Source organism: Dyadobacter soli (assembly GCF_900101885.1).
GTDB classification, from domain to species: domain Bacteria; phylum Bacteroidota; class Bacteroidia; order Cytophagales; family Spirosomataceae; genus Dyadobacter; species Dyadobacter soli.
In genome coordinates this window covers 115343-173013 of the sequence record NZ_FNAN01000019.1, presented here as the reverse complement: position 1 = coordinate 173013, position 57671 = coordinate 115343, and the positions used below count along the sequence as shown (strand labels likewise).

The 57671-nt window shown below is 51.2% G+C and carries 51 protein-coding genes (2 of these 51 running past the window's edge); 12 read left to right on the top strand and 39 right to left on the bottom strand.

Translation table 11 applies throughout. From position 1 onward, the window contains the following. Together BLQ88_RS28110 and BLQ88_RS28105 are read left to right on the top strand one after the other, a co-directional pair. Positions 1–212 carry the final stretch of a type II toxin-antitoxin system VapC family toxin gene (locus BLQ88_RS28110; RefSeq protein ID WP_176885132.1) on the top strand. Its footprint begins 223 nt before the window's first position, so 212 of the gene's 435 nt are visible here — the last part of the coding sequence; the start codon falls outside the window, past its left edge; it ends in the stop codon at positions 210–212. Between the two features lie 64 nt (positions 213–276). Beyond that, a complete protein-coding gene (locus tag BLQ88_RS28105) occupies positions 277–1455 on the top strand; it encodes an AGE family epimerase/isomerase (protein WP_090156341.1) in 1179 nt (392 codons plus the stop codon). Here BLQ88_RS28105 and BLQ88_RS28100 read toward each other — a convergent pair whose 3' ends face one another. The 7 genes from BLQ88_RS28100 to BLQ88_RS28070 all read right to left on the bottom strand — a co-directional run bounded on the left by BLQ88_RS28100 (position 1456) and on the right by BLQ88_RS28070 (position 13971). Continuing rightward, positions 1456–3630, bottom strand: coding sequence for a c-type cytochrome domain-containing protein (locus BLQ88_RS28100; RefSeq protein WP_090156340.1), 2175 nt, complete (start codon positions 3628–3630; stop codon positions 1456–1458). Between the two features lie 46 nt (positions 3631–3676). Continuing rightward, on the bottom strand, positions 3677–5131 hold the full coding sequence (locus BLQ88_RS28095; protein ID WP_090156339.1) for a DUF1501 domain-containing protein: 1455 nt from the start codon (positions 5129–5131) through the stop codon (positions 3677–3679). A 31-nt stretch (positions 5132–5162) separates the two neighbouring features. After that, entirely contained in the window at positions 5163–7481 is a 2319-nt protein-coding gene (locus BLQ88_RS28090; RefSeq protein WP_090156338.1) for a PSD1 and planctomycete cytochrome C domain-containing protein, read from the bottom strand. 212 nt (positions 7482–7693) lie between these two features. Further along, entirely contained in the window at positions 7694–9472 is a 1779-nt protein-coding gene (locus tag BLQ88_RS28085) for a DUF885 domain-containing protein (protein ID WP_090156337.1), read from the bottom strand. A gap of 98 nt (positions 9473–9570) precedes the next feature. Next, positions 9571–11103: a DUF1501 domain-containing protein gene (locus BLQ88_RS28080; RefSeq protein WP_229212905.1), complete on the bottom strand. Its 1533-nt coding sequence runs from the start codon at positions 11101–11103 to the stop codon at positions 9571–9573. A gap of 11 nt (positions 11104–11114) precedes the next feature. Beyond that, positions 11115–12749: a DUF1800 domain-containing protein gene (locus BLQ88_RS28075; RefSeq protein WP_090156335.1), complete on the bottom strand. Its 1635-nt coding sequence runs from the start codon at positions 12747–12749 to the stop codon at positions 11115–11117. A 40-nt stretch (positions 12750–12789) separates the two neighbouring features. Beyond that, complete coding sequence (locus BLQ88_RS28070; protein WP_176885131.1) at positions 12790–13971, bottom strand: T9SS type A sorting domain-containing protein; 1182 nt, start codon at positions 13969–13971, stop codon at positions 12790–12792. A 389-nt stretch (positions 13972–14360) separates the two neighbouring features. Between BLQ88_RS28070 and rbsK the strand changes: the two genes are divergently transcribed. Beyond that, positions 14361–15263, top strand: coding sequence for a ribokinase (rbsK, locus tag BLQ88_RS28065; RefSeq protein WP_090156333.1), 903 nt, complete (start codon positions 14361–14363; stop codon positions 15261–15263). 3 nt (positions 15264–15266) lie between these two features. Further along, positions 15267–16208 carry a nucleoside hydrolase gene (locus BLQ88_RS28060; RefSeq protein WP_090156332.1) on the top strand — a complete coding sequence of 314 codons (942 nt, stop codon included), beginning with the start codon at positions 15267–15269 and terminating at the stop codon, positions 16206–16208. Here the strand turns inward: BLQ88_RS28060 and BLQ88_RS28055 are convergent. The 20 genes from BLQ88_RS28055 to flxA all read right to left on the bottom strand — a co-directional run bounded on the left by BLQ88_RS28055 (position 16205) and on the right by flxA (position 33833). Further along, positions 16205–17437 carry a multidrug effflux MFS transporter gene (locus BLQ88_RS28055; protein WP_090156331.1) on the bottom strand — a complete coding sequence of 411 codons (1233 nt, stop codon included), beginning with the start codon at positions 17435–17437 and terminating at the stop codon, positions 16205–16207. The two genes, BLQ88_RS28060 and BLQ88_RS28055, sit on opposite strands and share 4 nt — an antisense overlap. A gap of 410 nt (positions 17438–17847) precedes the next feature. Further along, complete coding sequence (locus BLQ88_RS28050; RefSeq protein ID WP_176885130.1) at positions 17848–18261, bottom strand: putative toxin-antitoxin system toxin component, PIN family; 414 nt, start codon at positions 18259–18261, stop codon at positions 17848–17850. Continuing rightward, positions 18258–18473, bottom strand: a complete 216-nt coding sequence (locus tag BLQ88_RS28045) for a hypothetical protein (protein ID WP_090156329.1) — start codon at positions 18471–18473, stop codon at positions 18258–18260. The genes BLQ88_RS28050 and BLQ88_RS28045 overlap by 4 nt, the downstream gene beginning before the upstream one ends. Positions 18474–18596: 123 nt before the next feature. Then, positions 18597–20828: a sodium-translocating pyrophosphatase gene (locus tag BLQ88_RS28040; RefSeq protein WP_090156328.1), complete on the bottom strand. Its 2232-nt coding sequence runs from the start codon at positions 20826–20828 to the stop codon at positions 18597–18599. A 284-nt stretch (positions 20829–21112) separates the two neighbouring features. Next, entirely contained in the window at positions 21113–22285 is a 1173-nt protein-coding gene (locus BLQ88_RS28035; RefSeq protein ID WP_229212904.1) for a DUF2062 domain-containing protein, read from the bottom strand. A 9-nt stretch (positions 22286–22294) separates the two neighbouring features. Next, complete coding sequence (locus tag BLQ88_RS28030) at positions 22295–22660, bottom strand: ApeI family dehydratase (protein ID WP_090156326.1); 366 nt, start codon at positions 22658–22660, stop codon at positions 22295–22297. Between the two features lie 2 nt (positions 22661–22662). Then, entirely contained in the window at positions 22663–23295 is a 633-nt protein-coding gene (gene lolA2 / locus BLQ88_RS28025; RefSeq protein ID WP_090156325.1) for a flexirubin biosynthesis/transport protein LolA2, read from the bottom strand. Further along, positions 23282–24067, bottom strand: a complete 786-nt coding sequence (locus BLQ88_RS28020) for a polysaccharide deacetylase family protein (RefSeq protein WP_090156324.1) — start codon at positions 24065–24067, stop codon at positions 23282–23284. The genes lolA2 and BLQ88_RS28020 overlap by 14 nt, the downstream gene beginning before the upstream one ends. Next, positions 24057–24992, bottom strand: a complete 936-nt coding sequence (locus BLQ88_RS28015; protein ID WP_090156323.1) for a beta-ketoacyl synthase chain length factor — start codon at positions 24990–24992, stop codon at positions 24057–24059. The genes BLQ88_RS28020 and BLQ88_RS28015 overlap by 11 nt, the downstream gene beginning before the upstream one ends. Next, a complete protein-coding gene (locus BLQ88_RS28010; protein ID WP_090156322.1) occupies positions 24985–26169 on the bottom strand; it encodes a beta-ketoacyl-[acyl-carrier-protein] synthase family protein in 1185 nt (394 codons plus the stop codon). Before BLQ88_RS28010 ends, BLQ88_RS28015 begins: the two co-directional genes overlap by 8 nt. A gap of 12 nt (positions 26170–26181) precedes the next feature. Beyond that, a complete protein-coding gene (locus BLQ88_RS28005) occupies positions 26182–26442 on the bottom strand; it encodes a phosphopantetheine-binding protein (RefSeq protein ID WP_090156321.1) in 261 nt (86 codons plus the stop codon). 23 nt (positions 26443–26465) lie between these two features. Continuing rightward, complete coding sequence (locus BLQ88_RS28000) at positions 26466–27092, bottom strand: hypothetical protein (protein ID WP_090156320.1); 627 nt, start codon at positions 27090–27092, stop codon at positions 26466–26468. Further along, the gene (locus BLQ88_RS27995) at positions 27089–28192 is read right to left on the bottom strand and encodes a beta-ketoacyl synthase N-terminal-like domain-containing protein (RefSeq protein WP_229212903.1); all 1104 of its coding nucleotides are present in this window, start codon (positions 28190–28192) and stop codon (positions 27089–27091) included. Before BLQ88_RS27995 ends, BLQ88_RS28000 begins: the two co-directional genes overlap by 4 nt. Then, positions 28168–28581: an acyl-CoA thioesterase gene (locus BLQ88_RS27990; protein WP_090156318.1), complete on the bottom strand. Its 414-nt coding sequence runs from the start codon at positions 28579–28581 to the stop codon at positions 28168–28170. Before BLQ88_RS27990 ends, BLQ88_RS27995 begins: the two co-directional genes overlap by 25 nt. 17 nt (positions 28582–28598) lie before the next feature. Further along, positions 28599–29018, bottom strand: a complete 420-nt coding sequence (locus tag BLQ88_RS27985; protein ID WP_090156317.1) for a hotdog family protein — start codon at positions 29016–29018, stop codon at positions 28599–28601. After that, positions 29018–29884 carry a lysophospholipid acyltransferase family protein gene (locus BLQ88_RS27980; protein ID WP_090156316.1) on the bottom strand — a complete coding sequence of 289 codons (867 nt, stop codon included), beginning with the start codon at positions 29882–29884 and terminating at the stop codon, positions 29018–29020. The genes BLQ88_RS27985 and BLQ88_RS27980 overlap by 1 nt, the downstream gene beginning before the upstream one ends. 2 nt (positions 29885–29886) lie before the next feature. Beyond that, positions 29887–30153 carry a phosphopantetheine-binding protein gene (locus BLQ88_RS27975; protein ID WP_015811471.1) on the bottom strand — a complete coding sequence of 89 codons (267 nt, stop codon included), beginning with the start codon at positions 30151–30153 and terminating at the stop codon, positions 29887–29889. Between the two features lie 201 nt (positions 30154–30354). After that, positions 30355–31572, bottom strand: coding sequence for a beta-ketoacyl-[acyl-carrier-protein] synthase family protein (locus BLQ88_RS27970; RefSeq protein ID WP_090156315.1), 1218 nt, complete (start codon positions 31570–31572; stop codon positions 30355–30357). A gap of 3 nt (positions 31573–31575) precedes the next feature. Next, positions 31576–32307 carry a flexirubin biosynthesis SDR family reductase FlxB gene (gene flxB, locus BLQ88_RS27965; RefSeq protein WP_090156314.1) on the bottom strand — a complete coding sequence of 244 codons (732 nt, stop codon included), beginning with the start codon at positions 32305–32307 and terminating at the stop codon, positions 31576–31578. Beyond that, on the bottom strand, positions 32304–33833 hold the full coding sequence (gene flxA / locus BLQ88_RS27960; protein WP_090156313.1) for a flexirubin biosynthesis tyrosine ammonia-lyase FlxA: 1530 nt from the start codon (positions 33831–33833) through the stop codon (positions 32304–32306). Before flxA ends, flxB begins: the two co-directional genes overlap by 4 nt. Before the next feature lie 146 nt (positions 33834–33979). Between flxA and BLQ88_RS27955 the strand changes: the two genes are divergently transcribed. From BLQ88_RS27955 to BLQ88_RS27945, 3 genes are read left to right on the top strand one after another with little or no spacing between them, the layout of a single operon-like run. Beyond that, positions 33980–37843 carry a 1-acyl-sn-glycerol-3-phosphate acyltransferase gene (locus BLQ88_RS27955; RefSeq protein ID WP_090156312.1) on the top strand — a complete coding sequence of 1288 codons (3864 nt, stop codon included), beginning with the start codon at positions 33980–33982 and terminating at the stop codon, positions 37841–37843. Between the two features lie 22 nt (positions 37844–37865). After that, positions 37866–39398 carry a phytoene desaturase family protein gene (locus BLQ88_RS27950; RefSeq protein ID WP_090156311.1) on the top strand — a complete coding sequence of 511 codons (1533 nt, stop codon included), beginning with the start codon at positions 37866–37868 and terminating at the stop codon, positions 39396–39398. A 1-nt stretch (position 39399) separates the two neighbouring features. Next, positions 39400–40644, top strand: a complete 1245-nt coding sequence (locus tag BLQ88_RS27945; protein WP_090156310.1) for an NAD(P)/FAD-dependent oxidoreductase — start codon at positions 39400–39402, stop codon at positions 40642–40644. A 6-nt stretch (positions 40645–40650) separates the two neighbouring features. On the opposite strand, the gene BLQ88_RS27940 is transcribed toward BLQ88_RS27945, so the two are convergent. Both BLQ88_RS27940 and BLQ88_RS27935 read right to left on the bottom strand, forming a co-directional pair. Continuing rightward, entirely contained in the window at positions 40651–41694 is a 1044-nt protein-coding gene (locus BLQ88_RS27940) for a beta-ketoacyl synthase chain length factor (protein WP_090156309.1), read from the bottom strand. A gap of 41 nt (positions 41695–41735) precedes the next feature. Further along, complete coding sequence (locus BLQ88_RS27935; protein WP_090156308.1) at positions 41736–43367, bottom strand: glycerol-3-phosphate dehydrogenase/oxidase; 1632 nt, start codon at positions 43365–43367, stop codon at positions 41736–41738. 198 nt (positions 43368–43565) lie between these two features. Here BLQ88_RS27935 and lysM point away from each other — a divergent pair, with 198 nt between their 5' ends. Then, positions 43566–44033 carry a peptidoglycan-binding protein LysM gene (gene lysM, locus BLQ88_RS27930; RefSeq protein WP_090156307.1) on the top strand — a complete coding sequence of 156 codons (468 nt, stop codon included), beginning with the start codon at positions 43566–43568 and terminating at the stop codon, positions 44031–44033. A 164-nt stretch (positions 44034–44197) separates the two neighbouring features. Here the strand turns inward: lysM and rplI are convergent, their stop codons facing one another. From rplI to BLQ88_RS27910, 4 genes are all read right to left on the bottom strand, one after another. Then, a complete protein-coding gene (gene rplI, locus BLQ88_RS27925) occupies positions 44198–44644 on the bottom strand; it encodes a 50S ribosomal protein L9 (protein WP_090156306.1) in 447 nt (148 codons plus the stop codon). A 20-nt stretch (positions 44645–44664) separates the two neighbouring features. After that, positions 44665–44916, bottom strand: a complete 252-nt coding sequence (rpsR, locus tag BLQ88_RS27920; protein WP_015811483.1) for a 30S ribosomal protein S18 — start codon at positions 44914–44916, stop codon at positions 44665–44667. A 3-nt stretch (positions 44917–44919) separates the two neighbouring features. Next, positions 44920–45300 carry a 30S ribosomal protein S6 gene (gene rpsF, locus BLQ88_RS27915; protein ID WP_090156305.1) on the bottom strand — a complete coding sequence of 127 codons (381 nt, stop codon included), beginning with the start codon at positions 45298–45300 and terminating at the stop codon, positions 44920–44922. A gap of 130 nt (positions 45301–45430) precedes the next feature. Further along, positions 45431–46372 carry a DUF8428 domain-containing protein gene (locus BLQ88_RS27910; RefSeq protein ID WP_090156304.1) on the bottom strand — a complete coding sequence of 314 codons (942 nt, stop codon included), beginning with the start codon at positions 46370–46372 and terminating at the stop codon, positions 45431–45433. A 140-nt stretch (positions 46373–46512) separates the two neighbouring features. On the opposite strand from BLQ88_RS27910, the gene BLQ88_RS27905 reads away from it, so the two are divergent. Then, complete coding sequence (locus tag BLQ88_RS27905) at positions 46513–47175, top strand: YggS family pyridoxal phosphate-dependent enzyme (RefSeq protein WP_090156303.1); 663 nt, start codon at positions 46513–46515, stop codon at positions 47173–47175. Here BLQ88_RS27905 and BLQ88_RS27900 read toward each other — a convergent pair. Beyond that, on the bottom strand, positions 47167–48240 hold the full coding sequence (locus BLQ88_RS27900) for a glycosyltransferase family 9 protein (protein ID WP_090156302.1): 1074 nt from the start codon (positions 48238–48240) through the stop codon (positions 47167–47169). The two genes, BLQ88_RS27905 and BLQ88_RS27900, sit on opposite strands and share 9 nt — an antisense overlap. A 191-nt stretch (positions 48241–48431) precedes the next feature. Here BLQ88_RS27900 and BLQ88_RS27895 point away from each other — a divergent pair, with 191 nt between their 5' ends. Then, positions 48432–48809: a DUF423 domain-containing protein gene (locus BLQ88_RS27895; protein WP_090156301.1), complete on the top strand. Its 378-nt coding sequence runs from the start codon at positions 48432–48434 to the stop codon at positions 48807–48809. Positions 48810–49396: 587 nt separating this feature from the next. On the opposite strand, the gene rodA is transcribed toward BLQ88_RS27895, so the two are convergent. The 3 genes from rodA to BLQ88_RS27875 form a co-directional block, all read right to left on the bottom strand. Next, positions 49397–50680 carry a rod shape-determining protein RodA gene (gene rodA / locus BLQ88_RS27885; protein ID WP_090156299.1) on the bottom strand — a complete coding sequence of 428 codons (1284 nt, stop codon included), beginning with the start codon at positions 50678–50680 and terminating at the stop codon, positions 49397–49399. A 21-nt stretch (positions 50681–50701) separates the two neighbouring features. Then, entirely contained in the window at positions 50702–52699 is a 1998-nt protein-coding gene (locus BLQ88_RS27880; protein ID WP_090156298.1) for a penicillin-binding transpeptidase domain-containing protein, read from the bottom strand. Positions 52700–52780: 81 nt separating this feature from the next. After that, on the bottom strand, positions 52781–54379 hold the full coding sequence (locus tag BLQ88_RS27875; protein ID WP_090156297.1) for an NFACT RNA binding domain-containing protein: 1599 nt from the start codon (positions 54377–54379) through the stop codon (positions 52781–52783). Between the two features lie 669 nt (positions 54380–55048). Here BLQ88_RS27875 and BLQ88_RS27865 point away from each other — a divergent pair. Both BLQ88_RS27865 and BLQ88_RS27860 read left to right on the top strand, forming a co-directional pair. Continuing rightward, on the top strand, positions 55049–55264 hold the full coding sequence (locus tag BLQ88_RS27865) for a DUF8507 family protein (protein WP_090156295.1): 216 nt from the start codon (positions 55049–55051) through the stop codon (positions 55262–55264). 8 nt (positions 55265–55272) lie between these two features. After that, the gene (locus BLQ88_RS27860) at positions 55273–55677 is read left to right on the top strand and encodes a putative toxin-antitoxin system toxin component, PIN family (protein ID WP_090156294.1); all 405 of its coding nucleotides are present in this window, start codon (positions 55273–55275) and stop codon (positions 55675–55677) included. A gap of 132 nt (positions 55678–55809) precedes the next feature. Here the strand turns inward: BLQ88_RS27860 and BLQ88_RS27855 are convergent, their stop codons facing one another. Both BLQ88_RS27855 and BLQ88_RS27850 read right to left on the bottom strand, forming a co-directional pair. Next, positions 55810–57384: a DHA2 family efflux MFS transporter permease subunit gene (locus BLQ88_RS27855; RefSeq protein ID WP_090156293.1), complete on the bottom strand. Its 1575-nt coding sequence runs from the start codon at positions 57382–57384 to the stop codon at positions 55810–55812. 46 nt (positions 57385–57430) lie between these two features. After that, on the bottom strand, positions 57431–57671 hold the 3' end of the coding sequence (locus BLQ88_RS27850) for an HlyD family secretion protein (RefSeq protein ID WP_090156292.1). Its footprint extends 860 nt past the window's final position; 241 of the gene's 1101 nt are visible here — the last part of the coding sequence; its start codon lies off the right edge, out of view — the gene reads right to left on this strand; it ends in the stop codon at positions 57431–57433.

The window sequence follows — 57671 nt, the reverse complement described above, 5'->3', positions numbered from 1 at the left end:
TACAGTTCACCTTCATGCCTTTGGATAACCATATCATTAGCTACGCCTGTGGATTGCTGAACAAGTATGGACCGGATGGCCTCCGGTCACTCGATAGCATTCAGCTTGCGACGGCCATTTCCCTGAGAGACAAGGCGGATTTTTTTGTAACCTCCGATAAATTGCTAGAATCATTACTCGTAAAGGAGCAGCTGCCAATCGCAGCCAGGTAAGAACTTTGGCAACAAGTATGAACCCGCCCCGGGTTGCTTTTCCCTAAAAAACCAACCCGAAACCATGGCTGCATTTACGCCCGACGCATTTAAGAAAGAGTTTGTAGCGATTCTCGATTATTGGGAAAAATATGGGCCGGATCCGGAGAAGGGCGGGTTTTATGGAAGGGTTAATTATGACAATCAGCCGGTAAAGGACTCGGCGCGTTCGGTGGTGCTTACCGGGCGGCTTTTATGGACGTTCTCACTGGCGCACCGGTTGTTGAAAGAGGCGAAATACCTGACGCTGGCCGACAGGGCTTATCAGCAGTTGGTTAAAAGCTTTTTTGATACCGAATATGGCGGTGTGTACTGGTCGGTAAATGCGGATGGCTCGCCGCTGGAAACGAAGAAGCAGATTTACGGCAATGCATTCGCGATGTACGGGCTGGCGGAGTACTACCGCGTCACGCATTTCAAACCGGCATTGGAAAAGGCGCAATCGCTTTTTGCAATCATTGAAAAACATGCATTCGACCCGGTGAATGGCGGTTACCGGGAGGCATTTGCCCGCGACTGGTCGGCTACGGACGACTACATTTTGAGCAAAAGCCCCTGGAATAAGAGCATGAACACGCATTTGCATCTCGTAGAAGCCTACACCAACCTGTACAGCGTGTGGCCGGATGCAAAGCTCAAAAAGCAAACCGCGGGAATGCTCGACGCGATCATTACCCACATTGTGAATCCGAAAACCGAAACAATGCAGCTGTTTTTCGATGAAAAATGGCAAGCGAAAGACCATATCGTTTCGTTCGGGCATGATATCGAGGCTTCGTGGCTGCTTTTCGAGACGGCGGAAGTGCTGCACGACGAAAAATTGATCGCCCGGATGAAGAAGAAAGCCATTGCTATGGCTACTGCCGCGTCGAAAGGCCTCGGACCCGACGGCGCATTGAACTACGAATACGATCCCGAAACGAAGCATACCCAAACCGATCGCAGCTGGTGGGTAGCGGCAGAGCAGCTTGTAGGATTTTACAATGCTTACCAGCTCACGAAAGATCCGCAGTTCAAAACCAAAGCCGAAAAGAGCTGGGATTACATTGTCGGCGAATTCGTCGACCACGAAAGGGGCGAATGGTTTGGCACTGTGAAAGAGGATGGCACGCCGGTGAAGGGCGACAAGATCAACTTCTGGAAATGCCCTTACCACAATGCGCGAGCCTGCGCGGAAATGTGGCGCAGGCTCGGCAAAGCGTAATTAATTGAGGAACATTTCGTCGACGAGCAGCAATGCGCGCTTGTCTTTGCTGCGGTGCCACGCCGGTATTTTGGTGAGGGGCTTCGCCACGATTTTAATGTACGAAACCTGTTGCGGCTTGAACGACCCCGCCACGCTTTGCAATGAAGCCCGCTCCCCTTTCACGGGCATCGGCGCCTTGAATTTCGTAAGCAGCTTCATATTGTCGCGCGTGGTACCGCCCCAAATTTCGACCAGTTCGGGCGGAAAAATGCCGGTATCTTCTTCCACCATGTAACGCACGCCGAGCGACGAAAGCATTACCGGCTTTTTAAATTCCGACACAAAAGCCATGTCGTTATCCCTAACCCCCGCCCAGTTGTTGGCCCAGGCGGGATTGTTAGCACCGATAACACCCAACTTATGATCAAAAAATGTCTTCACGCCCTCGGCCTGGTGCACGCGGTTCAGCGGGTAGAGTAATGTACCGCTGTCGGGCTGGTAGGCGCTCTTGAAATAATCGAAAGTGGCCATATCGCTGCCATACCAGCCATTTTTGTAGGCTTTGGCACGAATACTGGCATTGCTGTTGATGACGGTTTTGTGGTCGAGCAATGGCGAATTGATACTGTCGGGCTCCGAGCCGTCCATGGTGAAGCGTACATCCACGCCCTTGATCGGGTGCTGAATGTCCACCACCAGCGATTGCGCGAAAATAGGCGATGCATTCTTCATTTGCGGCGGATTGAGTTTCAACGGATTCTTCCCGTCGTCTTTGAAGCCACCGATAATGTCGATGCTTTTGTTGGCCTGCTGCAACTGGTGTACGTCCGCAGCCGAAAGTTTGGTATCCCAAACAGCCACCGTTTTGACACTTTTCAATTGCGGCAATACACCCTTCAAACCATTCAAATCCAGCTTAGTACCGGACAATGTTAGGTTTTGCAGATGCTTTAATGTCGCAAGATCCTTCAAACCGGCTGCCGTAACATCGGTAAAATTGAGATCGAGCTTGCGGAGGTTTTCAAACTTCGCAATGCTTTTCAGGTCCGCGTCTTTGACCGGCATTTTATTCAGGTTCAATGAGATAACCTGTTTACGAATGTCGTCCAGCTCATCCAGCTGCTTCACATTGTAGGCCGATGCATTATAAATGTTCACAGCCAGCGCCGGCGACTCGCGGGCGAAGGGCAATATGGTCCGGTAATCGGTATTGAGCGTTTTGACTTTGTCCTCATCGGCAGCCGGGAAATCGTATTCCTCCTCCTGCGTGTGCGGTTGCAGGAATGCGGTCGCGAGCATGCGCAGCGAATCAGACTCGGGCAAATCGGTTAGTTTTTTGTTGAAATCCGCTTTCTGCTTAACCCATAATGTGAGCAGTGAAATCTCCTGCAAAGTAAGCTGCGCCTTCCCCGATGGCGGCATGTGCTTCTTTTCTTCCATCGGCAAATGCACCCGTTGCAACAGCAGACTCATTTGTGGGTTACCCGGTACAATCAGCTTGCCCGACTTCCCACCCTTGATGATTGATTGCGGGTCTGAGAGGATCAGTTCACCCTTCAATTTATCGGGATTATGGCAGCTCGTACATTTCTGTTCCAGGATCGGCTTGATCACATTGGTATACACAATAGCCTGGTCCAATGGAACTTCCGCCACTTCGCGTTTATGATCGATGGGCTCCCAAATGAAGTTGCTCCCGTGCGTAAGCGCGGCCCCGTAATGCCCGGTGAGCACGAGCGCGACCACCGTCAGCAACGCGCCGGCCTTCGCCGCAACCGACTTGTACCATCTTGCATGCCTTACCCAGTAAATAATGGAGGCGAAAAAGAAGATTCCCGCGCCGGTCCATTTATGATAGGTCAGGGTCGCGCCCTCGTAACCTTCCTCGCGCGACAAAAACAAGCCCATAATCACCGTCACCGCCGCAAAAAGGGCGCCTATCAGCAACAGGCCTTGCAGGAAATTGCGATAGAATGCATTGCCCGCATATTCCGGCTTGAAACGGAAAAATTCCAGCAGCATAGCCAGCAGCAGGATCACGATCGGGAAATGCAGAATGAGCGGATGCATCCGGCCGATGGTTTGCAGCCATGCCGGGATCACGAGTTTGCTTTCGAAGAGCAGTAGAAACAATACGAAAATATTGGCAGCAACCAGTAACTGTTCCGCGAAAACCCTGAGTTTCAAATGCATTTAAAATTCCACCAAAAAATTGACCAATGATTACATCTCGAAAAAATCAGCTGATAATGTCCCTTACCACCTTGCCCGACACATCCGTGAGCCTGTAACGCCGACCCAAATGCTTGAATATCAGTTTCTCGTGGTTCAAGCCAAGCTGGTGCAGTATCGTAGCCTGGAAGTCGTGTACATGCACGGGGTCTTTGGCGATATTGTAGCCGAGCTCGTCGGTTTCGCCATACACAATACCCGGTTTGATACCACCTCCGGCCATCCAGACGGTAAAGCAGCGCGGGTGATGGTCGCGTCCGTAGTTGTCGGTGGTAAGCTTGCCCTGGGTATAACTCGTCCGGCCGAATTCCCCGCCCCAGATCACCAGCGTCTCGTCCAGCAATCCTCTCTGCTTCAAATCAGTAACCAATGCAGCGGAAGCCTGGTCGACGTCCATCGCCTGTTTGGTTATTTCAAACGGCAGGTTGCCGTGCTGGTCCCATCCCTGGTGATAGAGCTGTACAAACCGCACGCCGTTTTCCGACAGCTTGCGCGCGAGCAGGCAGTTGGCCGCGTACGTACCCGGAACGAGGCATTCAGGCCCGTACAGTTTGATAATATCATCCGATTCTTTGGACAAATCCATTACTTCCGGCACGGCCGTCTGCATGCGATAAGCCATTTCATATTGCTTGATCTTGGCCGAAATCTCCGGGTCGCCAAACTCCTGGTACGACATTTCGTTCAGCTCCGATAGCTTGTCGAGCATATCGCGGCGCTCTTTGCGGTCCATTCCCTCGGGGTCGCGCAGGTAAAGGACCGGGTCTTCGCCCTTGCTAAACTGGACGCCCTGGTGCACGGAGTCGAGGAATCCGTTAGACCATAATTTGGAATACACCCCTTGCCCATTACCGACGCCACGCGACAGCAATACCGTGAAATTCGGCAGGTTTTTGTTTTCATTACCCAACCCGTAACTCAGCCAGGAGCCCATACTCGGCCGGTTGCCCTGCTGGGAACCGGTTTGGAGGAATGTCAATGCCGGGTCGTGGTTGATCGCCTCGGTGTACATCGAACGTACAAAGCAAAGGTCATCCACGATTTTCGAGGTATAAGGCATCAGGTTGCTCACCCACGCCTGCGACTGGCCATATTGTTTGAAATCCACAAAAGAACCCACGAGCGGAAACGATGCCTGGTTGGCCGTCATACCGGTAAGCCGCTGCGTACCACGCACGGATGGCGGTATTTCCTGCCCGAACATTTCGCGAAGTTTCGGTTTGTAGTCAAAAAGCTCCTGCTGTGACGGGGCGCCGTTTTGAAACAGGTAAATCACCCGCTTCGCCTTCGGAGCGAAATGCGGAATACCGGGAGCGAGGCCTTCCTCTTCCAATCCTCCACCTTTCAGCAGGTCGGGCATGAGCAGCGAGCCCAGCGCCACGCTACCGATCCCGAGGCTCATCGTGGACAGGAACCGCCGTCTGTTGAAACTAAATCCGTGTTCAATGATTTCCTTTTCCATTGTCATCCGTCGCCGGCAATGCGGCTTTCGTTTATGATTTCGTGATGGTTTCTTCCAAATTGTAAATCATGGAAATGACGCGCATTAATGAAGCATGCGCCTTCGCGTCCACCTTTTTGGTGATCGGGTACTCTCCTACCGACACCATTTTCTCGGCTTTTGCAGGCTGAATTTCTTTCAACTCCTTCGCATAGTAACCGGTAAGCACTTCCAGTTCTTTCTGGCTCGGCTTGCGGCACACGATCTGCCTGAATGCCTTCGTGATCTTGTCTTCCGTGCTGCTATTTTCCTGCAATAGCCTGGCTGCCAGCACCCGGGAGGCTTCCAGTACCGTCGGGTCGTTCATCATCACCAGCGCCTGCAACGGCGTATTGGTTTTCAGGCGCCTTACTTCGCACAAATCGCGATTACTGGCGTCGAAAATAGCCATTGTGGGCGGTGGAACGGTGCGTTTGATGAGCGTGTACATGCCGCGGCGGTACAAGCTTGCGCCGTGATCCTGGTTGTAGACGGATAATAGTCCACGGCCCGAAGTAGCCCCTTCCCACAAGCCCACAGGCTGGTACGGCTTCACGCTGGGCCCGCCGATGGTGCGGTTGAGCAACCCGCTGCTTGCGAGTACGAGGTCTTTCACAAACTCCGCGTGAATGCGGTAGCGCGATCCGCGTGCGAGGTACACATTATCAGGGTCTTTCGCGAGATGTTCCTTCGTCACCACGGCCGATTGCCGGTAAGTGGCGGACATCACCATTTGTTTCACAAACCGTTTGATATCCCAATTGTGCTCCATGAAATCCGCTGCGAGCCAGTCGAGCAATGCGGGGTGGGTAGGCAACTCGCCCTGCATCCCGAAATCGCCGGAGGTTTTGACGATGCCTTTTCCGAAGAATTCCTGCCAGAGGATATTCACATATACCCTCGCTGTGAGCGGATTACGCTTATCGAACAGCCATTGGGAAAGCCCCAGCCTGTTTTTAGGATATTTTTTGTCAAACGGGAGAATTGCCGCTGGGGTACCGGCCTGCACTTCTTCTCCCAGGGCGTCGTAAGCGCCGCGTTTGAGCACATAAGTTTTGCGCAAAGTGTCCAGGTCACCCATCACCGACACGATAAGACGGTTGGTATCGGGCTTGTTGATGAAAGTCAGGATATTTTTGGCCTCTTCGTTACTGATCTCCATCAAAGGCTTTTTCGCATAAGTCTCCGGCCCGCCGATCACCGATTCGATACCGACCTCATTCACATTATTGAAAAACGCGAACATCTGGTAATACTCTTTCTGCGAGAACGGGTCGTACTTATGGTCGTGGCAATGCGCGCATTCGAGCGTTACGCCCAGCAGGCCTTTGCCGAACAGGTCGTTGCGGTCGGTGACGTACATAATGCGGTATTCTTCGGGAATCACGCCGCCTTCTTCGGTGATTTTGTGGTTTCTGTTAAAACCGGTTGCCAGTAGCTGTTCCTTGCTGGAATTAGGAAGCAGGTCGCCGGCCAGCTGCCAGGTTACAAAATCATTATAATGCATGTTTTTGTTAAATGCGTGGATCACCCAGTCGCGCCAGGGCCATTGGGTACGGTAGCCGTCGTCCTGGTAACCGTGCGAATCCGCATAACGGGCGAGGTCGAGCCAGTGGATCGCCATTTTTTCACCGTAAGTAGGGTTGGCGAGCAGTTTATCGACTACTTTCTCATACGCATTCGGACTGTTATCGGCCAGGAACTCGTCCATCAGCTGCAAGCTCGGCGGCAGGCCGTTCAGGTCGAGGCTGAGGCGTTTCAGCAAACGCTCCTTATCCGCTTCCGCGCTGGGTTCCAAGCCTTTCTGCTCCTGTTTTTCGAGAATAAAATGATCGATTTCGTTTTTAGCCCAATCCTCATGGTCTACTTCCGGCAACTTCGGTTTTTTCGGTGACACAAAAGCCCAGTGCTTTTCATACTTCGCACCTTGTTTGATCCATTTGCCGATCAGGTCGACTTCGCGTTGGGATAATTTGAGGTTGGAGTTTGGCGGCGGCATCCGCAGGGTGGTATCCTCCGTGGTAATGCGCAGATACACCGCCGATTTGTCGGGTTTGCCTGCTACCAGGGCATGTGCTTTCGGATTGTCCTTCAATGCCGCGAAAGCACTTACCGGGTCGTCGAGGCGAAGGCCCGCTTCCCGTTTGTTCGCATCCGGGCCGTGGCAGGCGAGGCATTTATCCGAAAGAATCGGCCTGATATCGAAGTTGTAACTCACCTGCTCGGGCAGTTTCTCCTCGGCACCACCGCCCGGCTTATTGTCGCACGACTGAAAGCCCAAAGCAACTACAACCGCTCCGGCCAGCAGCAAAAAACTAGTCCTTAAATACATCATCTTGGGTTCAGGTTCTGTGACATTTTTTTACCCAGTATATAAATTTAACTAAAAAAATGCACATTTATTGAAGCAATAATGCCAATTCATAAGCAGAAACTATCCTGTTCTATACTGCTCGTCCAGAATTATTTTACATTCTCCCCAAACAAAAAAGAGCAATGCCGCACCGACATCGCTCTTTTACGATCAAAATATTCTGCTACACCTTACTTCCCTGCCTTTATCCAGGCATTTGCTTTCTCTTCCAGCAATTTAAGCGGCACGCAGCCCGATTCGAGCACCAGTTTGTGGAATGTGCGGATGTCAAACTTCGTACCCATTTCCTTTTCAGCTCTCGAACGGAGCTCGCGGATTTTCAACTGGCCGATCTTGTACGACAATGCCTGTCCGGCACCCGCCATGTAACGCTCCACTTCCGCGGTAATGCTTTCCTCCGACTCCGCTTCATGATCCAGCGAATATTGAATGGCCTGCGCGCGCGTCCAGCCTTTCGAATGCAGCCCGGTATCCACTACAAGGCGGATGGCGCGGTGCATTTCGGCGCTGAGCATCCCGAAATACTGGTAAGGATCGGTATAAAGCCCCAGCTCCTTGCCCAGCGACTCGGTATACAATGCCCAGCCTTCGCCATAAGCACTGTACCACAGGTTTTTACGAAACTCAGGCAATGCGGTGTTTTCCTGTTGCAGCGAAATCTGGTAATGGTGCCCCGGAATGGCTTCGTGCAGGAAAAGGCTTTCGTCGGAAACCACATTATACTCCGTCGCAGCCGGTACAGGCACGTAGAACACACCCGGGCGGGACCCGTCGGGCAGCCCCGGATTGTACTCGGCCGATGCGGAAGCCTCCCGGAATGCTTCGGTCCGGCGTACTTCGAACGGTGTCTTGGGCGTCAGATCGAAAAGTTTCGTGAGATTGGGCTTCATGCGCTCATGAATCTCATTGAAATGCGCAATCACTTGCTCCGGTTTGGTGAACGGCATCAGTTTCTTGTTGCCCCGCACCGCATTGAAAAACGATTTCAAATCGCCCTGGTAACCTACTTGGGCCTTCACTTTCTCCATTTCCGCTGAAATGCGGGCTACCTCCTTCAACCCGGTGGCGTGAATTTCGTCCGCCGTCAGCTCGGTGGTCGTGTAGTACTTGATGTAATAGTTATACAAAGCCTTGCCATTCGGAAGCGCCGAGAAGCCGTCGGTCGTACGGCCAGCCGGTTGGTATTCCTTTTCCATGAAAACCTGCATTTTCTGGAAAGTCGGGATGATTTTCGACTCGACCATAGCTGCGTACTCCTTTTCAAGCCTGGCCTTGTCTTCCTCTGAAAAGTCCTTCGGGAAATTTTTGACAGGCGTATAAAAAAGGTGCTCTTTCACGGGCCCGCCTGCCATATCCGCAAACTGCGGGATTACCTTCTTAATCAGGGGTGCAGGCAAAACGTAGCCCTGCTTTATCCCCTGACGCATATTCACCACGGCGGTATCGCACCATACCACAAAGCCGTCTACCCGTTTCAGCCAGTTATCATAATCCTTTACGGTTTTAAAAGGCTGAATGCTGCTCCCGCTCGCCATTTGCCCGATCATCAGGTGTGTCGAGAAAATCTGGTTGATCGGCATCAGTTCCACCGGGTATTTCAGGCCTTCCAGGTTAATGCTGCATTCCCATTCGATCAGGTCCCAGCTCACCTTTTCCTCGTCGGTAAGCTTTCCGCGGTCGTATTTGGCGAGCTCGTCCTGATACTTTCTGTAAAAAGCGGTCATCCGCGCCTTACCTGCTTGCGAGAGGTCGTCGGACATCTTGTCATTGTAACGGTTATCACCGTTCATAGTCGCTTCCAGGGGATAAAGGGGAAGCCTTTCTTCATAATAATGGGCGAATACTTCACTAATCGGTGGCATAGTACCTTCTGCTTTTTCTGATTTTTTCTGGCAGGCCTGAATGAGCAGGACCGTGGCGGCAAACGCGTAATAAACCAGTTTTTTCATGAACGATGTTGGTTGAGACATCGTAAAGTAAACAAAAAGTGCCGGAAGAAATCAAAGTTCTCCGGCACTTTCAGAAACGCAACAGGCAAGTTTCCTGCTTATCCTGTGGTGTTAATTGTATAATTTCCGAGGATATTCAGCTCCCCTCCACCTTCCACTTCAATGTTTTTGACGGTGATATTCTGCCCTACCGCCACCACGTGTCCGGGGTTTACGCGTACGTAGTCACCCACGCCCGGCGCACGCCCAGCCGACCATATCGAACGGTCGAGCCACGCGCCCGAGGCGGTTGTTTCGATGACGTTCGAGAACAGGGAGGTCGTTTTAAAATTCCTGAAAAGCAAAGCGTCGGTAGTCGAACCTGCGGCACCGAACCAATCGCGCAGGATATCGGAATATATCCTTCTGAAATCCACCTGCATTTTCACTTCCTGGTTCTGGTTCGTAGGTGAAGTAGTCGGTGGTTCGAGGTCGTTGTTCAGATCAGGCACCACGCCGACCATTTGCCGCTTGATGCCCGTCCCAAATACAAACATCGGTGCCGCAACACCGTGGTCGGTACCACGCGATGCATTCGAATTGGCGCGCCGGCCAAAGTCCGAAAAGGTCATACCCACTACGCGATCGGCGGTCCCTTGAAGAACGAGGTCGTTCTGGAAAGACGATACCGCATCCGAAAGCCTTCGGAGCAAATTTGCATGGTTTCCGACCGTAGTATCACTCGCCGAGACCTGGTCGCCATGCGTATCAAAGCCGCCGAGTTCTACGAAATAAATTTTCGATTGCAAACCGCCGTGAATGAGTCTCGCTACAATTTTCAGCTGTTCCGAGAGTTCGGTTGTCGACCCTGCGGCGGGGTAAGTTGCCAGCGTCCGGCCGGCGTCATAAGCCCTTTTGATCTGCCCCGAATAGCCAGTAGAAAGGATTTGCTGCTGCCTGACGTGCTTGATCATTTCACCGGCCTCACAGCAAGGCAGATCGGAAGTCGTAATCCCCTGCCCGTTATTAAGCAATGCATAGAAATTATTGATATTCTCGACAGAGATATTCATCGGACTCTGCGGGCCAAGCAAGCTTGTCGAATTAAGCACCCCGATCTGCAATGCCAGCGGGTCCGTCATGGTGTCGTTCGGGTAATTTTGCGGATAGCCCGGAAAACGGCTGTTGAGATAGCGACCCGCCCATCCGCTGTTGACGTACTGGTCGGCGTCCGTGGCCGTCATCCAGATGTCCGACGAACGGTGATGCGACTGGTTCGGGTTCGGATACGACACCGAATTCACGATTGCCAGCCGTCCCTGGTTGTACATTTCGCGCATACCGGTCATTGAAGGGTGCAGTCCCGCCTCGGGCATACCCGAGAGTGTGAGCACCTTATTTTGTGGAATTGCGATATTACTCCGGATACTCTGGTATTTGGAATAATATTGAAGCGGGATGACGGTGTTGAGGCCGTCGTTACCGCCATTAAGGTAAATAATTACCAGGATCCGATCGGTGGCCGCAGCGGCCGTGCCCACGAGCGATTGCACGAGCGACGATTGGTTGCTGAGGCTGGTTATGCCAAACCCGTTGACCATTACAGGTAACGTCATGGCGGAGGCTGATGCCAGAAAGTCTCTTCTTTTCATACAATTTCTAATTAAAACACCTCATACTCTGCCATTCTTACCATATACCGCATCAGAGTGGAACATCTGTTTTTAACGGGAGTCTGCGCGCTGGCGCTCGTCGGGTTGTTGCGGTACCCGTTCAACTCGTAGCGCCATGAGGTATGCGGCAGGTTTCTCATAAAGACCACATCGATGAGGTAAGTTTTCTGCGCCTCCGTAAGTTCTATCGCAAAGAGATTTTCCGAAAATGCTGCCAATACCTCTGCCGGAGTAATGGCAGGGCTTGCGTTGCTGTCTGAAAAATTGGGCTGGATCCGCTGTATCCAGGCAAGGAAATCAATCCCGAGCGTATAGCCTGGCTTGATTACTTCGGTCGGGAAAATAATCCTGTCGCTATTACCCCTGCGTGCGGTGATCGTCGAGCCATTGATCCAGTTTTTGGAATAACCAACCTGATAATAAGGCGGATAGCCAAACACCAGCGGCTGATTAAGGATTTCAAGGTTCATAGCGGCCATCCCCCAAAGGAAAAACCGGATATAATTCGTATAAGCCGCGGTGTCGGTCATCATGTCGGGACAAGGCTGTTCGAAAAAGCGCCCCATGCCTATCAGATATTCCATTGGCGATTTAATGATTGAGCCTACGTTCTGATCAGCGAAGAATATTTCGCTTTTAAGCAGCTTTTCAAGTACCGGCTTGATGTTGTAATTATTCTCAGAGCTGGAAAAAAATGCGGCTAACGGTACAATCACGTTATTTTCGATATCCTCGGTCACATTCTGATTGACATACCAGCGGTAAAGCTTTCTGCAAATATGTTTAGGTGCCTCCGGATGCCTCAGCAGCATATCGATCAGCTCATTCATCTCCACATCACCAGCGGTATCGTCGGTACGCCCCTGAATGGTAACACCTCCATACTTGGAAGAAAACGTCTTATTAGAAGTATCGTGGTAGTTTCTGTGGAAATTCGAGGTAAACTCACTGGTTCCGTTCGCATAGTAGTTCGTAACCATCCAGCCTGTAAGTACCTTAGACGCAGCCTTCACGTCCGCTTCTGTGTAGTTCAGGTTACCATAAAAGTCTTGCTGCCCCACTGTAAAGAGTTCCTGCAATTCCCTGGCATAATTCTCATTAGGAGTAGTTTTGTTATTACCTGCACCATTCTGATAGATGAGCATGGCCGGATCTTTGGTTATCCCGATCGTCATCGTCTTGAAATTCCCGAGGCTGTTATCCCGCAGGAATTTGAGGTACCGGTACATATAGCGGTAATCCGCCATCACGTTTTGCGACACCACGAAATGGTTCTGCCAGAAAGCCGTTATTTTTTCCAGCACCGATGGTTTACCGTTCTGGAGCATCATCAAACCGAGCCACCAATAGCGCAAATGCACGCTATGCTCGCCGCTTTTGGCAGAGACGAAACCAAAGCTCATTAACGGCTTCAAGTAATTGGGGCTTGTGGGCGTAATGTCGACTGGCGGCGGCGGCGAAGCGGTATGTACAACGTTTGCAAACAACTGGTCTACCGCAATGCCTGGGTTGAGGCCGGTAAATGCTTCAATTTCCGACTTTGTCGGGCCAAAAGTAGCTCTTCTGAGTAGGTGTGCTGCCTTGCTGGCCGTGAGTGGAACAGTATAAGGATCAAGATAAGCCATAAGTCATTGAATTAATATTTCCGTCCGGTTGAACACATGATCATCTACTGATCAGCACTTTATAGGATTTTGACAACCCATCGGTAAAGGAGAATTTGAGCATATAAAGGCCTGGCGGCATCCGGCTCACGTCGATGCCGTCTCCCGAAACTTCCCGGGAAGCGAATACAGTCCGCCCGGCCGCATCCACGAGGCGCGCGGAGGCCAGGTTTTGTTGAATACTTTGAGAAAAAAATAGTTTTTCCGCCACCGGATTGGGGTACACCGCCAGCTCCGGCTGACCATTAAATTCCACTTTCACAATGCGGCTGTAAGCGAATGCCCCGTCTTTGCCATCAGACGCGATGTCCACCATTTTCATCCGGTAGAAATTGCTGCCATTCAAAGGATTATCATCCGTGAAAGTATAGTGGGACGGGGCTGACGGCGTAGCAATGCCCTCACCACGCGCAGCCACGTTGCCGATCTTCCGCCACGATTTGGCATCGCTGCTCCGCTCGATTTCGAAATGGCTTGCATTCACCTCCTCGGATGTACGCCATTCGAGGTAGCTTGTACGCTCACGGGCAACACCCGTAAAACTGACCAGTACCACAGGCAGGGCGCCATCGCGCAATGCGCCGAGCGTGTACACATTGTAGGTGTTTGGAACAATATCCAGGAGCGTCGTCAGCGAGCCGGAAGACGCGGTACTCGGCTGCCCGAAAAGCGAAGTAGCATCCACGGAGGCAGGCAGGTTCACCCATTTGGTACCGTCCCAACCCGCGATGGTCAACTTGGAAAGGCCACGGTTGGTTACCAGTGCGTTCACGGCGCTGTTATCATTCCAAGAAAGCGTAATGCGGGTCGGCGAGGTGCCGTTGATATCCCAGTATTCCGAAGTGCTCACGGCGATAAGCTCACTCATAAGACTCCCCGTGTTGAACGGTCCGCCTTCGGGCAGTACACCGTAATCGCCACCTGCCGGATTACTCGTAACGGCCACAGCCGGGTTGACACCATAATACGCCCCGATAGCCTGGTCGGAGTTGACAGCGAACGGACGAAACGCACCATTATCGCCGACGGGGAAAATGAATGCATCCGAGCCCGACTTCTTAATGTATCCGTCGATAAACGCGCCCTCTCCCAAAACGCCGGAAGTGACTGCGGATCCGAAACTTACGATACCAATCGGTGAATCCCTCTTCGTGAAAATGGCGCTATTGTCCTGTGCTTTCAAGACCAAATGACCATCCAAGAAAAACAGTAGAGATAGAATTATAGAACAAATTCTAGGCATAGTTATAAAATTTTCCAATTCTACATCAAATATAAAATAAATCCGTCACATAATGTGGTACAAAATCATACCAACTAGTACTACAAATTAATTACTATTCGGTAAAAGTACGGTAATTATCAAGCAAATAGCTCTTGACGTAGCCGTAAAACGGTTTTTAGTGTGTAAAAAAATTTTAAAATTCTTCTACAAGTTGGCTAATAAATTATGGACAAGGCTGAAACTATTCGCTTAGTTTATTTTCTTCCACATTATGAATAGATGGAGTGGGGAGTTAATTTGCGCAGGGCCGGAAATGCTGGTCTTACAAAACCAATTGCGAAAGGGACATGAAGCAGAAAGTGCTGATTATCGGCAGCTCCAATACGGACATGGTGGTTAAAACAGCGCATTTTCCGAAACCAGGTGAAACGGTGCTGGGCGGGACGTTTTTGATGAACCCCGGCGGCAAGGGCGCCAACCAGGCAGTGGCCGCCGCGCGGCTCGGCGCAGATGTGCGGTTTGTAGCTAAAACCGGCAACGACATTTTCGGCAAACAGGCGCGCGAGGGGTTCGAAAAAGAGCGCATTGATACCGCATTCATGACCGAGTCGGCTGATCTTTCATCGGGCGTGGCCCTCATTACGGTCAATGCGCAGGGGCAGAACGAAATCGTGGTCGCGTCGGGCGCCAATATGGACCTGCATCCGGGTGATATTCCCGATAATGCATTCGAGAATGTAGAACTGGCTCTTTTTCAACTGGAAATCCCCGGGGAGACAGTCCTGTGGGCGCTTGGGCAATGTGCGCAAAAAAAGATCCGCGCGATCCTTAACCCTGCTCCTGGTATGCCGCTGGATGCGCAGTTCCTCCATGGCCTCTACCTGATCACACCGAACGAAACCGAAACCGAGCTGATCACGGGCATTACTGTGGAAAGTGAGGAAACTCTTCAACAAGCTGCGCGCTACCTGTCCGACCGGGGTGTGCAGAACGTCGTCATTACCTTGGGCAGCAAAGGCATTTATCTTGCCAGCGAAGCGTTTACAGGCATTATTCCTGCCATGGTAGTGGAAGCCGTAGACTCCACTGCTGCCGGAGACGTTTTTAACGGCGCATTATTAAAAGCGTTGGCCGACGGGGAAACGCTTGAAGAAGCCTGCCGCTTCGCCAGTCGCGCGGCGGCTATTTCCGTTACACGAATGGGTGCACAAAGCTCGGCCCCTTATCAACACGAACTGGATTCCTTTTGAACCATGACTAAAATACCCGTTATCATAGATTGCGACCCCGGCCACGACGACGCGCTGATGCTCATGCTCGCGCACGGGAGCGGAAGTTTTGATATCAAAGCCGTCACCATTTCGGCCGGCAATCAAACGCAGGCGAAAACGTTGCAGAATGCATTGAAAGTACTGACGCTCATTGGCGCTACGGAGATCCCGGTGTACCATGGTGCCGAGAAACCCCTGTTCCGCGAGCTCGTAGTTGCGGATTACGCACATGGTGAAACCGGGCTGAACAGCCCATCACTGCCTGTACCGACAATGCAAGCGCAGCCTATCAGTGCTGTGGAAGGCATTGCCGAGATACTTTCCGCATCGGAAACACCCGTTACCATCGTGCCTACCGGCCCGCTGACGAACATCGCGACGTTCCTGCTCGCTTACCCGCATCTAAAAGGCAAAATCGAGCGAATTTCGCTCATGGGAGGCGGCATTTTCCGGGGCAATATGTCACCCCTAGCCGAGTTCAATATCTACGCCGATCCCGAGGCTGCCGCCATCGTGTTCAGGGCCGGGTTACCCATTACTATGTGCGGACTCGATGTGACCCACAAGGCGCTGGTGTATCAAAAGGATATCGAATTGTTACGGGCATTGGGCAACCAGACCGGGCGGGTAGCAGCCGATCTGATGGAATTCTACTCCATTTTTTATCGAGAAAACCGTGTGGAGTTAAATGGAGGTGCGGCATTACACGATCCATGCGCCATTGCCTGGCTGATGAACCCCGGGATTTTTACTACAAAATCCTGCTATGTAGATGTGGAAACAAAAGGCGAGCTTACCCGAGGCGCCACAGTGGTGGATTTTTACAATACACTTCAAAGGGAGCCCAATGCTACGGTAGCCTACGATATCGACCGCGACGCGTTCATGGATATGCTATTCAACGCCATTAAGGCATTACCTTAGAGAAGCACCGAAACCTCGTCTTCGACATCCTGGCGTGCTGCGCGGTGGCGCACAACCACATTGCCCGCATGTAGGATAATCAGCCCGCCAAAGGCACAGAATGCCATCATACCCACCATTGGCATGGCGGTATTGTTGTGCAGGAAGCTTACAATCGCGGAGATGACAGCTCCCGCACCCATACGCCAGCTACCCATGAGCGCAGAGGCGCTGCCTGTGTGCTTACGGAAGGGCGCCAGCGAAAGCGCGGAGGCATTCGGCCCCGTAAGCCCCTGACCTGTGAGGAAGACGAACATCGTTCCGATCAGGGAGAAGAGCCCGAACCAGTTGTTGTACACGCCGACGATCAGGAAGAGCCCGACGATGCTCTGGTAAATGAGTGTGACGCGGATAATTTGTTCGCTGGTGTATTTTTTAAGCAAAAAGTGGTTCAGCTGGGTAGAACCGATCATCGCTACTGCCAGGAATGCGAAAATCCAGCCATATTGCTGTTCGGAAACTTTATAAATGTTCATAAAAACATCCGACGAGCCTGAAATATAGGCAAATGGCGCGGCCGTTGCCAAGCCGCCCGCGAGTGTGTAAATCAAAAACTGGGGCTGCGTAACCACCGTAATATACCCGCCCATTACCGCCTCGGGTCGGAGCGAAACGCTGGTGTCGGCGCTGCGGCCGGTGGGAAGGAAGAAGTAAATGGCGGTGATAATAACACTCACAATCCCAGCAAGGATCACGAAAATCCAGTACCACGCGATAGAAGCAGTAACATAACCGCCCACGGTAGGCGCGATCATCGGCGAAACCGCGATGACCAATGTGATCAATGAAAAAACTTCGGCACGTTTATCGGAAGGAAAAAGGTCACTTACGAGCGCCTGCGACGCCACGAGGCCTACACATCCTCCCATTGCCTGGAAAAACCGCATGGCGATCAGCGCATCCACCGACGACGTCATGGCACAGCCAAACGACGCAATCACGTAAAGTATCAGCCCGGCATACAATGGTTTCTTGCGACCAAAGCGGTCGAGCAGTGGGCCGTAGAGTACTTGCCCAATACAAATACCAATGAGATAGCTCGTTAGCGAAAGTTGTACTTTGTCGATAGTGGTCCCCAAATCCGACGCGATCCGCGGGAAGCCCGGCAGGTACATATCGATGGAAAATGGACTGACGGTCGCCAGCGATCCGAGGATCAGGATAATAAAGAAGTATTGCTTACGGCTCATGGACTTACATTCACTCAATGCAAACTTAACGGGTATGCGAGCACATTAAGTTCCTGCATTGCAATAAGTGCAACAATTTCATCAAACTGCCATAAAATGCGTTGGGCGGCTGGGGTAAATGTGCGTTTGCGTTTTGGATATATTTAATATCGCAGATAGAATTGCGTAAGATGCAAATCGCGTGAGCGATGCAATATTGGTAGTATCCATCCGGCACACGACACCAGTAAAATCCCGTCAGGGATGCAACAACAATGGGAACGCACTTGCGAAGACGGATGTGTTGTCACATGCCCAAGGGCATTGCCACAACCAATTCGAGCAATTTTTTGCTACCAATGTTATATGCCTAACGACATTGAGTTGCTAATTAGGCTTTTCAGGTCATGCGGTATCTCTCCGAAGTGGTGTTACAGCTTATGCAAATCGATAAATTTGGTGAGGCTGAGGATTTCTGTTTTGCCAAAACGCTGCAATTCCAAAAGATCACGTTTGTTGCCTGTAATAAGGTAGTTCGAACCACTATCCTGACATAGAGCGAGCAGAAAATCGTCTTTCGGATCAGGGCTATGCTGTACAATTGATGTGGTCTCGAAATTCAGACTGCGTTCGTACAGGAGTTCCAGGAAGTTTTTTATCTGAGATTCAGAAACGAAACGACTGAATTTGGGTCGGGAAATGACGAGCCTAAGCTCTTTAAACAATGCATTATCTGCAACGATCTCAAATTGAGGATTATCGAGAATCAGGTTTAAGCGGCGCCTTGAATTTTCATTAATTAGCGCACTGACGTAAAGGTTAGTATCAATTACAACCCTCGTCAATGTGATTGGGAGCTTTTACGAACCGCATTTATCTCTTCGAAAATTTCCTCTTCTGTAATTAAGCTTGTGTCAGGAAGTGTTTTAGATAGATCTTCCCATCGCTCACTCCAAGATCGCTTCTCCTCTTTAACAGATATTAGTCCCAGGTCTGCCAGATCGTCGATCAGGCGTCTGGCCTTGGGGTTGTTTATTTCGATTGTCAGCGTTTCCATGATGGTCAGTTTTAGTCTAAAATAGAAATATTGACACTCAAAAGCAAATAGAATACCCCAGTGGCACAAAACCAGCAAAGCCCGGCTCGCACCGGGCTTTGTAATGTTATTCAGCAGAAAAGACTACTCCCCTTTCCTTTCCAGACGCACCACTGGTGCTTCGGATTTGGCATCTTGGTCTGCCTGTGCCGCCAGTGTTACAGTTTGTACACTGTCCTCTGCCTTCACACTTCCAACGCCATGCGAACCGGTACCGATGTGCGGGGCGATGACGAGCGAGACGATCGACATCAGTTTGATCAGGATGTTCATGGAAGGACCGGACGTGTCTTTAAACGGGTCACCTACCGTATCGCCGGTCACGGCAGCTTTGTGCGGCTCGGACTTTTTATAGTAGGTTTCACCATTGATCACCACCCCTTTTTCGAACGACTTTTTGGCATTATCCCAGGCACCGCCGGCGTTGTTTTGGAAAATACCCATTAATACACCCGAAACCGTAACGCCGGCCAAGGTACCTCCGAGTACTTCGGGGCCAAAAAGGAAACCGACGATCACCGGCACGAGCAACGCGATAAGGCCCGGGGCTATCATCTCTTTAATGGAAGCTTGCGTCGAAATCGCCACGCATTTGTCGTATTCAGGCTTGGTTGTGCCTTCCATAATGCCCGGCAGCTCGCGGAACTGGCGGCGTACTTCTTCCACCATTTTCATAGCGGCGCGCCCTACCGCGGCAATAGCCAGCGAAGAGAATATGAATGGGATCATCGCACCTACGAAAAGGCCCGCAAGTACATTCGCTTTGTAAATATCGATCGAATTAATGCCTGCCACGCCGCAGAATGCAGCGAACAATGCCAGGGAAGTCAATGCAGCGGAAGCGATAGCGAAGCCTTTGCCGGTGGCTGCGGTGGTGTTACCTACTGCATCCAGAATGTCGGTACGGCCGCGAACTTCTTCTGGCAAATGCGCCATTTCGGCGATACCACCTGCATTATCCGCAATCGGGCCGAACGCGTCGATAGCGAGCTGCATGGCCGTCGTCGCCATCATACCCGCTGCGGCGATCGCCACGCCGTACAAACCGGCCATTTCGTAGCTGAGAAAAATACCCGCCGCCAGTACGAGGGTCGGGATTACCGTGGACTCCATACCTACCGAAAGCCCGCCGATAATGTTGGTGGCGTGACCCGTTGAAGACTGATTTACAATAGATTGCACCGGGCGCTTACCCATCGCGGTATAAAATTCGGTCACCATTGACATGATCGCTCCAACGACAGAACCTAACAGAATCGCCCAGTACACATCCATCGCCGTGAAATCAACCCCGCGGATGTTCAGGTTACCCTCCGGCAGCATCCACATCGTGAGCGGATAACTTACCACCAAAACCAGTATGATCGAACCCCAGTTACCGCGGTTCAAGGCAGCCTGCACATTACCATTATCGTCGCTCACGCGTACGAGGAACATGCTGAGAATCGAGGAAATCAGGCCTACACCGGCAATTACCATCGGCAAAAGGATCGGCGCGATGCCGCCAAAGTTATCTGTACCCTGCGCCACGATCTCGCGGCCCAGTACCATCGTCGCAAGGATTGTCGCAACATAAGAACCAAAAAGGTCGGCACCCATACCGGCCACGTCGCCCACGTTATCACCCACGTTATCGGCGATGGTAGCGGGGTTACGCGGGTCGTCTTCGGGGATACCGGCTTCCACTTTACCCACGAGGTCGGCGCCTACGTCTGCTGCTTTGGTGTAAATACCACCGCCTACGCGTGCAAAAAGGGCGATAGACTCGGCACCGAGTGAGAAACCTGCCAGTACTTCCAGCACACGTTCCATCGGGAGGCCGTTGACATCCGTACTATCGCCTATAAAAGTGGAATACAAAATGATAAACAAACCGCCCAACCCCAGCACCGCAAGGCTCGCTACACCGATACCCATCACGGAGCCGCCGGTGAACGACACTTCTAGCGCCTTGGTAAGGCTCGTACGCGCCGCCTGCGTGGTGCGCACGTTCGATTTGGTGGCGATATTCATGCCAATGTAACCTGCAAATGCAGAAATAAAGGCTCCTGCCAAAAAGGATACGCCGATAAAGGCGCTGGAATTTTCAACCAGTGTGCCGGAATAGCCCAGTATCACACTCACAATCAAACCAAAAACAATGAGTACACGCCATTCGGCTTTCAGGAAGGCCAGGGCACCATCTGCAATTGCGTCCGCTATGGTTTTCATTTCAGGACTTCCGCCATCCTGCCGGACAACCCAGCCTCTTTTGAAGAACATAACCAGCAAGCCAACAAGGCCTAACGCCGGCACTAAATAGGTAATGTTACTCATGCTATGATCAAAGATTTGGTTAATTGGTTTTTTATAATTCTCGTAAATATAGAGAAAGGCACCTCATAACAAAATCGCGAAACCGCTATTTTTGATCAATTCGTATAGATTTTATAAAATTTCGGGGAGTTTTGAAGCCAATTTTACTGTAAAGCATTAGTAACAAACTGGCTCTCAAGGAATAACAGAAACCATTAGACGAAAGCAGCCTAGGCCGTTTTAATTGAATAATAAAATGAATTATTTGGGATAATCAACGAAAAACAGGCACAAAATCACTTGTTTCAGCGCTTCGGGCGAAGCATTGCCAGCAATAAAAAACTGGCTATAAAACCGGCGATCCCCGCGGCCACTGCAAGGAGTGTGCCACCGAAAACATATTGTACAAAGTTGACATTAATGGACTCCAATGTCAGGTTATCGGCGGAAGTGATTTGCGCGCCGTTGCGGTAAAACAGCCCGCCGAACTTGTAGCTCGCGTAGATAATGAAGGGGATAGCCGGCGGAATACTGATATGTGCCGCAGTAAGAAAAAGCACCTTATTCATCCGGAAATACATCGAAAGCGGGATGCCCACCATCAACTGGAAACCCCAGATCGGGACGATGCCCATGAAAAAGCCGAAACCGATCGATTTGGCCTTGCTGACATTAGTTTCCCCCGGTTTCAGCGCCTCGTCACGGATGATTTTCCAGAGGCCTTTTTTTTTAATGTAACGGAAAAGCCGTTTCGGGAGATAATAAACCAGTGTAAGCGTTACCAGCCAGGTGTTGAGGATGCTGATGCGCGTAAAATCGCGGAATGGCCGGAAATGCGTCACGCGCTCGTTTTTGTCGTAGATAACCTGGATGTTGATCGGTACGATGGGCACATCTTTCCAGGCCATTTTGACGATCACTTCGATTTCCGTTTCGAATTTCGTCGTGAAAAGCGACATTTTTTTCAGCGGCCCGAGCGGGTACAGGCGAAAACCCGTTTGCGTATCCGGCAATGTAAGTCCTGTCTCTACTTTGAACCAGAAATTGGAAAACTTGTTGCCGAAAGAGCTCTTGCCCGGCACGCCCTCCTGCGCCATGTTCCGCGAGCCCATGAGCAATGCGCCCGGGTTTTGGATGGCGGCTTCGATAAAAAGCGGGATATCCGAAGGCAAATGCTGGCCGTCTGAATCAATGGTGATCGCATTCTCGAAACCCAGCCGTATGGCTTCTGCAAATGCTTTGCGCAGCGAAAAACCTTTTCCCTTATTCACTAAATTGTCCAGCACACGGATTTTGACGCCATAACCCGCCAGGATCTGCATGGTATCGTCCGTAGAGCCGTCGTTCACCACGATCACCTCCTGCCCGGACGCATAATGCAGCACGCCGTCGATCACCCGCCGCAAAGTGTTGCGGTTATTGTAGGTAGGAATGATCACACAGCATTGAATGTCCGAAAGGGTCATTGTGGTTCTCAAATGTTGGGTTTAAATGATTGAATGGAAACTGGCCCGGGCTTTGAAGTACGTCTTTTCACCATGCTTGCCCGACGCGCTTACGTCCAACGACTCCTCGCCTTTGTACTGAATATGAATCGTCAGCTCCGGCGTTTCGGCGGGGTTCAGCACTTCCAGGAACTTGCAGTTGCTCATTTCCTTCAATGCGAACGGCTTTTCCAGTGCTTTTGCCAGAACGGTTTTGACCATTTCCAACTGTACCACGCCCGGAAGCACCGGGGCCCCTGGGAAATGTCCCTGAAATACCGGATGTGCGGCATCGATCTGCATTGTGCAGGTGATCTGGTTATCGCTCCGTTCCAGCGTCGTTATTTTATACAAATTGCTCAAAGGCATGGTCAAAGGTCTTTGAAAAGGTTTTCCGCGATCGGCTGATTGAATTTTTCCTGCTGAAACTTCATAATGCTCTTATCGCCGCCCTTCTCGAAAAACGAAAGCTCTTTCAAACGCAGCGAGCTTTTGGAGAAATTCATCGCAATTTTGGCATAAATGTTCTTCAACCGGCGGTTCACCGGCGTGAGGACAATCTGGTACTGGTCGCCATCTTCCAGTACGGTCGATGAAAAGCCCTTATTCTGCTGAAAATCACCATTCACAAGCCCGATCATCAATTCTTTGATCTGCGCCGCCATACGGCCCGCCTGCCCTACATTTTTCTCCTTATTGCCTTCCTGCACACGCAGCTTGTCGCCGTTGATGAGGATAATGTATTTCGAAGGCGTCCGCTGCTCCCAGCGCATCTTGTCTTTTTGCTGGTAGTAAAACACGCCCGACGATCTCTCCGGCTCTTTGAGTACGGCCAGATATTTCTCCTCGGTAAACGACGCCTGAATGGAGGTCGTAGCCTGCGAAATCTTCCTCAATTCAGCCAGTACCTTTTCCGCATTAGCCACCGGTTTAAATGACTGAGCCTGCGCAAAATGCGCCGCGGTAAAAACGGCCATTATGATGAATATTCTAATGCTTTTCATAAGGTTCCTTCCCGATCAGCCGGGGAAGCGGTTCTATTTTAATGCCCATTTCGCCGCAATGTCCGATAATGTCCGGCAAAGTATCGGCCGTCAGCGCCAGGTGGTCGTGAAGCAGAACGATGTCTTTGGGCTTTAATTTTGAAATAATGGTATTGATGAGCTGGTACTTGTTCTTTGCGCGCGTATCCATGCTCCTGAGCGACCAGCCGATCGACTGCATTTGTAAATCCTTCAAAACAGCCGCATAACGGGGGTTCGTCACACCGAACGGCGGCCTGAAAAACATCGGAACGCGCCCGGTTATGTCGCGAATCGCCTCATTGCATTGTTGAATATCCGACCGGAGCTTCCGAGTCGAAAACAGGGCTATGAGGTAATGATGGCTGTACGAATGGTTGGCAATGGTATGGCCCTCGTCCACGATCCGGCGTAAAAGCTCGGGGTGGTTCACGGCTTTCCTTCCGATTATGAAAAATGTCGCTTTCAAATCGTTTTCCAGCAATGTGTCGAGAATGCGGGGCGTCGAATCGGGGTCGGGGCCGTCGTCGAAGGTGAGCGCGATGGCTTTGGGCCTACCGGAAACCCGGCCGCCTTTGTTAATGGATTTTACAAAATAATTGACCTGAATTTGTGCTGAGCCATAAGCTGTAACACCCATAAATAGCAATGCAATACCAGCCAGCACGAGCCACAGGTAATCGGTTTCCCAAAAAATAATGGAACTGAGCGCCGCCGCCGTAATGCAGAAGAATATGAGAAGATTATGCTTCAACGGCTTGCAGAAGGATTAACCCCAGGTTACTTTTTCTTAATGTATTACAAATCAACACATTCCTTACCTTACTATTTTCCGAAAGAACATCGACAGCATAATGCATTGCAAATGCGGACGCCGTTGGATAAACACCTGCCAGCGGCAAATAATCGATATTGCGCGCAACGCCTGACACGGGCTTACCTGCGTACAATGCGAGATCGATGTCACCGGGCTGCAATCCGTTCCGGTCCAGAAACGCGTCGATTTCCTCCTGTGCATTGTCCGTTGCGCCGCTCGTAAATAGATCCGCAAGCGCTGCCGCCGCATTACCCGTATGCTCATCGGAAAGGATAAAAAACGACGCTGCGGAAGTCAACGGTGCCGTCGCTTCGAATGCAAGTTGCACCGCTATATCATTCAGAATATCGATATGCTCATCCGCCGCGCCCACAAGCACATTGCGGTCGCCTTCGCGCAGGAGCATCGCCGCGTCGAGCAATGCGTGCTCGAACGACAGCGTGTTCTGCGTGTGGGTCATATTATAACCATGATTGCCGAGGCTGAGCGAAATCTGCCCGGCCATGGTATTATGCGTCGACTGGATAAATGACGTCGGTGGAAGCAGGCCTTCGACGGTGAGCGAGGTGTTCAGAAACTTTTCGGTATCCTGCAAACAGCCCAGCCCTGTCCCTACGACAATCGCGTCCGGCTGCCCGCTCCCAGCCTGCTCTACGCAGTCTTTGGCGCAAGCGACCGACATACGGAGGATCTTGCTCATCCGGCGCAGCAATCCGGCATCGATATAGGCTTTATAATCAGGGCTGATCAATGCAGAAGAAGCTTCAACCGGCCCGAGCGTCTCCGAAAAGCCCGCATTACGGAAAGTTGGCTGGTGCGAAATCGTGGACGCCGCCGAAATGTACAATGCCGGTTTACTCATATTTCGTCAAAACCAAGGATGAATTATTTCCCCCGAAACCAAAAGAGTTGGAAAGCACCGCATTCACCTCCGCGCCGGTTTCCAGCCGCGTAGCCGGTACCAGGCCGGTTTCAGCAATGGGCGTGCGATAATTGAGATTCGGAAAAATGAGGTTATGCTGAATGGCCAGCACCGAAAACACCGCTTCGATGGCACCTGCGGCTGCCAAAGTATGGCCTGTGAATGCTTTCGTAGAACTGAATGGCGGTACCCGGTCCCCGAAAACATTCTGTAATGCTACGGATTCGGAATGGTCGTTGTTTTTCGTGCCCGTACCATGCGCATTCACGTATGAAATTTGATCCAGTCCGATCCCGGCGCGGCTGATGGCATTTTGAATCGCCAAAGTAGCACCTTTACCGTCCGGCGACGAGGCTGTCTGGTGGTAGGCATCGGCCGCATTGGCCCAGCCGCTTACATTGCAAATGGGCTTATTACCCGTCAATTCCAGGCTTTTTTCACCTTCCAAAAGCAAAAAACCTGCACCTTCGCCGAGGTTAAGCCCTGCACGTGAATCGTCGAAGGGCCGGCACCATTGGTCGTCGTAGATCATCAGCGAGCGGAAGCCGTCGATGGTGAAGCCGCTCAATGCATCGGAACCGCCTACGAGCACGCGGTCGAGCGTGCCTTGCAGGATCAGCCTTGCGCCGAGCATAATGGCGTTCACCCCGGAGGAACACGCGGTTGAAAGGGTATCGATATAACCGGTAATGCCCAGTTCCCTCGCAATGCGCTCGGTGGTGCTACCACTATCGTGCGTGGTCAGCAACTGGTAATCCGGGCTGTTTTGAGCTAGATAATCTTTGTAAAAAACCTCGCTGCGGTCCATGCCTCCTACCGATGTGGCCGAAATGATGCCGGTACGGATCACGCCGGAGCGTTTGTTGTCGCCCCAGGCCTCGCGCGCCGCCTGCAACCCGAGCAGGGAGGTACGCGAAACGTACCCGGTACCCACGCCCAATGAGGCGCGTAAATCGTCGTTGGAGGCTTTCACTTCTCCGGCCAGCTGGGCCTTGGTACCTCGCAGGTAATGCAGCGGCCCAATGCCCGTTTTGCCCTCTCGCAATGCGTTCAGGTTTTCCTCCACCGACATGCCAATGGCCGACACGATGCCGATACCGGTAATGCAAACGCCCATTCGGTGTGGTGGTTAAGCTGCTTTTCTCTTACGAATGTACTCCGCCATCGTGTTGATGGACTTGAAAGCCTCCTTGCCCTCCTCGGGGTTGGTGAGCTGGATACCGTGGTATTTTTCGAGCAGTACGATCAGTTCGAGCGCGTCGATCGAATCGAGCCCGATGCCCTGGTCGTTGAAAAGCAGCGCGTCGTCGGCGATATCCGCTGCCGTCAGGTCTTCCAGGTTGAGCTGTTCGATAATCTGTTTTTTAAGATCTTCTTTTAAACTATCCATTTTGCTGATTAATTGAGCGTCTGTTAATATGCCGCGACCGCGCCGGCCTGCGACAGGTGAAGGAGGTTTTCATCGTTAAATTCCGTTCCACTTACCTTCTCTTCCACCAAAAAAAGGAATACGTCCGTGCCGTTCGCCGTCACTTCCAGCCACCCGCCCAGCAGTGCGCGGCTGCCCGAGGCGAACAGTATCCGGCTATAATCCAGGTAAAAACCGGGTGTGAATTTAGGCAAAACAGCAAACATATTTTCACCGTACCATTTGTTCAGAATGGCTAATTCGCCCAGTACGATGTTGGGCAATGTATATACGAAAAGCGACGGGCTCGGCGATCCGCCACTTTCATAAGAATGCATAAAACGGCGGTCGGTCTCCGCGCTGGATGACGCGTTGGCAAACACCAGCGCGATCTCATCGTCGGCATAATCCGCGAAAATACCCGGATCGGCACGTTTCATCAGTTCCGAAGCCAGGTAACCGGCCTGCGAGAGCACATCCATTTTGTAAAATTTGGGATATGCCAATTCCTGCTGCCTGTAAATCTGCTTGAACCACGAATCCTCCGAACCCGCATCGCGCCGCGCGATTACTTCGCCGTTCACGAGCGCCTCGTTGGCACGCAGGTTGCAATATGCTGTAATTACTTTCATAAACTCCTGATCATCAACGATGCATTACCCCCACCGAAACCCGAAGCTGTTTTCAGGATCGTCCGTAGTTCTTTCGGTTGGTTTTCAAGAATGACGTTCAAAGGCTTGGAAGTACCCGCATCACGGTAACCCAGGCTTTTGATCAGCATTCCATTCCGCATCATTTGCATGCAAACCGCCGTTTCGATGACTCCCGCAGCACCGAGCGTGTGCCCGAAGTAGCCTTTCAAACTGTTCAACGGCTTGTCCGATAATGCGAGCCGGTCGAATGCGATGGCTTCCATTTCATCGTTGAAAACCGTACCTGTGCCATGCGCGCAGATAAAGTCGACCTCATCGGTACCGGTTCCATGCCTTTGCATCGTGCGGCTTACGCTCCTTACCAACCCCTCTCCCGTCCGCGACGGCCCCGAAATATGGTTCGCGTCGTTCGCGCTTGCGCCCGCGAGGAGTTGTAATGGTGTATTATTGAAAACTGATTTGGAAGCCGAAACCAATGCAGCTCCGCAACCTTCTCCCAGCGTAATGCCGTTCCGTGCCGCGTCGAATGGTGCGCAAGGCTTGTCGCTCACGGCAAAAAGTGATTGAAAGCCGTATAGTACAAAATCGGACGCAGCGTCGCAGCCAATTACAATAACATGCTCATATTGACCAATTTCAACCATATTACCCGCCATGTTCAGCGCGAGCACGCCGGAAATGCAGGCATTGGAAATCACCATCGGCAAATGTGCCAGGTGGAATTGCTGCTTTACTGCGGCGCAGGTTTGGCTGAACTGATCGTGCAGGTTATCGTCCAGCGCGCCTTTCGTGGAGCTGATGAGCACGATCGTGCGGTCAGACGCGAGCATAGAAGCGTCTATCCGCTCTTTCAGTGCCGATAATGCTTTGATTACCAGTTGCTGAAAACGTAATGGCCCGTTCAGGCCAGCTATTTTGGATAAATGAATGTCTTCCTGATTAAAACCCGCCGACGGTACGAGCGCAATGCCGCTGCGATTTTCACGGAGCGCGTTCCAGTTATCCTCCGCACTATCGCCCAGCGGGCTTACGATCACCTCCGCACCAATGTAAATCATAGGTCGTACTGCGCTTTCCATTCCTTGTAAAAGTCCGGCGAGATCAGTTCCAGCTCGCGCGAATCGCGGTCGAGGAATACCTGCATGGTTTTTCCCGTAGCACAAAGCTGCCCCGTAGTGACGTTGATCACCTCGTATTCGAACTGAATTTTCGCCGATTTGGTGGGAATGTATTTCGTAATGACTTTAATCGCCTGCCCGTAGTAAACAGGTGCCTTATGGTCGATTTCCGACTTCACAATGGGCGTCACAAAGCCTTTGGCGTGGATATCGAGGTATTCCAATCCGAATTTTTTCCCAAAAGCCTCCCTGCCATCCTCGAAAAATTTCAGATAGTTGCCGTGCCACACCACACCCATGGCATCGGTCTCGCTGAATCGGATATCTATATCTATTTCGGAAACAATCATGAATCAGTTATTAGGGGTTACTCGCTTACGACGATTTTTAGTTCACATCCCAGCAATATACGCCCATCCAGGAAACTTTCGCCCTTTACGAGGTAAATATTTCCCAACTGGTGCAGGGGTGTGACAACCGTTTGTATAGTGGCACCCACCGGAGGCAGCTCAGTCACAAGCACTTTGCTCACCGCCCCGATAAAACCGATTTTTGGCTCGCCGCCAGCCTCCCTGTCCAGGTACCCGAACGCCGCCGCGCAGGTCTGTGCCATGTGTTCGATCAGCCCCGTCTCCTGAAAAAAGCCATTCTTCACCAGCACATTATCGTTCGTAACCGTAAAATCCGATTCAAACCGCTCACGCGTGGCATTCACGAGGTTATCGACCATCACAAAAGGGGCGCGGTGTGGAATGTAATCGGTGATGGCGTCTTTCGGGACAATCATTATTGAAAGAAATTGAAATAATTAAACCATTGCTCGGGAAATGCTTTCACTTTCCGTTCCAGCTCTTCCACGTACAGCTGTGCGATCTCCTCGGGCTTCATTTTCGCTTCGATGGGCTTTGTGCAGCTCAAATGATAACTGTATTTACCATCCTTGGCCGCAAATACGAAGGTTACCGGCGCATTGAATTTCGACGCGATCACAAAAGGGCCGTAGGGAAACTTGGCCTTACGTCCCAGGAAATCCATCTCGATAAATTTGGCGCCTTCGAGGTAGCGGTCTGCATGAATGGCTACGAATTCATTGTTAACCAATGCATTACGGATCGATATGATATGTGACAGATCGTCCTTGATCGCGATTACCTTGAACCGCGAGCCGCCGGTTGACAGATCCATGTACTTTTTGATGTTCTCGACCTCCGCGTCCAGCATTACAATGTTGATCGTCGGGGTAATGCGGCCTTTGAGCAGGTTACCGGCGGTTTCCCAGTTACCCACGTGCGCGCTCAGCAAAACCCCTCCCTTGCCTGCGTCGCGGATGTCGATCAGGTATTGTTCATTTTCAAAAACATGGGAGAATTGCCGGTCGCTGCCCAACAGGAACGCGGCCCGGTCGACGAGCGTTTGCCCGAAAATATAGAAGTTCCTGCGTGCCATTTTGCGGGCATCGGAACCGCAGATGTGAAGGGTATTCTGGTAAAAATCCAGCAAGGCCTCCCGGGGCTTTGCCGCAAACAGATAATAGTAGTAAGTAACCACCCGCAGGAGCCCATAGGCGAACCCTAGCCCCAGGGTTTTGATAAAAAACAGGAAAATTTTGTAACCCGTTAACGATCCTTTGGTCTTACCGTCCCAACGGCTCATTCTTACAATGCGAGTTTCTTGCGGACAAGCTGATAGAAATCACCGAACGTCACGATTTCCTTGAAATCCTCGCCAGTGAGCTTGATATTGAGATTTTCATCGATAAGCACAACCAGGTCGACGTAGTCGAGACTGTCCAGATCCAGCGTGTCTTTCAGACTGTTTTCAGGAAGAATCAAATCCCGGTCCACCTCGAATTCCTCAGATAAAAAATCTCTGGTTTCTTCAATTACTTCTTCCCAACTCATTTTAACGTCGTTAGCATACATAGCTGCAAAATTAGTTTATTCTTGCCGATAGTTTAAAAATATTCCCAAATTTTCAAATAAAAGACCTTCATCACACAATAAAATCCACTGGAAATCATTGCAGTTGGCGGATGGAATATTGGAGGTTAACAAAAATACAAAATTTCGTCTGCGGCACACCGCCGTTCACGAAGTTGTAGTAGTAATGTGACGGGGTAAAATTTAGATCTTCTTGACGATCAGCGTTGAATTCGTACCGCCGAAACCGAACGAATTGGAAAGGAAGCAATTGATCGTCTGCTCCCTGGTTTCGGCGATAATATTGATTTTAGCCGAATCTTCGTCGGGATTTTCGAAGTTGATATTAGGCGCAACGAAGGAGTTTTGCATCATCAGCAGCGAGTAAACGATCTCGCTCGCACCTGCCATCCAGCACTCATGGCCGGTCATTGACTTGGTGGAGCTCACCGGCACATCCCCGCCGAACACCTCGAAAATTGCACGTGCCTCGCTGCCGTCACCCACGGGTGTGGATGTGGCGTGTGCGTTGATGTAGTCGACCTCGCTGGTGGTAATGCCGGCCTGTTTCAAAGCCATTTGGAGCGAACGCGTCTGGCCGTCGATGCTGGGGTTTGAAATATGGTCGCCGTTGGACGAGAAGCCGTAGCCGATCAGCTCGGCTAGTATCGGCGCGCCGCGTTTCACGGCGGCTTCGTAAGATTCAAGGATTACGGTGGCCGCACCGCCGCTCGGGATCAGCCCGTCGCGGTCGCGGTCAAATGGGCGGGAAGCTTTTTCCGGCTCTGCTTCACGGACGGAAAATGTACCCAGGCCATCGAAACTCGCCATCGCCGAAGCGTTAATCTCTTGCGCGCCCCCGCATATCACGCGCTCCTGCAAGCCCTGGCTGATCATCAGGTAACCCATCCCGATTGAATGCGAACCCGAAGCGCAAGCCGCACTCAGTGTGAAATTGATGCCTTTCAACTTGAAAATCGTCGACAGGTTCATATTCACCGTGCTGTTCATGTTCTGGAAAATGGCACCAGAGCCGATCAGCGTCGTATCGTGCTTTTCGCGGACTTTATCCACCGCTTCCACTACCGATGCCGCAGTACTATCGTTGCCGTAGATAATGCCGGTTTCTGTCTGTTCGAGGAAGTCGATATCCAGGCCGGACAATGCCAATGCCTCGTGCGTGGCCATGTACGCGTATACCGCGGGCTGGTGCATTCCCACGCGCTGGCGGCGCGAGAGGTAGTTTTTCAGATCGGGCTCTTCCACCATCCCCGTGAGGGCCGAGCGGAAGCCGAAATCTTTCCGTACCTGATCGAAAACAATGCCACTCTTACCGGCATACAACGATTGCGTCACCTCGCCCAGGTTTTTGCCCAGACAGGAATAAATGCCGATACCGGTAATGACAACCCTTTGGCTCATGGATTATGCGTAAATACCTCCGTTAATATTGATCACTTCGCCGGTAATGTAAGCGGCTTTGTCGGAAACGAGGAAGCTCACCAGGTGCGCCACCTCTTCCGCCTTGCCAAAACGGTTCATCGGGATCATTTGTTTCAATTCGTCTTCGTTCAAATCTTTGGTCATGTCGCTCGTGATGAAACCCGGCGCTACGGCATTCACGGTGATTTTGCGCTTAGCAACTTCCTGCGCCAGCGACTTTGTGGATGCGATAATCGCCCCTTTCGCCGCCGAATAGTTCGTCTGCCCCGCCACGCCTTTCAAGCCCGACACCGACGCGATGTTCACGATCCGGCCCGCGCGTTTGCGCAGCATTTGCTGGATCGCATTCTGGGTCACATTATAAAGGCCTTTCACGGAAATGTTCAGCACATCGTCCCAGTCCTTTTCAGGCATCCACATAAACAGCCCGTCACGGGTAATGCCTGCATTATTCACCAAAACACCGATGAACTTGTCTTCGTTCTTTTCGCGCCAGCTGTTCAATGCTTCATCGACCTCCGGCTTGTTCTGTACATTGAAATGCAGCAATTCGCCGCTGCCGCCATTGGCCTGTATTTCCGCGAGCGTTTCTTCCGCGGCGGCCTGGTTGGAGGCATAATTGACTAATATATGTAAACCATGGTCCTTGGCAAGCTGGACCGCAATGGCCCTGCCGAGTCCTCGGGAAGCACCGGTTACCAATGCGCAATTCATAAGTGGAATGGGGTTTCTTTGATGTATTCAAAAACGGCCGCGATGCTTTCGTACTGCGGCACGTCGTCGGTCACGAATTGGGCACGCTCCCGGATCCGCGTGTACACCGATTTCGCATTCGGCGACAGCTTCTCTTTTTCTTCGGGATGCAGCAGGTCAATCGCCTGGCAAATCGCCATAATGTGGATCGACATGACCTGAAACGCGTTTTCAAGCACCTGCTTGGCGATCACCGCCGAGTTGGTACCCATGCTCACGATATCCTGGTTGTCGTTATTGTTTGGAATACTATGAATGTAAACCGAAGTCGATAGCGCCTGGCTTTCGGCGGTGGTGGAAGTAGCTGTAAACTGCACGCCCTGGAAGCCAAAGTTCAAACCCCAGGTTCCTGCATTGAGGAACGGCGGGAATTTGCCATTCAGTTTATTGTTCATCAGGAAGTTGAGCTGGCGTTCCATCAGCATCGTCAGCTTGGTGAGTACGAGTTTCACCTTATCCATTTCCAGTGAAATATAGTCTCCGTGGAAGTTACCTCCGTGGAAAACATTATCATCCTCCGGCCGCACGATCGGGTTGTCGTTGGTTGAATTCAACTCATTTTCAACCACCTCTTGTGCATATTGGATCGTATCCAGCACCGGGCCAAGGATTTGCGGCACGCAGCGGATCGAGTAGTATTCCTGTATTTTTCTTTCAAACTCGGTCTTCTGCATCGCCGTATCATCGCGGAAAAGCTCCTCGCGACTGCGGATCAAGCCGCTGCCGGCTACAAAGTCGCGCATGAGCTGCGCCACCGTTTGCTGGCCTTTGTGATGCTTCACGGCATTCAGCTGCTTCGAGAACGAATCGTCAAAAGATTCAATCGCCTCGTTGATCATCGACGACGCGGTAATCGCCCATTGCACCAGCCGTTTGGCATAAACGATATTGATCGCCGCCATCCCCGTCATGCAGGAGGTACCGTTGATCAGCCCGAGGCCGTCGCGGAGCTCCATTTTGAGCGGTTTGATGCTCTTTTCAGCTAAAACTTCCGCTGTTTTGCGGCGCAGGCCATTGTCATAAACATGCCCTTCGCCGATCAGGTTTAAACCCAGATGTGAAAGTTGCACCAGGTCGCCGCTCGCGCCTACGCTGCCGTGTTCGAAGATTTCAGGAACGACACCATTGTTCAGAAACGCCACCAACTGCTTGATCACGGCGGTACTTACGCCGGAATTGGCCTGTAAAAATGAATTCAGACGCGCGAGCATTACGGCACGGGCGTATATTTCGTTCAGCGGCTTCCCTACCCCGCTCGAATGGCTGCGGATCAGGTTGTATTGCAGGTTATTGAGCTGGTCGGTCTCGATACGGTATTGCGCCATGGGGCCAAAACCGGTATTGATACCGTATATGATTTTGTCCTTGGAGAAATTCGTTAAAAAAGCGAATGATTGGGATACTTGATGGAGGGTGTCTTCGGCTAAGATAAATTCCTTCTTTTCAAAAGCATACTGCTCGATCTGAGCTAATGAAATACGATTCATTTAATGATGGCATAATTGAATATGGTGTAAAATAAATCTTTTTTTGCCGCTTTGACAAACACGAACCGGTGAGCGGTAGCAGGCACGGAAGTTGCCTGAGTGATACAATTCATTAATTTTGTCGGACATTCACGTTTCCCCTGTCAATGCTAGGAGATTTATTATTAAGGCTGAACAAATTCCTTTCGAGTCACAAAGCCGCGTTTTTCCTTAGCCTGCTCGTCATTGTCAGTATCCTCGTGGCCGGTATTGCGCGGCTAAAAGTAACCGAAAGTATTTTCGCGACGTTACCGAAGGGTAAAAGCTTCGAAGAGTTCAACCGGCTGGTCGAAAGCAAAAACATCATCAACCAGATCGTGTTTTCGCTCGAAGTCCCCGCTGAAACCGACACCGAAACGGCGCGGGAAATAGCCGAGAACTTCACCGATTCGCTCGGGCGCTACACCAACAGCTTCGTGCGCAACATCCAGGCCGAGCGGCCGAATGTACAGGAAGATGTATATCAATATGTATACAGCCACTTTCCACTGCTGATCGAGCCTTCCTATTATAGTCATATTCAATCGCGCATTGTTCCGGATTCGATCCGCGCGTCGGTTACCTCCACCTACAACCAGCTGCTCACGCCAGGCGGCTCGTTTTTGAAACAATTCGTATTAAATGACCCGCTGGGCATTACGGGGCAGTATTTCAAAGAACTCAACGCCGCCAACAACAGCAGCGCGATGGTGATGGACGACGGCATTATGTTCACCGCCGACCGCAAGAGCATCCTCATTTTCGCGTCTACAAGCTTCGATTCGGGCAGTTCCGACAAGAATGTGGCGCTTTTCGAGTTGATGGAGGCATTCAAAGCCAAATGGAACCGCCAGCACCGCTATAACAAGTTCTCCTATTTCGGCACATTCGAAATCGCTGCCCGGAACGCGATACAAGTAAAGCAGGACTCGTATTTCACGTCGTTTCTCGCATTGGCGGGCATTCTGGCGCTGCTCATCGCCTACTATCGCAAGTTGCTCATACCTATATATATTACAATGCCCGGGATTTTCGGCGCATTGTTCGCATTGGGCATTATCGGCTACATCCGCCCCGAAATCTCAGGCATTTCGCTGGCAACCGGCGCGGTGATCTTCGGTATTCTGCTGGATTATGCATTCCACTTTTTCACGCATTTACGCCACACCCATTCCATTCCGGTCGCGATCAAGGAAGTGAGCGGGCCGCTGCTGACCGGTAGCTTCACGACCGTCATGGCATTCAGTGCATTGCATTTCGCCAATTCGACGGTTTTACAGGATTTTGGGCTGTTTTCCTCGCTCGCATTGTTCGGCGCGGCGCTATTTACACTCACCGCATTGCCGGTAATCCTTTCCTCCACGCGTTTCGACATTCAAAAAATACCCGGCGAGCACAGCGCATTCCGCATTCCTACCATTCCCGACAAATGGCGCGGTGCCACATTGGCCGGCATCGCGGTACTCACGGTCATATTCCTCTATTTCTCCGGCGGTACCGAGTTCGACGCGAGTTTTGAGAACCTCAGCATCCAGGACCCCGAGCTAAGCGGCCGCGAAGAAGCGCTCACGGGCATTAACCCGCGCAAACAGAAGCGCATTTACGTTTTCGCGTCCAATCCGCGCCGCGCCGTGGCTGAGCAGGTGAATCATAATGCTTACCAAAAACTGGCCGCATTGCGCAGCGAAGGCCGCATTGTCAGTTTCGTATCTTCCGGTTCGTTACTGATCCCGCAAGACCTCAAACGGGAGCGGATGCAACGCTGGCAGAACTTCTGGACATCCGGCCGCACCGATTCCACGTTTCGGATCTTCAACCAGGCAGCCGCGAAAAACGGCTTCAATGCCTATGCTTTCAATGATTTCAAAGGCTGGATTGCCGGGCGCAGCAGTTCGAATGTCTCGCTCGATACGCTTTTCAGTGAGCTCGGCGTCGATAACCTGATCGATATCAAATCCTCAAGCACCACGTTCATTTCGACCGTAGTTGTCGATCAGACCAAGCTGGCTGATGTCAAAAAGGAGTTGCGGGCCATCCAGGGTGTGGAGCTTTTCGACCGGGGCGAGCTGGCGGGCGAGCTGCTCACGATGGTGAAGGACGATTTCAATTACCTGCTGCTGATTTCGGCGTCGATTGTATTCTTTACATTACTAATTGTTTACGGTCGCATCGAGCTCACATTGCTGTCGTTTTTGCCGATGGTCATCAGCTGGATCTGGATTTTGGGCATTGCCGCCATTCTCGGCATTAAATTCAACTTCGTGAATGTGATCGTGACCACATTTATCTTCGGCCTGGGCGACGATTTCAGCATTTTTGTCACCGACGGACTGCTGAGCAAATACAAATCCGGCAAAGACACGCTCCGCTCCTACCAGGCTGCGATTGCATTGTCCGCCACGACTACATTAATAGGTACCGGCGTACTGATTTTCGCCAAACACCCGGCTATTCACTCGATTTCGCTCATCAGCGTGCTGGGCATTGTTTGCATCCTCTTTATTTCCTTCGTTTTCCAGCCGGTAATGTTTGATTTGTTTGTTCAAAAACGCATTGCCAAAAAGAAAGCGCCTGTCACAATGCTGCCATTCCTGATCAGCATTTCGAGCTTTACCTATTTCCTGTCTGGCTGTCTGTTTTTGCATTCCAAACTCGTGACCATCCTTTTGTTACCGATGTCGAAGAAGAAAAAGAAGGCGGCGATCAACAATTCGCTTTCTTTTTATGCCAAAACAGTGATCTACTCCGGCCCGCACGTGAAAAAGAATATCTCCGGCCGCGAAAATCTCGATATGGACAAACCGGTGATCTTCATCGCCAACCACACCTCGTTCCTCGACATATTGCTGGCGATTATGTTGCACCCGAAAATTGTGCTGATGGTGAAAGGCTGGGTGTACAAATCGCCGTTTTTCGGGCCCATTATCCGGTACGCAGGCTATGTGTACAGCGAGGACGGCCCTGAGGAGAACATCGAAAAAGTGCGTGCATTGGTAGCTGAGGGCTATTCGGTACTTATTTTCCCCGAAGGCACGCGGTCAGAAGACGGTAACATCGCCCGTTTCCACAAAGGCGCATTCTACCTCGCCGAGCAGCTCGGCCTCGACATTCAGCCGATCATGCTCCACGGCGCGCACGACGTGCTGCCCAAAAACGACTTCCTCATACGCCCGGGCGCGCTCAATGTACGTGTGCTCCCGCGCATTACGTACGCGGATGCGCGCTGGGGCACAACGCTGCGCGACAAAACGAAAACCATCGCCACATTCTACAAGCAGGAGTTTGCCTCGTTCAAGGATGAAATGGAGGATACCGGCTATCTGAAACACAAGATTTTCACCAATTATGTCTTCAAAGGGCCGGTTCTCGAATGGTATTTCAAAGTAAAATGGCGGTTGGAAAGTAAGAATTTCACCTACTATAATGAACTGATCGGCGACCGGAAGCGCATGCTGGACGTCGGTTGCGGCTATGGATACCTGTCGTTTTTCCTGCATTTCAAAAACGAAGACCGCGTGATAACGGGTATCGATTACGACGAGGACAAGATTGAAATAGCGGAAAACAGCTATAACAAGAGCGCCAACCTGCGGTTCGCATTCCAGGATATTATGGCAGCCGACCTGGGCACCCAGGATGTCATTTTCCTGAATGATGTGCTGCACTATTTATCCGAAGAAAAACAGCGTACTTTGCTCGACCGGTGTGCCGCGGCATTGGCGCCCGACGGTTTGCTTTTCATCCGTGACGGCATTACCGACCTGTCCGCCAAACACCAGAACACACAAAAAACAGAAGCATTGTCGACAGGCCTGTTCGCATTCAACCGCAAAACCGATGATTTCCATTTCTTTGCATCCGCCGACATCCGCAACTTTGCAGCGCGGTACGGTTTTGGCTATGAAATGCAGGAGCACTCGGCAAACACTTCCAATGTGCTTTTTGTGTTGCGCAAACCGGCCACGCCTGTAACTACGCCGATTACTAACTAGGATTTCTCCATTCGCTATTTAAATGCAAACTTCCGCCGTGCAAAAGGAATATGATTTTGTGATTGTTGGGAGCGGACTGGGCGGTCTGGCTTGCGCCAACATCCTGGCTATGGAAGGTTACAGTGTGGTGGTACTGGAAAAAAACCACCAGATCGGCGGGCATTTGCAGGTTTACAGCCGTGATAAAAGTATTTTCGACACCGGCGTGCATTATGTAGGCGGGTTGGACGAGGGTGAAAATCTCTACCAGTTTTTCAAATATTTCGGCATTCTCGACAAGCTGAAACTGAAACGCCTCGACGACGACCAATTCGATCTGATCCGTTTCGACGACGGTTGCGAATACGCCTACGCACAAGGATTGGAGAATTTTGAGCAAAAACTCATCTCCTACTTCCCCGAAGAAACGGAAGCCATCCGCGCCTATTGCCGGAAACTGACCGAAACCTGCGAGAAATTCCCGCTTTACAACCTCGAAACCGCGGGCGAAAACTACCTCGCCGACGAAAACCTGCTTTCCCTGAATGCCTACGACTACATTGCCTCCCTCACCGACAACGTACGGCTGCGGAATGTGCTCGCGGGCAGTAACCTTTTGTATGCCGGCGTGAAGCACAAGACGCCGTTTTATGTCCACGCGCTCATCATGAAAAGCTACCTGACTGGCGCCTATAAATTCGTGGACGGCGGCTCGCAGATCGCCATTCAGCTTAGCCGGTCGGTGAGGCAGCATGGCGGGGAGATTTACAAACATAAAAAGGTGGTTTCGGCCCGCTATGACGAGAAAGGCCACATTACCGAAGTGGTATGCGAAAACGGGGAGGCTTTCCGCGGGAAGGAATTTATCTCGAATGTACACCCGGCTGTTACGATCGACATTTTCGGGCAGGAGCGGTTTTTAAGTGTTTACAAAAACCGTGTCCAAACGCTTGAAAACAGCATTTCTACATTCCTGGTACACATTTCATTCCAGGAAAACAGTTTTGACTACCTGAATTACAACATTTACCAGCACCATATCGACGACGTCTGGGATGGCGTGGAATATGCGCAGGCTACCTGGCCGCAGACCTACTTTATTTGTACACCCTACATTTCAAAAAAAGGCGCGTACGCCGACTCGATGTCGATCATGTGCTATATGAATGCCTGCGAAACGGCCGAATGGGCCGGTACTTTCAGCACCGTGGCCGAGCCGGGCAAGCGGGATGCGGAGTATGCGCAGTTCAAAAAAAACCGGGAAGCGCAGGTGATCGCGCGGCTGGAAACGGTGTTCCCGGGCATTACGGCAAAGATCAAAACCGTGCACAGTGCTTCGCCGCTCACATTCCGGGATTATATCGGTAATGGCAACGGCACGATGTACGGCATTCTCAAAGATTCGGCCTCGCCGATGAAGACGCGGATCAATACCCGCACCAAAATCCCAAACTTGCATTTAACGGGCCAGAATGTGTCATTGCATGGAATTTTGGGGGTGACCGTCAGCGCATTTGTAACGTGCTTCTCATTTGTAGATAAAGAAAAACTCATTCAAAAAGTAAAAAACGCCTAATATGCAAACTGTCGATGTGCTGGTTATTGGGGCCGGCCCTGCCGGAACTGTCGCGGCTTCTTACCTGAAAAAGCAAGGCTACGACGTCACCATCCTTGAAAAAGAAAAATTCCCCCGCTTCCAGATCGGGGAAAGCCTGCTGCCTTGCTGTATGGAGCATTTGACAGAAGCCGGCCTGCGCGAGGCCATCGAGCCGCTGAATTTCCAGAAAAAAACAGGCGCGGCATTCATGCGCGGGGAAAAGCGCTGCGAGTTCCTGTTCGAAGATCAGTTTACCCAGGGCTGGACGTGGACCTGGCAGGTAAAACGGGCCGATTTCGATAACAAACTGGCCGAAGCCACGCGGAAGAAAGGGGTTGACGTCAATTTCGAATGCGAGGTAACCGCCGTCCAATGCGGGCCCGACAAGCAAATCGTCGATTATAAGGATGCGGAAGGCAATCCGCAGCGTATTGAAGCAAAATTCATTATCGATTCCAGCGGTTACGGGCGCGTTTTGCCGAGGCTTTTCAATCTCAGCAAGCCATCCGCATTCACGCCGCGCGGCGCTGTGTTCTCCCATTTGGAAGACAAAAACCGCTCGGAAGAAGCCAGCAACAATATTTTCGTGCATTCGTTCGACAACAACAAGTCGTGGATCTGGGCGATCCCCTTCTCGGATGGTTCAACTTCGGTAGGTATCGTCGGTGACCGGGAGAAGATCGAGGCATTGGCTGAAAACAATGGCGAGAAGTACAAGGAATTTGTCCGCAATTTCGAAGACCTCAGTGGCCGTTTCAAAGAATCCAATTTCAAATTCGAGCCGCGGGCGATTCTGGGCTATTCAATCGGCGTTACCCAAATGTCGGGCGAAGGTTTTGTCCTTTCGGGCAACAGTACCGAGTTCCTCGACCCTATTTTCTCTTCTGGTGTTACATTCGCCACCGCATCCGGCCTGCTTTCAGCCAAAATGACCCACAGGCATTTACAGGGCGAAACCGTGGATTGGAAGAAAGAATACGAAGAAGTGATCCAGAAAGGTATCGATGTGTTCCGCAGCTATGTTAGCGGCTGGTATACCGGTGATTTTCAGACGATTGTATTTGCCAAACATATCGACGAAGATATCAAACGACAAATCTGCTCGGTACTCGCCGGCTACGTTTGGGACCAGAACAATCCTTTCGTGAAAAAGCACGATACCATCCTTCCTACGCTCGCTAAGGTGATCAAAATGAAGGAAAAAGCGGAAGAAGCAGGTTCCTGAGCGATATCAGGAACCGAGTAATATAAACCCGTGCTGCGAAGCCTTATAATGATTGTAGATCAGGATATGCTTCGGAGTGCGGGTATTTTTTTGCGCCCACACGCACGCCTGAGGCACGCGGTTGCCTGCGATCACGTGCGCCCCCATCCACGTCGCGAACGCGGAAGCCGTTGGGTAATCGCCGACCATATTTTTGTAGGTGTAGCAATTACTCCCTTCAAATAGTGCCTTTTGCAGGTTGAAATACCAGTGGTCCGTTCGGTTATCGCCGCTGATACCCATGATCACCGCGTCGATGTCCGTCGCTTGCAGGCCGTTTCTTTGTAAAAAGGCATTTACGACCAGCGCCAGCTCCTTTTCTGCAAGGTTATTGCTTTGGAAAACATCCCGGATCTGCGCAACTGCATTCTGCGTCCGCTCCGCATCGACGACAAACATCGCCGAACCCTCCCCGTTGGCAGAGCCTGGGGAATCGAGCGTAAGCAAGTTTTCGGACGTAAAATAGCCGGTTTTAAAAGAGCCAGCCAGAAGGTCGATATTATGGTTATAGTCTGAAATCTCTTCAATACTCCCTACCAGGAACGTCTTGCCGCGCTTTTCTTCCAGCAGGAGCATGGTATCGAGCAATGCAGCCTCGAATGCGAGGCCCTTGTGCACGTGGGTGGTGTTATAACCCGTCGTCTTGCTCATCAATGCGAGGTTACCGGCTACCGCATTGGGCGTGCTTTGTACAAAATTGGTCGGGGTAAGCGTGCCCTCGTCGTAGTCGACGATCTGGTTCAGGAATTTGAGACAATCTTCCAGGCCGCCGTTTGCGGTACCAAGGACGATCCCTTCAATCTGTGCGTCCTGCATGAGCGGAAGGCCCGCTCCTACTCCCATGCGTACCGCTTTGCCCATCCTTCGGAGCAAGCCGGCGGGAATAAGCTGACCATATGCAGGTTCAACGGCAATGTACCTGTCGCCTTCATGCACTTTGATATCGCCTTCGAAAAAAGCATTGTCAAATGTGCGCTGGGGCGATATGCAGGCTGAATCGGTAATATACATTCTTAAAATTTAACGCTGGTGGTGTCGGCTACCCGGTGCGGTTATCGCGCGTCGGTGATAAACTTCGCGATTTCGGCGGCGTACGCATCGGCGTACTTCGCTTTCTCATCTTCGGTCCAGCCCAATTCGCGTGCCATCAGATCAGCAACAACCGGCAGGGAGTTTAAGGTTTCATCCCAATCCGTAATTTCGAGGCGGATGCGGCGGGCCAGGAAGTCGCGCGGGGTGACCACCATCTCATTGCGTACCGCGTGTACCACCTCGGCGCGGATGTAGGGGTGCGCGGGGCTGAGCCTTTCCTGCAACTGCGCATCCTCGCGTGCGAGCGACGCGACCAGGTGCGCACGTGAGCCGTATTTGAGCGCCAAATGCCGCGAAATGTCCTCAGGCAGCCCAAATTGCGCCTGAATATCCTTCCAGCTTTTCTTCCGGTAGTTTTCGCCCCCGGCCAATACGTAATCGGCGGTTTTGCAAATTCTGGGTTCACCCATAACCTTGTCAGCCTCGTCGATGGCATCTTTCGCCATGAGCCGGTAGGTTGTCCATTTCCCACCCAGCAGGCTGATCAGCCCCGATGCCAGGTCCAGCTCCACCTCGTGGTCGCGCACGAGACTTTTGGTCGATTTGGTAGGATCGGCTGCCAGCAATGGCCGCAATCCGCCGAAACCGGCCCGGAGTTCGCTTGCATCGATGGGTTTGGCGAGGTACGGATTCAATGTAGCCGCGAGGTATTCCCTTTCCTTGCGATTGAGCGTCGGTTCGGCGTCTATTTCCTCACATTCCGTATCGGTGGTACCGATCATCGTCGAGCCTTCGAACGGTATCGCAAACACGACGCGGCCATCGGAGGTTTTCGGGATGAGCATCGCGTATTCGCTGTTCAATGTATTGTGTGGCAATGCCAGGTGCACGCCTTTGCTGGGACGGATGCGCTCGCTTAATGCAGCATTCGCCATCAGTCGGACATGGTCGGAAAACGGGCCGGTGCAGTTGATCACGAGCTTTGTGCGGATGGTCACCGCTTTTCCACTCAATGCGTCAGCGGCTTGCACAGCCTGTATGCTGCCATTTTCATCCTTGCCAAAACCCTTTACTTCCACATAGTTAGCTACTGCTGCGCCATTCTCGGATGCGGATTGCGCCAATGCGAGGCAATAGCGCGCGTCGTCGAGCTGGCCGTCGAAATACAGCACGCCGCTGTGCAGCTTTTTCCTGTCCAGCGTCGGGATTTTCGCGAGCACTTCCTTCTTGTTGAGCCACTGGCTTTTCGGCAACGTATCATTGGTAGCGAACCGGTCGTACAACGAAAGCCCTATCGTGAAGTACAGTCCTTCGATCCACGAATTTACGGGCGTCATGAGCGCGAGCGGGCGCGCGAGGTGCGGCGCATTTTTCAACACAATGTGTCGTTCTTCCAATCCGTGCCGAACCTGCTTCAATTGCGCGAAATCGAGCTTTTTGAATGCCTGTTCCAGGTAACGGACACCGCCGTGAATGAGCTTGGTAGAGCGCGAGGAAGTTTCGGAGGCGAAGTCTTTTTTATCAATAAGGGCCACCTTATACCCTCTTAAAACCGCATCCAGGGCACATCCCGCCCCGCTGGCGCCAGCACCGATGATGACGATATCGAACAATTCATTTTGTAACCTGGCAAGCGATGTGGTGCGGTTCATTGAGACTTAATGCGTATTCAGCGTAGTTGTGACCAGCTGCAAAAATACAAAGTTGCGCCCGGAAAAACCCATATTATCAAATCTATATGCGTTGGCAATTTTGGTATAATAATTGCATCTTACCCGCAAGAAAGTTAACATTACCGCTACCTTTCATTTACAAACACAATTCATTCCATTAACCAAAATCTCACAAACATGGGCTTAATCTCTTTTATCAAAGGTGTTGGAGAAAAAGTATTCGGTGGTAAAGATGCTCCCGCAGCAGCTCCTACCCCGGAAGCGGAACCGTTGCGTGCCAGCGCATTGCTCGCGCACGTGAAGTCGCTCGGACTTTCCTACAATAGCCTCACCGTAAAAACCTCGGGCGATACGGTTACCCTCGAAGGCGAAGTCGCCAAACAGGAGGATGCCGAAAAAATCGCATTGGCGGTAGGCAATGTGGAAGGCGTAGAGGTGGTCGATAACCGCTTGCAGGTAGCCACCCCCGAGCCCGAAGCCACTTACCACACGGTAGTAAAAGGCGACACGCTCTCCAAAATCGCCCAGACCGTTTACGGAGACATGATGAAATACCCTATCATTTTCGAAGCCAACAAGCCAATGCTGAAAGATCCGGATCTGATTTATCCGGGACAGGTGTTGCGGATTCCGGCGGTGAAGTGATGGTTTTGACCGCCGACCACTGACGGCCGACCGCCGATCGCATGTTACTGCCCTGACGCAAAAGAACAAGCATTCGGCCGTCGGCGGTCATCACAACAACCTTACCATACAAAAAAAGGACGCCTCTCACGAGCCGTCCTTTTTTCAATGCATTATCGAAACGCTTAGTCTTCCGCTGCTACTACGTTCAACGTAACTTTGTGTTTCACTTCTTTGTGAAGGTCGATCAATGCGGCGTAAGTACCGATTGATTTCACATCATCCACAGTGATTTTCTTACGGTCGATATCGAAGCCTTTTGCTTTCAGGCTGTCAGCCACCTGTGTGTTGGTAACACGTCCGAAGATACGGCCGCTTTCACCTACCACAGTTTTGATATCGATTACCAGCTCGCCGATCGCTGTTGCGATGTCTTCCGCGTCTTTTTTCAGCTTTTCAGCTTTGTGCGCAGCCTGACGTACGTTTTCAGTAACGATTTTGCGGTTGGAGGCATTTGCCAGCAACGCAAAACCCTGAGGGATCAGGTAGTTACGACCGTAACCTGCTTTCACAGTCACGATATCGTTCTTGTAACCTACCCCTGCTATATCTGTTAAAAGTATGATTTCCATTATGATAGCTCTTTACTGTATTATTTCAATTGGTCAGCAACAAACGGCAACAGGGCCAGGTGACGTGCTCTTTTGATCGCCTGTGATACTTTGCGCTGATATTTCAAGCTTGTACCGGTAAGGCGGCGTGGAAGGATTTTACCTTGCTCGTTCACAAGTTTCAGGAGGAAATCCGGGTTCTTGTAATCGATGTATTTGATGCCTGCTTTTTTGAAACGGCAGTATTTTTTGCGGTTAATGTTTTTTTCAACCGGCTCGTTTACGAGTGACATAGCTTATGCGTTTTCGGTTTTTGACTCAGTTGCTTCTTCTTTCTTCTTGCCTACCAGACCCTTACGTTTCTTCTCGTTGTAAGCAATTGAATGCTTATCCAGGGCGATAGTCATAAAACGCAAAACGCGCTCGTCACGACGGAACTCGGTTTCCAAAACGTCCACCACGTTTCCTTCGTTCGCAGTATATTCTACTACGTGATAGAAACCTGAGTTTTTCTTTTGGATAGGGTAGGCCAGCTTGCGCAATCCCCAGTTTTCTTCATGTACAATCTTCGCACCGTTGGAAGTGATGATTGTCGTGAATTTTTCAACGGCGTCCTTTGCCTGGGCCTCAGACAAAATGGGAGTTAGAATGAACACCGTTTCATATTGCTTAGACATACGGTAATTGGTTATTGTATGATAAATTAAAAACCTCATTCTGACACAATGATCAAAATGAGGGTGCAAAAATAGGGCTTGGAATTTAGAATTCCAAGCCCTGCAATGACTTAACCGAAGTTACCGCCTATTATTTCACGGTAAAATCGCCCTGGCCGATCTTGAAGCCTTCGCTGTACAGCTCGATCACGTACTTGCCGTCTTTCATCGGAATACCGCCGCGGCCGTAGAAAATGTCAACCGACTGCCCCGTATTCGTAAAGCTCACAGTTTGTTTCGAGCTGAAAATCAATTCTTTGCCATTGTGCATGAATGAACCGGAGCCCGTTGCCATATCCGACAGCACCGCGCCATCCGGATCGAGTACGCGCAGGTAAATGTCTTTTTCATTCTGCTTCGCCACCGCATTCTCGGCCAGCTTGAAGTTCACTCTCAGCTTATCGATGCGTTTTGCCCGGTATTTACCGCCTTCACGCTCTTTGCCTTTCGAAGAAACCGCGTTCACGCTCACACTCTCCGCGTGGAGTGCGGATGCCAGCGTTACTTTGTCGGCAAGTTCCTTGTTTTGTGCAGAATAGGTCGATACCGAGTCAGCGAGCAACTGCTTTTCCGATTCCAGGCCGGTCACTTTCTGGTTCAGCTCTTCGTTTTTGGTAGTGGCAATGCCGAGCTCTTGTCTCAGACGCGCAATTTCCCCGTCTTTCTCAGACAAAACCGATTCGTAGTTTTTGATCTTCTGGTTGTAATTCGCCGCCGAATAGGTGCTGGCATTTTTGAGTTCCTTCTTATCCTTTTCGAGCTGCGCCTTCAATGCCACCAGCGAGTCGACGCTGCCGCCCAGCTTCTGGATTTCTGCAATTTTAATGTCGAGCTCTGTGGAAATGGAATCCAGTTTGGTTTTAATGGAAAGTACCTCCTCGGTTTTGGCGGTAATGATCTCGTCTTTCGCGAGGTTTTCCTGCTTCTCGTGATATATAAAGTAAACAAGCACCAAATTAAGCAACAGCAAAACGGCCAATGCGGCCCATAGTAGCGTTTTTCTGTCTTGCTTTTGTTCCTGGTTGTAGTCCATACAGAAGGTTAAATTTTGAATTTAGTTGGTAAAAGAAGTATGTTTTTTTCAATTTTGAAATACGCCAACAGCGATTTATAGCTTCCGGTGAATAAATAACCGGATTAACTGCTTAATTATCAATTTTTTAGCACCTCTACATGCCTTCCATAGCCGAAAACCTGGCCCATATACAACAAGGACTCCGCAAAGAAACACGACTCGTCGCGGTTACAAAAACCAAGCCAACCACCTTACTCACCGAGGCTTACGAGGCCGGGGCAAGGCTTTTCGGGGAAAATAAGGTGCAGGAAATGGTAGCCAAATACGAAGCCCTTCCCAAAGACATCGAATGGCACATGATCGGGCATTTGCAGACCAACAAGGTTAAATATATGGCGCCGTTCGTTAGCCTGGTGCATTCGGTGGATAGTTTTAAACTGCTTAAAGAAATTAATAAGGAAGCAAAAAAGAACGATCGGGTAATTGCCTGTCTTTTACAGATTTATATTGCAAAAGAAGAAACCAAATTCGGCCTTTCCGAAGAAGAGGCATTGGAAATTATCACCTCTTCCGAGCTTGCTGCATTAAGTAATGTAAAAATCGCGGGACTGATGGGCATGGCCTCCAATACCGACGACCTGAATGTGGTAAGGGCTGAATTCCGCGGTTTGAAAAACACGTTCGAATCCTTCAAAGCACACGAAAACGAGCAGGTTACCATGCGCGAACTCTCCATGGGCATGAGCGGCGATTACCTCATCGCCCAGGAAGAAGGCAGCACGCTCGTACGCGTGGGAAGCGCGATTTTCGGTTCACGATAGCACTTTTGGCGCATTATCAGCGCTTTTTTCCAGCACCGATTTCACCTGCTCCTGCACGAAGTCAAACGGCAGCTGCGCACAAGGCAGCCCTGCCTTCCTTACCAGCAATGCATTCTCCTGCCGGCCATACCTGCCCGAATAGGGATTATAATTCAGGAAGTTATTGAGCGCGCCCATCAGGATAATGCCGAATGTGCCGGTTGCATTCCCCAAATGCGACGGTCCGCTGTCGAGCCCGATGAAAAACGACGCCCGGCGGATCACTTCCGCGGTTTCCAGAATGCTCAGCTGGCCGCAAAGGTTACGGTATGCAGGGGTACTAACATTCAAATTGCTTTCCAGGCCAATTTCAACCAACTGGTAATCATATTGTTCCGCCAGCCAATGGACCAGCTGGTTCCAGCGATCGGCAGGCCAGTCTTTGGGCTCATAATTCGAGCGGCAATGCATTACAATGAATTTTTCGGGCAAACCGAGATTATCCACTTTCGCTTTGTGCGACGGTTGCAGGTACAAGCGCGGCTGGTCGTCGGCGGGGAAGGCTGTTTTCGGAGGAATGAGATCGCCTGTCTGCGCGAAAACTTCCAGCAGGTTGCCGTAATCAAAGTAGTTGAAAACATTGATGTCGCGCTGCAATGCTACCGGGTTTTCCGTAAACACCTGGCATTTAGGACAATGGTTATTATTTCTGAATTGCAGTTCAAAAACTTTATCGAACACATTACCTTCCATCAGTACACGCCGCTCCGTCACGCAGAATTCTTTGAAAACCTCATCCACATTCGGATTATGCGCCACAAGCTCCGCGAATGCTGGCTTCGCAAACCAGACGATGTGCGCATCCGGATACTGCTCGCGCACGTAACGCGAGATCGGCTCAGCGGCCACAATATCCCCGAAATGCTCCGTACGAATGATCGCGATCAGCTCCTGCCCTTTTTTCAGCCTGCTTTTCACGCCCCGGAAATGCGTCCGGGCCCGGCGGCCTTTCAAATGCGCTTTGGCAATGTGTGTATATTTATGATAGCGGTGCGTCCACAGCTGAATGAAGCGTTCTATGGTCATTGGTCTGATCGTTTCCCTTTGGCCGGCATTCCAAAATGCCTTTCCGAAGCGCGCAAGTTAATAAAATTGCCAGAAAGAGTTGGTCGCGCCTGCGTCCGCACCTAACTTTACCACGCCGATCCGACCGGATTCTACTGAACGGCAAACGGCTTTTTTCACAATTTAACCATTACCAGATACCGGTTTACGATATGAAATTCATGATACAGGCAGGCGGCATACTCGGCGCGCTGGCCGTCTCGCTCGGCGCATTCGGCGCACATGCATTAAAAGGAATGCTGGAAGCTTCGGGCCGCACCGAAACATTTGAAACAGCCGTAAAATACCAGTTTTACCACGCGCTCGCGATGGTGCTCGTGGGCATACTCATGCAACGCGCAGGCGAAGACGCGGTACGCATGCTCGGATGGGCAGGAAACGCATTCGCCATCGGCGTGATCATCTTCTCCGGCTCCTTGTACGCGATCTGCTTCACAGGCATCACCAAATTCGGCGCAACGGCACCAATAGGCGGAGTGGCGCTGATTGTTGGGTGGGTGCTGATGATTTTGGCGGCGGGGAAGTTTTGAATGAGTGAATGAGTTATGAGTTAATGAGTCAATGAGTCAAGAGTGAATTTTGAATGATTGACCGGTGCGATGATTGAATGAGGCGCCGTGGAACGGGGAACGAGTGACCGGGTCGCCGGTGCGATGAGTATGGTATTTAAATGGGAGTGTTGCGTGCTTAAATGCCGTTAGGCATGTAATATTGGTAGAAAAACCTTTGTCCGAAAGTTCTAAAATGCCCTTGGGCATGTAACAACCTAGCCGATGCGTTGCTGTTGGATCCCTGACGGGATTTTAAAAACGTTTACGTTTCGATTTCTACCAATATTACATCGCTACGCGATTTACTCAGGTTCAAATATCCATTTGCGGCCAAAAGTCCGTTCGCCCGGAATAGCTCACCGTCCTTAACCACAAACTCAATCATCGCATTGGCGAACCATTCACTCATTCCCCGTTCCACGGCGGCTCATTCGAAATTGAATCATTCAATCATCGCACCGGCGACCCGGTCAATCATTCAATCATTCAATCAATCAATCAATCAATCAATCAATCAATCAATCAATCATTCCCCGTTCCACGGCGGCTCATTCAATCATTCAAAATCATCCCCGCGAAAGCGTAAACGGCCTCTGGGCGTCGATTTTCAGGAAAATGAAAAGTAGTACCGAGAACGACCACAGCGACGAGCCGCCGTAGCTGAAAAACGGCAGCGGAATACCGATTACAGGCATTAACCCGATGGTCATCCCGACATTGACCAGGAAATGGAAGAAGATGATCCCTGCCACGCAATAGCCGTATACCCGCGCGAAGCGGCTACGCTGTCGCTCGGCGAGTACTACCAGGCGGGATATTAATGTTACAAAAAGAAATACCACCACGGCAGTCCCGAGGAAACCGTGCTCCTCTCCTACTGTGCAGAAAATAAAGTCGGTGCTTTGTTCGGGCACGAAGTCGAATTTGGTTTGCGTGCCTTGTAAAAAGCCCTTGCCGGTAATCCCGCCGGAACCGATGGCGATTTTCGACTGGATTACGTTCCAGCCGATGCCGCGCGGGTCGGAATCCGGGTCCAGAAGCACCATAATGCGGCCGCGCTGGTGTTTTTGGAGTACATTATTCATAAAGAAATCCACGCCGAACACAATCCCGATCATGGCAAATGCGACGATGATCGTAGCCCAGAGCCCGCCCCGACGGCGCGTCATAACCGGCATCAGCCAGATCACCAATCCGGCGATCACGATAATGGCCCCGGCAATGTACCATTTCACAAAGAGCAATGTGATGATCAGCAAAGCCGCACCGATCATGCCGATCGCCGGGATGAAACCAGGCATTCCTTCACGGTACAATACGATGGCGAAGGACGCAAAAACGAGCATGGAACCCGTTTCGTTCGACAAAAGGATGAGGAATGCAGGCAATGCGATGATCCCCATAATCGGGTAGTAATCCTTTAATTTCCGGTTCAGGCTGATCGCCGGATCGCTCAGGTATTTGGAGATCGCCAGACTCACCGCCAGTTTCGAAAACTCGGCCGGCTGCAACGAAAACCCACCCAGCTTGATCCAGGACCGCGAGCCGTTGATGTTGGACCCCGCAAATAGCACCACCACCAGCAGGAATATGACCACCGCGTAGATCACGAAAGAGAAAGTTTCGTAAAACTTATAATCGATCACCAGGATACAAATGATGAGCAATGCGGCCGTTCCGATCCACATCAGCTGCTTTCCCGCATTGTTCGACAGGTCGAACATGCTCGTGTGCGCTTCCGGGTTGTACACCGCAGCGTAGATATTCAACCAGCCAATGGTGAGGCAAGCGATGTAAATCAGCACCACCATCCAGTCCACGTTCTTGGTAATCGGCTTGCTTTCAGGCATTTTAATATCGATTTGAAGTTCTTAAAGCGCTTTTTGCTTCGGCAAAGTTACCGGTCCTCTCATAGCGGCCGGATTGGCGGGATGCGGTGCGCCCGGCAGGCGGTTAGCAGGGTCGTTCGGGTCACCCGTCGGCTTTTTCACCGGCTCGGTCTTCTTCGTTTCCTCGGCTTTCTTCGTCTCCGTTTCTCCCGGTTTTTTGGTGGTCGGCAACACTACTTTGCTCATCAGGTCGAGCTTCATCATCCGCTCTTCCAGCGCCTTGTTGGTCACCTTGCGGCTGAGGTACTTTTCGATAATAAGGTTGGCAATAGGTGCCGCCGCCTGCCCACCCGCACCCGCATTCTCCACGAATACCGCAATGGCAATTTTGGGATCTTCCACCGGTGCGAATGCGATAAAAATCGAGTGGTCGTCCCCGCGCTTGTTCTGCGAAGTACCCGTTTTACCTGCAATGGAAATACCTTCCACCCGCGAGCGCCGCGCAGTACCCGCCTCCACAGCCCCGATCATCCCTTCGATCACCGGCTCGAAATTATGCGCGTCCACGCCGGTTTCATGTCTTTCGAGGAACTCCGGTTTTACACTTTTCTTGTCGCCGATGCCGTGGATCACATGTGGCGTGTAGTAGTACCCGCGGTTCGCGATAATGGCGGCCACGTTCGCCATTTTCAAAGGCGTGATCAGCAACTCGCCCTCGCCGATGCTGAGCGAGTAAATGTTCGAGAACTTCCAGCGGTATTCGCCGTAAAAGCGGTCGTAATATTTTTTATTGGGCAAATTCCCCTTGTACTCGCTGGGCAAATCGATCCCGAGCCGTTGTCCGATCCCAAACTTCGCAATGTTGTCGTGCCAGGCGTCGAGGCCTACGGCAGAGGCTTTGAAGGTGTTTTGGATATTGTTTTTGTAAATCAGTCTTCTGAATACATTGTAAAAATACGGGTTGCATGAATGCGTCACCCCGAGCGCAACTGTACTCGTCGCGGGGTGATTGTGGCATCCTACGGGGCAGTTGGCATGCGTGAAACCGCTTCCGGGCGTAATCACGCCTTCCTGCAAGCCGATCAGCGCCTGGATCAGTTTGAATGTGGAACCCGGCCGGTAGCTGGCCATAACAGGCCGGTTGAACAGCGGCTTGTAAGGGTTTCGTACCAGTGCGGCGAAGTTTTTGGAAAAGTAGCGGCTTGCGAGAATGTTAGGGTCGTAAGTCGGGGCGGAAACCATGGAAATGATCTGGCCCGTCTTCGGTTCGATCGCCACCACGCTTCCTACTTTGTTCAGCATCAGGCTGTCGGCATACTGCTGGACTTCCAGATCGAGCCCGGTGTAGAGGTTTTCACCCGCCACCGCCATGGTATCGAGCTCCCCGTTTTTCCAGGGACCTTTGTACACGCCGGCCACGTTTTGCATTACAAACTTGGTACCCCTCTTTCCCCGCAACTCATTTTCATAAATGCGCTCCACACCGCTCTGGCCAATGTAATCGCCCTGGCGGTAATAGGGTTCTTCCTGTTTTTCCAACTGGCCTTTCGTAATCTCACTCACATACCCGAGCGTGTTCGCGAGCGTGGGTGCCGTGTAGGTGCGCAGGGAGCTTTTGGCAAATTCAAAACCCGAGTAATCGACCATAATGTCCTGGATCGACGCAAAATCTTCCTTCGAAAGCTGCCGCAGGAAAAGCGAAGGCTTCATACGGCTATATGTGCTGGCGGCATTCATAAGGCTGTCGAAATCGCGCCTTTGAATGCCTACCACCTGGCAAAAACGGAGCGTATCGTCCATTCTTACCTTAGAGGGCGTCACCAGCAGGTCGTAAACGGGGGTATTATATACGATGAGCTTTCCGTAGCGGTCATAGATCTGCCCGCGGAATGGGATTTCAGTAACACGCTTGATGGAATTGCTCGACGATTCGATGGAATAACTTTCATCCAGCACTTGTAGATAGAAAAGTCGCAGCAAGTATATTATCCCAACTAAAGCGAAAAAACCAATGATAACAAATCGACGACTTTCGAGCATTCTGCACTAAAAATTCCGGTTCTCAAATTTCACACGAAGTTCGCAATAGCAAAAGATTAATCAAAGGAGGTTTTAGGTTAATTATTCACCCTTAGCGACAACCATGACGATATCCTCCTTATCGATCAGCACCAGGCCGTCTGGCAAGCCTTTGGGTTTGCGTACAAATTTCTTCGGCGTCACGATCACCGGGCACAGCGAATCGTTTTTGCGCTTCGAATAAAATGCGGCAATTTCCGCCGCCCGCTCGATCACCGGCGCCGGATACTTTTTGCCGGGCTGGTTCTTAACCACCACATGCGAGCCGGTTACATCCTTGGCGTGCAGCCACAAATCCTCCTTATGGGCCTGTTTTGTCAACAAATCACTATTCTTCGCATTCCGCCCGATCAGGATCGTGTAGCCCATGAAATCGAGCCGCTTGAAAAGCTCGTCGACCGTCGGCCCGGCATTGCCCTGTTCCAGTTTATTCGTTTTAATGTAAGCCCGCATATCCCGCAGCAACTCGATGGTCTCAATGTGTGCCAGATGCTCCTGCAACCGCTTCCGGTCCGCCTCGCGCGCCGAGAGGCTGTCGTTCAGCCGATCGATTTCAATCTTCTCGTTTTTGGCCTTGCGGTAGTAACCTTCCGCATTCTTCTGCGCGGAAAGGTCTTTTTTCAATTTAATGGTAATGGGCTGATCGCGGTAGAAATCGTAGAGTTCCGCTTTCTCCGTCCGCTCGGGGATCACATGCAGATTGGCCATGATAATATTGGCCAGCTCATCGTTTTTCGTCGCATTTTCCAGGTCAACCAGCTTCTGGAAGGTATTTTCGAGATAGTTATCCGTTTGCTGAATGCGCTTTCTGAGCAACCGCACGATATCCGCCTTCTCCTTATCCAGCCCGCTCAGGCGGATGTAAGCGAGGTAGAATGCATTCAACGCCTCCACCGGGTCATGCAAAACCTGCACCACCTCGCCGGTTTCGAAAAGCGTCAGCGCGGGGATATTTTCTATTTTAGTAATGTAAAAAACAGACGATTCCATTTCCTGCAACACCTCCTGCACAACGGCCCAGCGCTCCGCCAAATCCGCTATACCCGCCAGTTTCGCCGAAAGGTATTTGTTGGCGACCTTTCCAAACGTCGGGAAAAGTGGTTCGAAGCGGCCATCATGGGCCACAAACGCTTCCCACGACTGATCTATCTCCCGATTCAGGGAGGTTACCGTCAGGCTGCGGTCGGTTGAAAGTTTGTTGTTAAAAAGCTGCGTCACCTCTCCTTCCGCATTCACCGCAATGAAATTGGAGCGGTTCCCGAAAAGCTTGAATATGAGATCCCTGCCACTTTCGAAATGTACCTGGATCGCCCGCTCGTTTTTGCAAACTTTTACAAAAGCTACCCTATCCCCTTCGAAATCGTTGAAAAGATTGACGCTATTCCGCCGCGCCCGGTCGAAGCGTTCCGGAAAGCTTAGGCAGGAGAAGCTGTTGGTTAAAGTGGCTTTGATGAAGAAGGGTTTTAACAACTGCTGACCTGTCTCCTCTTCCTGCTCCTGCAAATCGTCCCGCAAGTCCTCCGCGAAGACGATGATTAGTTCATCTTTTTGCTGGCTGAATGCTTCTACAAAGACTTTTCCCGCCAACTCGCGATCGAGCCGGGGCGCTAGTTGTTTGATGAAATGGTAATTCTGGTGCACTGTTTAATTGGGATTGTATTTGGGCAAATGTAGGGAGGATGGAGGAAGGAGGAAAGGATATTTAAAGCGTAATCGCGTAGCGATGTAATATTGGTAGCAGCACAAGTTATGGGTGGCATGTCAATCCCGTCAGGGATGTAACGACCGAAATGGCGCTACGATCCGATGATGCTGGCATGCCGAAACATCCGCATGCCCCGAATTATCTGATGATGTGCTGTTACATCCCTAACGGGATTTCTCGACTGTGCTTGCTATATTTTGCTACCGATGTTACATCGCTACGCGATTTTAGCATTCAAATGCGAGCAGCCAACATCTTAAACCCGGCACGTCCGAAAAGTCGCGGAGCGGCAGCCTGTTTGTAGAAAATGCGTTGCCATAAATTGCCTGGCTCCGGCGGAGCCTCCTGCATGTTCGTTAGGAGGCTCCGCCGGAGCCGGTAATCTTTGTGTATTGTGCGTTTGCTATAAACAGGATGGCCCTCCGGGCCGCGTTGCCGCATATCCGACCGGCCGGAGGCCTGCGAATAGGTTCTCCGAAGCGGGAGCTTCGAACTATTATTCTGCAATTGGCTCATTGAGGAGCGCCAGTGGAGAGTTTTTGGAGATTTGCGAACAAAGTATTGTAAAAACATTGTTAAGTTGTACCAACATTACTGAGCTCAGAATGGAACAGACCAAACTCAATTCCATGCAGTTGTTTATGATCAAACTATTTGAAAAACAACTGAATGCCAAGCAGGAACAGGAAATCAAAACGCTGCTTACAGATTATTTCGCGAAGCAGATAGACGATGAAGTTGACAGGATTTGGGAGGAAAAAGGACTTTCTCAGCAGGATTTGAACAGGGCTTTGGAGGAACATAAACGCACACCCTATTAGCAGCATGAATGATTTTAGTCATCGACACAAACTGCCTTCTGGTTAGCATCCCAAGACATTCCGAGACACGTTGGTTGTTCGATGCAATCCGCGCCGGTAGGTTTGAGTTTGCTATTACCACTGAAATCCTAGAAGAATATGAAGAGGTAATCGGCGATTTTTACGCTCCTTCCGTTGCAGCAAATATCGTTGAACTTTTGAGAACAGCCCGTAATTGTATCTGGGCAACCCCTCACTATCGTTGGAATCTCATTTCTGATCAGGATGACAACAAATTTGTCGATTGCGCCATTAGCTGCCAGGCAGACTACATTGTCACACATGATAGACATTTTAATGTGCTGGCAGAAACGCCCTTCCCAAAAGTTAAAACTCTGCGAATTCCCGAGCTAAAAACAATGCTAAGGGTGTAAACAATCTCTCACGACCGACCGGCCGGAGGCCTGCGAATAGGTTGTCCGAAGCGGGAGCTTCGAACGATTAAAACAAGAGAAGCTCCCCGATTTCGGAGAGCTTCTTCTGCAATACTACTACACTTAAAAACACTAGTGCACGGACGAAGTGTCGACTTTACCTTTGCCGCTCCGCGTCCATAACACAAAGGGAACACAAATCAAAAACATTACGCCCAGGTACAGGAAGACATCCATGTATGACATTACCTGCGCTTGCTTGGACACGGTGTAGTCCAGTATTTTGTAGCCGCTGTTCAGGGCCACGTCGGGCGCCATTCCTTTGGCCATAAAGCTATGCTGCAAGCCTTCGACACGCTGCTGAACGACGGGGTTATTGACGTCGAGCTTGCTGACGAGGTCGTTGCGGTGCGACATGTTCTGGCGTGCGATGAAAGTGGTGATCACCGCTACCCCGAACGAGCCGCCGAGCTGGCGCATCATACCGGTAAATGCAGCGCCCTCCCCGATCTCACGGCCCTTCAATGTCGATAATGCGAGGGTAGTAATGGGCACAAAGAGCAATCCCAGGCCAATTCCGCGGACGATAAGCATGTTAAAGAACGCGTCGCTTCCGGTATCGGGTGTCAAAATCAGGTATCCCCAGTAGCTGTATACAAAAAAGAATACCATCCCGATCGCCACCAGATACTGCTGTTTTACACCACGTTGGAGCAATTGTCCAACCACGGGCATCATCATCGCGGTAACGATGGCGGCGGGGACCATGAGCATACCCGATTGCGTCGCCGTCCAGCCCAGTGTGGCCTGGGTGTAAAGCGGGATAATGAATGTCGAGCCGTACAAGCCGAAACCGAGGATGAACGAGAGTATTGTACCGACCCTCAGGTTACCATTGGCGAGCACGCGCAGGTTCACGATCGGGTTTTTGTAGGTCCATTCCCGCCAGATAAAGAAGAAGAACGAGAAGACGCTGGTCACCGTCAGGATTGTGATGATTTCGTCATTGAACCAATCTTCTTCCTGACCTTTTTCCAACACATATTGCAATGAGCTCACGGCTACGGCAAGGAAGATAATGCCCCACCAATCGATTTCGTTGGCCGCTTTTTTGTTCGCAAACTTGGGACTTCTTACAAATTCCATAGTCAGCATCGCGGCAATAATACCGAGCGGAATGTTAATGTAGAAAATGTAAGGCCAGCTGTAATTATCTACAATATAACCACCCAGCGGCGGGCCCAATGTAGGTCCTACGATCACACCAAGGCCATAAATAGCCTGTGCGATACCGCGTTTTTCGGGTGGGTAACTTTCCGTAATGAGCGTTTGCGCCGTTACCAGCAATGCGCCACCACCAAAACCTTGTATGAGTCTGAAAAACACCAGCTCCCAGATATTGTCGGCGTTACCGCAAAGAAATGAGGCAACGGTAAATATGATGATGGAAGCGGCGAAGTAATTGCGGCGGCCAAACTGCTGCGAGAGCCAGCTGGTCATCGGTACGATGATCACGTTACCGATGGCGTAGGCGGTGATCACCCAGCTCACCTCCGACAACGTGCCGCCCAGGTTTCCGCGCATGTCGTTGAGCGCCACGTTCACGATCGTCGTATCCACGATTTCGAGCAGCGCACACAATACGGCTGTGATGGTAATGATTACCCTGCGGTAGCCGTATTCGACGAGTGATTCCTGTAATTCCATTGATTATTTGGTTTTTAGAATCAAAAATTCCGTTCGTTCGCGAACCTTAGTTCAGCTCCACGTCCACGAACACGTTCATGCCCGGGCGCAGCTGCGCGATTTTGTTGTCGTCGGCTTTGGTAAACTCGATGCGTACCGGCAGACGTTGTACCACTTTCACGAAGTTACCGCTCGCATTATCGGGAGGCAGCAGGGCAAAGCGCGCACCTGTGGCTGGCGAGAACGACGCTACCTGTGCTTCGAACTCGTGCTCCGGATAAGCGTCCACGTGGATTTTAACTTTCTGA

Excerpts from the sequence above, each read along its gene's own strand:
- BLQ88_RS27860 (WP_090156294.1), top strand. The coding sequence starts at position 55,273 with ATGATTTTAGTCATCGACACAAACTGCCTTCTGGTTAGCATCCCAAGA.
- BLQ88_RS28075 (WP_090156335.1), bottom strand. The coding sequence starts at position 12,749 with ATGGCTTATCTTGATCCTTATACTGTTCCACTCACGGCCAGCAAGGCA.
- BLQ88_RS28045 (WP_090156329.1), bottom strand. The coding sequence starts at position 18,473 with ATGGAAACGCTGACAATCGAAATAAACAACCCCAAGGCCAGACGCCTG.
- BLQ88_RS28060 (WP_090156332.1), top strand. The coding sequence starts at position 15,267 with ATGACTAAAATACCCGTTATCATAGATTGCGACCCCGGCCACGACGAC.
- BLQ88_RS27905 (WP_090156303.1), top strand. The coding sequence starts at position 46,513 with ATGCCTTCCATAGCCGAAAACCTGGCCCATATACAACAAGGACTCCGC.
- BLQ88_RS28055 (WP_090156331.1), bottom strand. The coding sequence starts at position 17,437 with ATGAGCCGTAAGCAATACTTCTTTATTATCCTGATCCTCGGATCGCTG.
- BLQ88_RS28080 (WP_229212905.1), bottom strand. The coding sequence starts at position 11,103 with ATGAAAAGAAGAGACTTTCTGGCATCAGCCTCCGCCATGACGTTACCT.
- BLQ88_RS28000 (WP_090156320.1), bottom strand. The coding sequence starts at position 27,092 with ATGAAAGTAATTACAGCATATTGCAACCTGCGTGCCAACGAGGCGCTC.
- BLQ88_RS28005 (WP_090156321.1), bottom strand. The coding sequence starts at position 26,442 with ATGGATAGTTTAAAAGAAGATCTTAAAAAACAGATTATCGAACAGCTC.
- lolA2 (WP_090156325.1), bottom strand. The coding sequence starts at position 23,295 with ATGAAAAGCATTAGAATATTCATCATAATGGCCGTTTTTACCGCGGCG.
- BLQ88_RS27880 (WP_090156298.1), bottom strand. The coding sequence starts at position 52,699 with ATGCTCGAAAGTCGTCGATTTGTTATCATTGGTTTTTTCGCTTTAGTT.
- BLQ88_RS28100 (WP_090156340.1), bottom strand. The coding sequence starts at position 3,630 with ATGCATTTGAAACTCAGGGTTTTCGCGGAACAGTTACTGGTTGCTGCC.
- BLQ88_RS27970 (WP_090156315.1), bottom strand. The coding sequence starts at position 31,572 with ATGAGCCAAAGGGTTGTCATTACCGGTATCGGCATTTATTCCTGTCTG.
- BLQ88_RS27855 (WP_090156293.1), bottom strand. The coding sequence starts at position 57,384 with ATGGAATTACAGGAATCACTCGTCGAATACGGCTACCGCAGGGTAATC.
- rplI (WP_090156306.1), bottom strand. The coding sequence starts at position 44,644 with ATGGAAATCATACTTTTAACAGATATAGCAGGGGTAGGTTACAAGAAC.
- BLQ88_RS27950 (WP_090156311.1), top strand. The coding sequence starts at position 37,866 with ATGCAAACTTCCGCCGTGCAAAAGGAATATGATTTTGTGATTGTTGGG.
- flxA (WP_090156313.1), bottom strand. The coding sequence starts at position 33,833 with ATGAATCGTATTTCATTAGCTCAGATCGAGCAGTATGCTTTTGAAAAG.
- BLQ88_RS27910 (WP_090156304.1), bottom strand. The coding sequence starts at position 46,372 with ATGGACTACAACCAGGAACAAAAGCAAGACAGAAAAACGCTACTATGG.
- BLQ88_RS27985 (WP_090156317.1), bottom strand. The coding sequence starts at position 29,018 with ATGATTGTCCCGAAAGACGCCATCACCGATTACATTCCACACCGCGCC.
- BLQ88_RS27955 (WP_090156312.1), top strand. The coding sequence starts at position 33,980 with ATGCTAGGAGATTTATTATTAAGGCTGAACAAATTCCTTTCGAGTCAC.
- BLQ88_RS27900 (WP_090156302.1), bottom strand. The coding sequence starts at position 48,240 with ATGACCATAGAACGCTTCATTCAGCTGTGGACGCACCGCTATCATAAA.
- BLQ88_RS28090 (WP_090156338.1), bottom strand. The coding sequence starts at position 7,481 with ATGTATTTAAGGACTAGTTTTTTGCTGCTGGCCGGAGCGGTTGTAGTT.
- BLQ88_RS28015 (WP_090156323.1), bottom strand. The coding sequence starts at position 24,992 with ATGAGTAAACCGGCATTGTACATTTCGGCGGCGTCCACGATTTCGCAC.
- BLQ88_RS28105 (WP_090156341.1), top strand. The coding sequence starts at position 277 with ATGGCTGCATTTACGCCCGACGCATTTAAGAAAGAGTTTGTAGCGATT.
- BLQ88_RS27995 (WP_229212903.1), bottom strand. The coding sequence starts at position 28,192 with ATGGAAAGCGCAGTACGACCTATGATTTACATTGGTGCGGAGGTGATC.
- rbsK (WP_090156333.1), top strand. The coding sequence starts at position 14,361 with ATGAAGCAGAAAGTGCTGATTATCGGCAGCTCCAATACGGACATGGTG.
- lysM (WP_090156307.1), top strand. The coding sequence starts at position 43,566 with ATGGGCTTAATCTCTTTTATCAAAGGTGTTGGAGAAAAAGTATTCGGT.
- BLQ88_RS27980 (WP_090156316.1), bottom strand. The coding sequence starts at position 29,884 with ATGAGCCGTTGGGACGGTAAGACCAAAGGATCGTTAACGGGTTACAAA.
- rpsF (WP_090156305.1), bottom strand. The coding sequence starts at position 45,300 with ATGTCTAAGCAATATGAAACGGTGTTCATTCTAACTCCCATTTTGTCT.
- rpsR (WP_015811483.1), bottom strand. The coding sequence starts at position 44,916 with ATGTCACTCGTAAACGAGCCGGTTGAAAAAAACATTAACCGCAAAAAA.
- BLQ88_RS28085 (WP_090156337.1), bottom strand. The coding sequence starts at position 9,472 with ATGAAAAAACTGGTTTATTACGCGTTTGCCGCCACGGTCCTGCTCATT.
- BLQ88_RS27990 (WP_090156318.1), bottom strand. The coding sequence starts at position 28,581 with ATGATTGTTTCCGAAATAGATATAGATATCCGATTCAGCGAGACCGAT.
- rodA (WP_090156299.1), bottom strand. The coding sequence starts at position 50,680 with ATGCCTGAAAGCAAGCCGATTACCAAGAACGTGGACTGGATGGTGGTG.
- BLQ88_RS28095 (WP_090156339.1), bottom strand. The coding sequence starts at position 5,131 with ATGGAAAAGGAAATCATTGAACACGGATTTAGTTTCAACAGACGGCGG.
- BLQ88_RS28030 (WP_090156326.1), bottom strand. The coding sequence starts at position 22,660 with ATGCCTTTGAGCAATTTGTATAAAATAACGACGCTGGAACGGAGCGAT.
- flxB (WP_090156314.1), bottom strand. The coding sequence starts at position 32,307 with ATGAATTGCGCATTGGTAACCGGTGCTTCCCGAGGACTCGGCAGGGCC.
- BLQ88_RS28040 (WP_090156328.1), bottom strand. The coding sequence starts at position 20,828 with ATGAGTAACATTACCTATTTAGTGCCGGCGTTAGGCCTTGTTGGCTTG.
- BLQ88_RS27945 (WP_090156310.1), top strand. The coding sequence starts at position 39,400 with ATGCAAACTGTCGATGTGCTGGTTATTGGGGCCGGCCCTGCCGGAACT.
- BLQ88_RS27865 (WP_090156295.1), top strand. The coding sequence starts at position 55,049 with ATGGAACAGACCAAACTCAATTCCATGCAGTTGTTTATGATCAAACTA.
- BLQ88_RS27935 (WP_090156308.1), bottom strand. The coding sequence starts at position 43,367 with ATGAACCGCACCACATCGCTTGCCAGGTTACAAAATGAATTGTTCGAT.
- BLQ88_RS28010 (WP_090156322.1), bottom strand. The coding sequence starts at position 26,169 with ATGGGCGTTTGCATTACCGGTATCGGCATCGTGTCGGCCATTGGCATG.
- BLQ88_RS27975 (WP_015811471.1), bottom strand. The coding sequence starts at position 30,153 with ATGTATGCTAACGACGTTAAAATGAGTTGGGAAGAAGTAATTGAAGAA.
- BLQ88_RS27940 (WP_090156309.1), bottom strand. The coding sequence starts at position 41,694 with ATGTATATTACCGATTCAGCCTGCATATCGCCCCAGCGCACATTTGAC.
- BLQ88_RS27895 (WP_090156301.1), top strand. The coding sequence starts at position 48,432 with ATGAAATTCATGATACAGGCAGGCGGCATACTCGGCGCGCTGGCCGTC.